Here is a 54,618-nt window from a genome sequence, read left to right on the forward strand (position 1 = left end):
CATCGTGATCGGACTGGCCATGGTGACCTTCGCCTTCCTCGGCACCCACTCCCTGGTCAGCGGCTGGGTCTCCGACCGCGCCCACCGGGTCGGCGTCGGCGTGGGCCAGGCCGCGGGACTTTACCTGCTGGCCTACTACGCCGGCAGCTCCGTCTTCGGCTCGGTGGCCGCCTACCGGTGGCAGACGGGCGGCTGGCCGAGCGTGATCACCGTTTCCGTCGGGCTGCTCGTCGGCGCCGCGTTCCTGCTCGACCTGGCCCGCCGCTTCGACACGCGATCATGCCGGTAGCCGTCGCCGGGGACGGCGTCGCCGTCTCGTACCAGACCCGTGGCCAGGGCGAGCCCCTCGTCCTGCTGGCCGGGCAGGCCAATTCCCACCGCTGGTGGGACGGCGTCAGGGACGACTTCGAAGGCCGCCACACCACGGTCACCCTCGACTACCGCGGCACCGGGGACAGCGACAAACCGGACGTGCCCTACACCACCCGGGGGTTCGCGGCCGACGTCGTGGCCGTCCTCGACCATCTGGGCGCCGACCGGGCCCACGTGTACGGCACGTCGATGGGCGGCCGCGTGGCCCAGTGGCTGGCGGCCGACCATCCGCACCGGGTGGGGTCGCTGATCCTCGGGTGCACCTCGCCCGGCGGCGCGCACGGCTTCGAACGGGACAACACGGTGAAGAGGTCACTGGCCCAGCCCGACAAGCAGGCGGCCCGGCAGGCGCTGCTGGAGCTGATGTACACCCCGGCCTGGCTGGCCACGCACCCCGGCCCGTACACCACCCTGGGCGATCCCGGCATGCCCGCCTTCGCCCGGCGGCGGCACCTGGCCGCCAGCGCCGGGCACGACGCCTGGGACGCGCTGCCCGGCATCACCGCGCCCACGCTGATCGTCCACGGCACCGATGACGTCTTCAACCCGGCGGCCAACGCGCCCCTGCTCGCGGGCCGCATCCCCGGGGCGGGGATCCGGCTCATCCCCGGCGCCAGACACGCCTACTTCGAGGAGTTCCGCCAGGTAGCGGGCCCCGCGGTTCTCGACTTCCTGGCAGGCCGCTGATCAGTCGATCATGACCACCGTGTTGGCGGCCAGGTCGTGCAGCGCCTGCTTGCGGCTGGTGAACACGATCCAGACGAGATCGATCACGGTCACGCCCACCGCGACGAAGAAGCCGGACATCAGCGCGCGACCCGCCGCCACGGCGGGGGTGAGCCGGGCGCCGTCCTGCCGCACCACGCGGATGGCGAACGCCTTCTTGCCGACGGTCCGTCCGTTGCAGTAGCCGGTCAGCAGCCAGTGGTAGGCGTACCACACCAGCGCCCCGGCGATCAGCCGGCGCCAATCCAGGTTGACGACGTAGTCGGCGAAGTCCTTCGGCTGGAAGACTCCCGACCGCGCCAGAAGAGGCCAGGTGAGCACGCCCACGAGGACGACATCGTAGATACCGGCGAACAGCCGCCGCCAGCGTCCCGCGATCAACTCCGGCACGAGATAGCCGTACGGCGGGCCGTCCTCCATGGATCCACTCCCCCGAAGTGAGTAGCGGTCTTTCCCCGAAGGGCGTTCCATCTCGTTCCACAGACCCGGCATGCCAGAATCGAGCTGCCAGAACGCACCTGAAAGGACGATGACCATCCCCGCCGACCGAAACGCCGAGCCCACCGCGAGCCGGACGGCCGTGGTGAGCCGGACGGGCCCCAAGCGTAGCGAGAGCATCCGGCTCGCGGTGCTGAACGCCGCCGACGATCTCCTGGTCGAGCGGGGGTTCAACGGGGTGACCATCGAGGGCATCGCCGCCCGGGCCGGTGTCGCCAAGCAGACCGTCTACCGCTGGTGGAAGTCCAAGGTCGACATCCTCCTCGACACCCTCGCCGACGACGCCCGCGACGCGCTGGCCTGGCCGGGCGGCGAGGGGGACGCCGAGGAGGAGCTGGAAGCGCAGCTCCGCCGGATCGCGGGGTTCTTTCAGGAGCCGGCGGGCCAGGTCCTGCGGGCGCTGCTCGGCCATGCCCAGACCGACCAGGCGACCGCGCGGGCGCTGCGTGAGGGGTTCCTGCGCGAGCAGCGCGAGCGCGACCTGCTGGGACTGCGCGCCGTACTCGAACGCCACACCGGCCGCCCGGTGCCCGAGCCGACCGTGGACGCCCTGCTGAGCGTGCTGCTCGGCCCGCTCTACTACCAGGCGCTCGTCCACGGCGACCCGCCCACTCCCGAGCTCCTGGACGCCACGGCCCGCCACGTCCTCCAACTGGCCCTCACCACCCCCTGAACCTGGCTGTGCGCAGCCCCGCACCAGACGGCAGCGTCCGGTCGTCTCCCCACGTCCGCGGGCTGCTCACCTCTTGCTCTGCTCGACGATCTTCTCGTCGATGCAGTCGGCGAGCCGTATCTCAAAGACGGTGTACTCGCGGATCCCGCCGTCCTCCTCGTACGTCCTGATGCCGTCGCCGAAGCGGCGTCGCACCGCCTCCAGCGCCGGTGCGACCTCGCGGGAGGCCGCCAGAGCCGCGGGCGGCATGCCCAGCAGCACCTCGAGCAGGCGGCTGAAGCCTTCCGTCTCGTCGTCCTCGTGGTAGACGACAAGGTCGGCCCGCCGCCGGACCTCGGCGGCGATCGTGTCGGCCGTCTCCGGGAGGCCGATCGCCCGCAGGGCCGACTCCGCCTGGTGCCGGGTGTCCCGGTAGATCTCGTCGTCCTCCAGCACGGCCAGCAGGGTCGGCGTCGCGGGCGCCGCGGCCGCACCGGCCTGCCTGAGGGCGTACATCAGCCAGTACTTGGTCGACTCGTCTCCGAACCAGTGGTCGGCGTCCTCGCGGGCAGGGAGGGGGAACGCGCGGAGCGCCGCGTGCACCGCCGGGACCGCGGCGGCGCCCCGCTCGCCCAAGGTGGCCGCGGTCAGCACACCGAGGAAGGTGCCGGCCTCGGGCAGGCTCGCGACAAGCTCCTCCGTCGAGGACTCGCCCTCGCCGGTGAAGTACGCCAGTAACCGCTCGGCGGAACCATGGCCGTCGTGACGATCGAACATCTGGTGGAGGGCGGTGGTGGCCTTGGCCTCGTCGATCTCCGCCAGCGCGATCACCGCGGCCTCCCGGGCAGCCGGGTCCGCACCGTTCACGATCAGGTCCGCCAGCGCGTCCACCGCCGTACCGTGCCAGGCTTCGTCGAGGTCGCGCGAGGCCAGCTCTCGGACTGCGGTCACGCTCGCCGGGCCGTCGTCCCAGTGGTGGCGGACGTCATCGAGCAGGGTCTCCACGTCGCCGCCGTCCATCGCCCAGGAGGGGTGGCCGACGCGTCGCGGCACGAGCCCGGCATGGCCGGACCAGTGGAGAACGTGGACCTGGCCGCCGCGCCCGCCGATCAGCCAGCACCGCCCGTCCGGTGTGCCGGCCACCTGGGTCAGCTCCCTGGGGCCGGAGGGCGTGGGGGGCGTGAAGCGGCCGACGGGCCCACGGCCGTGCAGCCGCCAGAGCGCGGCCGTTCCCTCCTGGGAAACCGACATCACCAGGTCAGTGCGGGTGGCGAGTGCCAACGCCCGGACGCGGCCGCCATGCGCCTGAACGCGCCCAAGGCAGTGGCCCGAGCGGGCATCCCACCACGACAGCGAACCGTCCCGCCCGCCGAGCACCACCAGCGGCAGGTCCGGATGCGCCACGATCGCGGTCGGCCGGGCTGACGGGACGAACGCGGTCACGACCGCCCCGGTCTCCGCGTCGAGAACGACCACCCGGCCGCGCCGCGGGGACACCACGAGCCGCCACCGGTCGCAACAGCGCGTCAGCCGCTGATCCGCCGCATCGCGTCCGCCGAAGGCCCACACGAGCCCGGCGTCGCCGTAGGTCTCCCCGCGAGGCCGTCGCCAGGCCTCGATCCGGCCCTCGTCACTGCTCACGACGATCAGGCCGGAGCCGGTGCGCCCCAATGCCATCGGGGAATCCGACTTGATGCCGCCGTAGAGGGGGCCGAAAACGCCCAGCCAGCGAAGGTCTCCGCACTGCCTGAGTACCGTCTCCCGGTCCGAGGACGTGAGGAACCGCCCCCCGTCCCAAGGGAGTTGCCGCCATTCCAGGGCCTCGGCGGTCACCGTCCACAGCGAGGCCGATGGGCCTGTGGTCAGCAACGTGGGCCGCTTGGCGTCGCCGATGAACACGGCGCTCTCCACAGGCCCGCCTTGCAGCCCGCCCACATAGGCGGTCAGCAGGCCATGGCGCAGATCCCACAGCCGGACCTCGCCGCAGCGCGCGCCGGTCGCCCCGATCCGTCCATCCGGGGAGACCGCGACCGCGGTGACGGCGTCGCCGTGGTCCTCCGACGCTCCGATGTAAAGATCACCTTCGTCGGGCATCCCCGAGAGGTAGCACATTTCGAACGGGTCCGGCGACTCGAAATCCGGCGAACGGCCGCGAGCGGCCCGGTAAAACCAGAGATAGGAGCCCTCGCGACCGCGTTCTGACGCCGTTCAAGCCGCTCCCAGACCTGTGGACACTTCTATTCAGACCGGAGTGCATGGTCTTATTTGCTAAATTGCTTGCGCAATGGGGCAGATCTTGCCAACGGGGAGGTTTAATGCGCAGGTGGACTGCTCCATCCGTGATCGGCTGGACAATCGCGTCGATCGTTCTGCCGGGTGCCGCGCATGTGCGTGCCGGACGCAAGCGCACCGGTCTGATCATGATGGGGATCTTCGGTGTGCTGCTGATCGGTGCCGTGATCGCGCTGATCAACGTCAAGGCGCTGGCCGGCCTGCTCCTCGACCCGACCTGGCTGACCGTGATCATGAGCCTGTGCGTGGTGGGCGGGCTCGCATGGGCCGCAGTCGTGATCAGTTCCTACATCGTGCTGCGTCCCAGCAAGCTCGGCAGCCGGGGTCAACTCGCTACGGGCGCGGTCGCGGGCCTGCTCGCGGTAGCCGTGGCACTGCCGTTCGGACTGGTCGCCACCACTGCCCACACCTCCGACGACGCGATCGGCTCCGTCTTCAAGGCTTCACCGTCCCAGCCGATCGATCACAAGGATCCGTGGCGAGGACGTGATCGGCTCAACATCGCGCTGCTGGGCGGCGACGGCGCGGCCTCCCGCAAGGGGGTGAGCATCCGCACCGACAGCATCAACGTGGTCAGTATCGATGTCCACACCGGCGACTCAGTGGTCTTCGCGCTACCGCGGGAGTTGGAGAACGCACCGTTCACGCCGGGCTCCGCACTGGCCAGGCGATTCCCGCCGCCGAAGAACTTCTGGCTGCCACCGGGTCAGGGCCGCGGCTCCGCCGACCTGATCAACGGCATCTGGGCCTACGCCGACATGCACCCCGAGGTCGTGGGCCACTCCCCCGACCGCGCCCCGGAGGCGACCAAGAACGCGCTGGGCCAGATCCTCGGCATCAAGATCGACTACTACATGCTGGTCAACATGTGGGGCGTGGCGCGCCTGATCGACGCACTCGGCGGCGTCACCATCAACGTCGAGCAGGACATCTGCTACGGCGTGGGCCGCGCCGACGGCGGCGTGGTCAAGGCCGGCAACCGCACCCTCAACGGCACCCAGGCTCTCTGGTACGGCCGGGCCCGCGACCATCCGGGCAGCACCTGCGCGGGCGGCGACAACCGCACCCGGATGCGCCGCCAGCAGTGCGTGATGAGCGCCATGCTCAACCAACTCAACCCGAGCAACGTGCTGCTGAAGTTCAACGCCCTGGCCAAGGCGGCCAAGGAGACCTTCCGCACCGACGTCCCGCGTGGCCTGCTGCAGGACCTGGTCCCACTCGCCCAGCAGGTCAAGACCGCCCGGGTGTCCAAGCTGAACTTCGTTCCGCCCGCCTACAACCCGGCGTACCCGAATTATCCGCTCATCCTCAAGACAGCGAAGGCCGCCATCGCGCGCTCCCGCGGTTCGAACCAGACTGTCCGCGCCGAAGGCGCCACCCCTTCTCCTTCCAGTACGGCTACCGCCACGCGCTCGCCGCGTCAGGGCGTCAAGCAATCCAGTCGGCTGGACACGCTGGGCTCGTCATGCGTGCCCACGAACAAGGGAACCTAGCCGGCCTGGCAGGTGACCCGGCCTTCCTCTACAGCCTGTAGAGTATGCGCGATATTCGGGTGAAGGGTGGAGCATGCTGCGCTGGTTCCGGGTCGTGGCGGTGGCCGAGGCTTGCTCGTGGGCGGGGCTGCTGGTCGGGATGTTCTTCAAGTACGTGGCCGCGACCGGCGAACTCGGGGTCAAGGTGTTCGGGCCGATCCACGGGGCGCTGTTCGTGCTGTACGTGGTCGGAGTGCTGCTCTCGGCACGAGAGGCGGGCTGGAGCCGAGGCGCGGTGGTGCTGGGCCTGGCGTGCGCGGTGCCGCCGTTCACCTCACTGTGGTTCGAACGGCGAATGGCGGCGCGCGCGATGGCCGGTCAACCCGCCTGACCCGGACCGGTGGCGTAAAGACGGCGTGATCACGGCACGAGCAGGGCGTTCAGTTCGTCGTCGATCAGCAGGCCGGGGTCGATCTTCATGCCGGTGAAGTGGCCGGCGAGTTCGAGCGAGAGCACGCCGTGCAGGCGGGTCCAGAAGGACAGGGCGCGATGCAGCGTCGCGGCGTCCGCCGGGTGGCCGGAGGCCCACTCCCGGTGAGTCTCCAGGTGGCGTCGAATGGCGTCGCCGGCTTGTCCGCCGACACCGCGCCGCAGACCTCGAGCAGCACCGTCATGACCTCGAATGAGATCTTGGTGGTGTCGTCGGGTGCCTGGTAGCCGGGGACGGGCGTGCCATAGATGAGGAAGTACCGCTGTGGGTCGCTCCGGGCCCATTCCCGGATGACGCGGGCCAGCCCGATCAGGTCGGCACCGGAGTCGGACGCCGCCCGGACGGTGTCGGCGATGCTTCGGTAGGCGTCGCGGATGAGTGCGGTGATCAGCTCGTCCCGGCCGGCGAAGTACCGGTACAGGGCGGGACCGCTCATGCCCATCTGCTTAGCGATCGCGTTGAGCGAGAGCGCGGCCACCCCCGCTGTGGCGATCTGTTCCCACGCCTGGCCGCCGGGAGGACTGGCCGTCCTGGCAGGAACCCGTCACCAGCGCGAAGCGGCTGGACCAGGGACCGCTGCGGAAGGACTCGCGGTTCCGGTGGACCACTCCGGCACGCGCGACGCCCACGACCCCCGCCACCACACTGGTCATCACCTCCACCGTCAAAGACGTCCAGCAGGGCACGTGCGTCCGCTGGAGCGGACCCGCGATCGGCAAGGGGCTGCGCATCGACGAGGGCGTCCACGTCTGGAACTTCATCAAGGTCAAGGACGGTGTCATCGTCCGCACCGAGGAGAGCTGGACCGGCGATCAGATCGAGGCAGACCCGGAGACCTCCATCAAGTACCTCGCGCCAGGTCTCGACTTCTGGCTGGCCGCCCTCAAGGCCACCGCCGAGGCCCGCGACCGCCGCAACTGAGCCAACGGTCGTCCCGTCACCGCCTGAGGAGTCCACATGAGCAACGCCGCTTCGCGCGGATCGCCGCCCAACGGCGGCACCTGCTCGCCGGTCGACGAGCGCACCGTGCGAACCTCTTACACGAAAGCGGGCCCGGTGCCCGTCCGAGTGTGAGGAGCCCCCCGACGTGTCCCCCGTGATTCTCTCCGCCGCAGGCGCCTGTCTCGTCCTTGACGTCACGGGCTCCGGCCTGCCGCGAGTGCGCCATTTCGGCGCCGACCTCGGCGTGGTCGCCGAGCCGCACCTCCTGCCCGCGCTGGCGTCGCTGACGCCCGCACCGCCGCTGGTGCCGGTCCAGGGCGACAGCTGGTACGGCAGGCCGGGCCTGGCCGGAGCCCGTACGTCCGGGAACTGGCCGGTCAGGTGGAGCCTTGAAACCCCGGTCGAGGCGCGGTCCGTGCCCGGTTCGGGCGGCAGCGTGACCGTGACCGCGTCCGACGAGCGAGCCGGACTCCGGCTGGTGAGCGAGCTGGCCATGGACGCCCAGGGCGTGGTCACGATGCGGCACGCGCTGACCAACACCGCCGCCGACCCGTACCGCGTGGACGGGTTGACCTGCGCGTTGCCGCTGCCCGCGCGGGCGGATGAGCTGCTCGACTTCACCGGGCGGTGGGCGCTGGAGAAGGTGCCGCAGCGCAGGCCGCTGGCCTACGGCGTCTGGTCGCGGGAGAACAGGCGCGGGCGCACCGGCCACGACGGCACGGGCCTGCTGGTGGCGGGGACCGGTGGGTTCGGGTTCCGGCACGGTGAGGTGTGGGCGGCGCACGCCGGGTGGAGCGGCGACCACGTCCACTACGTCGAACGGCTGCAGGAGGGCGTGACGCTGCTGGCCGCGGGCGAGCTGCTCGCGCCCGGCGAGATCATCCTGGGCGAGGGCGAGACGTACGAGACCCCGCTGGTCTATTTCACCTGGTCGGACGCCGGGCTCGACGAGGCCGGCGGGCGGCTGCACGGCCACCTGCGCGCGCGTGGCCCGCGCCCGGCCCGCCCGGTCACCCTGAACAACTGGGAGGCCACCTACTTCGACCACGGCCTCGACCGGCTGCTGGCGCTGGTCGACCGGGCCGCGGAGGTGGGGATCGAGCGGTTCGTCCTCGACGACGGCTGGTTCCGCGGCCGCCGCGACGACCACGCCGGGCTCGGTGACTGGTACGTCGACGAGCAGGTGTGGCCCGACGGGCTGCACCCGCTGGCCGCGCACGTGCGCAAGCACGGCATGCAGTTCGGGCTCTGGTTCGAGCCGGAGATGGTCAATCTCGACTCCGACCTCGCCCGCGAGCACCCCGAATGGGTGCTCGGCCGCGCCGACCGGCTCCCGCCGCCGCAGCGCAACCAGCACGTGCTCGACCTGGCCCGGCCGGAGGTCTTCGACTACCTGCTGGAACGGCTCGACACGCTGGTGGGCGAGTACGCGCTGGACTACATCAAGTGGGACCACAACCGCGACATCGCCGAGCCCGTCCACGACGGCGTGGCGGGCGTACACGCGCAGACCCTCGCGGCCTACCGGCTGATCGACGAGCTGCGCCGCCGCCATCCGGGGCTGGAGATCGAGTCGTGCTCGTCCGGCGGCGCGCGCGTCGACTACGGCATCCTGGCCCGCACCGACCGGGTCTGGACCTCCGACAGCAACGACGCGCTCGACCGGCAGGCCATCCAGCGCTGGACCGGCCTGCTCGTACCGCCGGAGCTGATGGGCAGCCACGTCGGCGCGCCCCGCGACCACGTCACCGGCCGGTCACTGCCGCTGTCGTTCCGCTGCGCCACCGCGCTGTTCGGGCACATGGGCGTCGAGTGGGACCTGACGTCGGCGAGCGACGCCGAACGCGAGGAACTGGCCGAGTGGATCACCCTGCACAAGCGGCTGCGGCCGACGCTGCACGGCGGGACCGTGGTCCGGGCCGACCATCCCGACCCGGCGGTGCTGCTCCACGGTGTCGTCCGGGGTGGGCACGCGGTGTTCGCCTGCGTCCAGCTCACCTCCCGCGTGGCCACGGGCCCGGCCCCGCTGCGCCTGCCCGGCCTGGACCCCGAGGCCGTCTACGAGGTGCGGGTGGCGGGCCGCCTGCCCTCAGGTGTCGCGCTGCCGGAGTGGACGGCCGCCCCGGTACGCCTGCGCGGGTCGGTCCTGGCCGGGCTCGGGCTGCCGTCCCCGGCGTTGAAGCCCGCTACGGCACTGGTCATCGAGCTGGAGCTGGTGCGCTGAACCTGGCCCGGTAGTCGGACGGGCTCATCGCGAAGGACTGCCGGAAGCGGCGGCTGGCGTAGTTGGGGTCGCTCCACCCCACCTGCCTGCCGATCGCCGCGACCGGCAGGTCCGTCTCGATGAGCAACGCCGCCGCGCGTTCGGCGCGCAGCCGGTTCAGGTAGGCCATCGGGGAGATCCCGAGCTGGGCGGTGAACGTCCTGGCCAGGTGCGCGGACGAGACGTGCGCGAGCGCCGCCAGGTCGTCCACCGACCAGCTCCGCCGCGGGTCGCCTTCCAGCTCCTGTACGGCCAGCAGCACGGCGGGGTGCGTCCCCGCGCCGCGGGCGGCGGGTTCGCCGAGCGAGGCCGCGGCGCCGCCCAGCAGGCACAGCAGCGCTCCGACCTGCGTGATGTGCCCGCCAACCGCCGCGGGAAGCGCGGCCTCCACCACCGCGAGCGCCCCATCGTCCAGCCGCGACACGTGTCCCGAGGTGTGCAACAGCCGGCCGATGTGCGGTTCGGCCCGCAGCCAGGCCAGCTCCCGCTGGAACATCTCCGGACCGACGTACACGTTGTGCACCACCAGGTCGCGGCACGCGCGGTAGCCGTGCCAGTCGCCGGGTCGCAGCAGCGCGACCGAGCCGCGGCTCAACTCCTGCTCCCCGGTGACGGAGACGTGCGTGGCCGTGCCGCCGACGACCACGGCCAGCTCCAGGAAGTCGTGGCTGTGCGCGCCGTTGTCGGCCGCCAGCTCGTGCCGCTCGGCCACCACGGCGGGCCGGTCGGGGGTGAAGACGTCGTCGCGTCGTACTCGGTGCACATCAGGATTGTGCTATGCACGAGCACCCCCGTCCTAGCCCGCCCCCCGGTCGCCCCGAGAGAGTGGAGGCACATCGACAAGGGAGAAAGACATGCTTGACGACGCTCAGGTGGCCGCCTACCGGCGTGACGGTTTCATCCACGTACCCCAGGTGATCTCGCGGCCGGAGGCCGAGCGGTACGCCAAGGCGGCGCTGGCCGCGCAGGAGACCGTGCGGGACAACCGCGAGGGTGCCATCTTCGTCCAGTTGCTCCAGCTCTGGCAGCAGGACGAGACGCTCCGCGAGCTCACCCTGCACCCGGGGCTCGCCGCGCTCGCGACCCGCCTGGCGGGCGTGCCGTTGCGGCTCTGGCACGACCAGCTGCTGATCAAGCAGCCGCACAACGGCGCGGCCACCGAGTTCCACCAGGACCAGCCGTACTGGCCGCACTCCGGCTCGCGACACGCCCTGTCGGCCTGGATCGCGCTGGTCGACGTGCCCGTCGAGCGGGGCTGCATGACGTTCCTGCCCGGCTCACAGGACCTCCAGGACCTGCGCGCCCAGGACCTGTCGGACGAGCAGGATCTCTTCCGGGTGGCGCCCGAACTGCGGTGGCGGCAGCGGGTGACCGTCCCGTTGAAGGCGGGAGACTGCACCTTCCACAACTCGTACCTGGCGCACACCGCCACGCCCAACTTCACCGACGACCCGCGCATCGCGCACGTGGTCATCTACATGGACGCCGACGCGGTCTTCGCCACCGAACCGGCACACGTGCTGACCGATCCCCTCGGCCTCACCCCCGGCCTGCCCCTGCCCGACGAGCACTTCCCGCCGTTTTCCGCCAGCACGTCGACGTCCTGACCCGCCACCGACCAAAGACCAGTAAGTCCCAAGTCGTCTAGGGCGTTGCCGCGCCCTGCTCCGTGATTCCAGCCTTGGCCGAAGCGGGCTCCAGGGCGAAGCTTCAGTCACATGACTCAAGACCGCGACGTCGCTCCCCACCTAGAGTCCTGTTAGCGATCGCCACCCAAAAGTGAGAGGCAGGACCGCGATGGATCTCGGGCTACAGGGCAAGGTGGCCGTCGTCACCGGCGCCAGCAGGGGCATCGGGCTGGCGGTTGTGCGCGCCCTGGCCGGTGAGGGCGCGCGGGTGATCGCCGGAGCTCGCAAGTCGTCCGCCGAGCTGGACGAACTGGCCGCCGCGCAGGGGGTGCGCGTCTTGCTGGGTGACCTCACCGGGCCGTCGGGGCCGGCCGAGCTCGTCGAGGTCGCCGGTGACCGGCTCGACATCCTGGTCAACAACGTGGGCGGGGCGCCGGCGCGGACGGCGGGATTCCTGAGCGTCACGGACGAGCAGTGGCTGGCCTCGATCAGCCTCAACCTGATGCCGGCGGTCCGGGCGACGCGGAGCGCGCTCCCGCTGATGCTGGCCGGGGGCGGCGGGTCGATCGTGAACATCAGCTCGGTCAACGCGTCGCTGCCCGATCCGGCGGTGATCGACTACAGCGCCGCGAAAGCCGCGCTGTCCAACTTCTCCAAGGCGCTGTCCAAAGAGGTCGGCGGCCGGGGCATTCGGGTCAACACGGTCAGTCCGGGGCCGGTCGAGACGGCGCTGTGGTTCGGCGAAGAAGGCGTCGCCGCGACCGTCGCCCGGGCCACCGGATCGGCGGCCGGGGACATCGTCGCCAAGGCCGCGCACGACTCGGTGAGCGGCCGGTTCTCGCGTCCGGAGGAGGTCGCGGATCTGGTGCTGCTCCTGGCGAGCGACCGTACGGCGAACGTCACGGGCGCCGACTTCACCGTGGACGGCGGCCTGGTGCCGACCTGGTGACCACCCGCCGCAGCCGGACCGGAGGTCAGAAGCTCGACCCGCTCACATCGGCCGCTTCGAGGGCACCGAGCGCTTCGGGCGCTTCAGGTGCTTCAGGCTCCGGGCGCTTCAGGGCCTTCAGGGCCTTCAGGGCCCGAGTGGACCAGTGGATGGGCGAAGTCGTGGGTGCGGAGTCGGCCGCACATGCCCCAGCGGGCTTCAGGTGGCGCTTCGAGGAGGGTGGCGCCCTGAAGGTGCGTCCCGTCGCCGCGCTCCAGCGCGTCGAGCACCTCGGCGGTGCGGCGGGTCTCTCGGGCGACGGTGTCCTCCCAGGTACGGCGCCAGCCCGCGACGGCGGGGCGCACCAGCGCGACCGCGCTGTCATAGAACGCCTGCAGAGGCCCCGGGTCGCCGTCGGAAAGGCTCTTGGCCAGGCGCAGGAAGCCTTCCACGGCCAGGTCACGACGGCGCCGGACAGCGTCCTCCGCCTCTTCCCCGACCGGTAGGGTGGCCGCCTCCCGGTAGCGGGCCGCGTCGCCCACGATCTCCGGCGGGAACGTCATCACCGCGTCACCGGCCTCGGGCAAACCGGCGTTCTGCATGACCACGACCACCTCCAGACCGCCGCGGTTGATCGCCCGATGAATCGTCCCCGGCGTGAACCACACCGTCGAACCGGTACTCAACTCCGTCTCACGGAAACCGTGCACATCCAACGTCTGCAACGCGCCACGCCCGCCGATGACCACATAAGCCTCGGTGGAAGCGGTGTGCATGTGCGGGGTGCCGCCTTCGAGGCCGTCCTGGCACGTACCGGAGTAGACCGACAGGCGGGTGACCGACGTGCCTCCGGGAAAGGCGGGTGCCGTCATTGCTCTCCTCCGTGGGGGCGCGCGGTGCTGCCTCTGACGATGAGGGATGTGGCGAGCTCGATCCGGGTGCCGGCCGAGCCCTTGCGGTGAGTCAGCTCTTCGGTGATCAGCCGGACCGCCTCGTTGGCCATGTCGTCGAGTGGCTGGCGGACCGTGGTGAGCGGCGGGGACATCATCTCGCACACAGGAGAGTCGTCGAAGCCGACGACGGACAGCTCGTCGGGGATCCGGATGCCGCGCTCGGCCGCGGCCTGGTAGACGCCGGCGGCCTGCAGGTCGGAGCCCGCGAAGATGGCCGTGGGGCCGTCGGGGTGGTCGAGCAGCTCGGCGCCGAACGTCTTGCCGCCGGAGACGAGGAAGTCACCGAAACGCGTGAGGTCCGGCCTCGGCTCGACGCCGAAGGTGCGGTGCGCGGCGAGGTAGCCCTCGTGGCGGTCGAGGCTGCACTGCGTGTCGAGCGGCCCGCCGATGAAGCCGATCCGCTCGTGCCCCAGCTCGAGGAGATGGGTCGTCGCCATGACCCCGCCCGACCAGTTCGTGGCGCCGACGGTCGAGAGGCGGGGGTCGCGCTGGCCGACCGGGTCGAGGAGGACCAGCGGGACCCGCAGCAGCTCCTCGACCGCCGCGATCTCCTCCTGGTTGGCGCGCGAGAGCACGAAGACGATGCCGTCGGTGCTCCGCTTCCGCACGATCCCGATCCAGCGCCGCAGGTCGAAGTCGGGCCGCGCGGACGAGGTCACGACGAGCGAGAACCCCCAGCGCGCGGCCGCCTGCTCCGCGCCCTTGACGAGAACCTCCGCCCAGGGCGAGCCGAGCCCGTCGATGAGCAGGTCGATGAGGCCGACCCGGGGTGTGCTGAGCGGGCGGAGCGCTTCGTATCCGGAGGCCCGGACCGCTTCGAGGACCTTGTCGCGGGTGGCGGCGGAGACGTGCTTCTTGCCGCTCAGCACCTTCGAGACCGTCGGCACCGACACTCCGGCCGCCACCGCGACGTCGGAGAGGGTGGGTCGGGGCACAGGACCTCCCGGTGGGCGTGATGACACTTTCGGAAAACCTGTCGGCCCATGGCTGCTGGCCGACCTGGGCTGTTGAGGGGTGGTTGACACCCCTACAAGCCGGAGCCTAGCGTAACCGCACGGCAATGTCACGGTAATTTATCCGAAATTCAGCCGAAAATTTTCTGCTGCAATACCTCGGCACTATCAACAGTGAGGGTGCGTGCATGACGATCGATGAGCGCCGAGCGCGGCGCGTCGGTGACCTGCTGGCCGGCATGTCGCTCGACGAGAAGCTCGCGCAGCTCGTGGGCGTGTGGCTGAACGTCAATCGCGAAGAGGGGGTCGTCGCGCCGCTGCAGGATTCGATGCAGGGAGAGGACGTCGCCTTCGAGGAGTTCGCCCGACACGGCCTCGGGCAGATCACCCGCCACTACGGGACCCGGCCTGTCGATCCGGAGTGGGCGAGCACCCTGCTGGCCGCGCGGCAGCGATGGCTGCTCGACCACACCCGCCTCGGCGTGCCGGCGCTGGCGCACGAGGAATGCCTCACCGGTCTGGCGGCCTGGCGGGCCACGACCTATCCGGTCCCGCCGGCGTGGGGCGCCTCGTTCGACGCCGAGCTGGTCGAGCGGATGGGCCGGCAGATCGGGGCGAGCATGGCCGCGCTCGGCATTCACCAGGGGCTGGCCCCCGTGCTCGATGTGATGCGCGACCAGCGGTGGGGCCGGATCGAGGAGTGCGTTTCCGAGGATCCGTACGAGGTCGCGACGATCGGGGCGGCGTACGTGCGGGGACTCCAGTCCGCGGGCGTCATCGCGACGTTGAAGCATTTCGTCGGCTATTCGAACTCCCGCGCCGGCCGGAACCTGGCCCCGGTCCACGCGGGGCCGCGTGAAGTGTCCGACGTGCTGCTGTTCCCCTTCGAGGTGGCGGTCCGGGACGCGGGGGCGGGCTCGGTGATGAACTCCTACGCGGAGATCGACGGGATTCCGGTCGCCGCGGACGCCCACTACCTCACCAGGATTCTGCGCGACGAGTGGGGCTTCGAAGGCACCGTCGTCGCGGACTACTTCGCGGTCGCCTTCCTGCACACGTTGCACGCCGTCGCGTCCGACGCCGAGGACGCGGCCGTGCAGGCGCTCACGGCGGGCATCGATGTCGAGCTGCCCACCGGGGTGGCCTATCTGGAGCCGTTGAAGCAGGCCGTGTCGAGCGGGCGGATCGCCGAATCGCTGATCGACCGGGCGCTGCGCCGCGTCCTGCTGCAGAAGGCGGAGCTCGGGCTGCTCGACGACGACTATGAGCCGGCCCCTTCGGGACCCGTCGACCTGGACGGCGCCGAGTCCCGGGCGCTGGCGCGGCGGCTGGCGGAAGAGTCCATCGTGCTGCTGACCAACAACGGCCTGCTCCCCCTCGGTGACCGCGCGGGCCGGCGCGTCGCCGTCATAGGCCCGAACGCGGACAGCGTCACCGCGCTGTTCGGCTGCTATTCCTTCGTCAATCACGTCCTGCCGCACTTCCCCGGCGTCGAGCCCGGCATCGAGTCGCCCACGCTGCTGGACGCCCTGCGGACGGAGTTTCCGGACGCGGTGCTCCAGGTCGAACCCGGCACGGGTGTCGATGACGGCGACCGCACGGGCATCGCCGGCGCGGCGCGTCTGGCGGCCGACTCCGATGTGGTGATCCTCGTGCTCGGCGACCGCTCGGGCCTGTTCGGCCGGGGCACCTCCGGCGAGGGCTGCGACGTGGACACCCTCGACCTGCCCGGGGCCCAGCAGGAGCTCGCCGACGCGGTCATCGCCACGGGCACACCGGTCGTGGTGGTCCTGATGACCGGCCGCGCCTACGCCGTACCGGGCATTCTGCGCGAGGCCGCCGCCGTGGTGCAGGCGTTCTTCCCCGGAGAGGAGGGCGCGGGGGCCATCGCCCGGGTGCTCAGCGGCGCCGTGAACCCGTCGGGCCGGCTGCCGATGAGCATGCCCGGCTCGGTGGCCGGCCAGCCGTACAGCTATCTGCATCCCCGGCTCGGCGCGGCCAGCTCGGTGAGCAACGTCGACCCCGCTCCGGAGCTGGGTTTCGGCCACGGGTTGAGCTACACGAGCTTCGCCTACGAAGACGTGGCCGTGACCGGGACCGCCCCGGCGGCGGACGGGTCGATCCACTGCTCGGTCGTCGTGCGCAACGCGGGTGACCGGGCGGGCGCGGAGATCGTGCAGGTGTACGCCTCGGACGTGGTCGCCTCGGTCACCCGGCCCGTCGCCCAGCTGGTCGGGTACGCGCGCGTCGAGCTCGACCCCGGTGAGCGCGCGTCGGTCGGCTTCGAGGTGCCGACGCGGCTGCTGGCCTTCACCGGGCGCGACGGCCGGCGCGTCGTCGAACCCGGTGAGGTGACGCTGACCGTCCGCCGCTCCGTCACCGAGGTCGTCGCCGAGCGGCCCGTGACGCTGACCGGGCCGGTGTACGAGATCACCGGCGCCGAACGGCGGTTGACCACGGTCGACGTACAGAAGCCACATCACTCCGAGAAGGGACATGCGTCATGACCGTGGTCGTTCAGACGAGGGTCCTCCTCTGCTGAGCGGCCCGCCGCCATGACGCCAGCCGTACCGCCGACGCCCCGAGCACCAGGATCGCGGCGATCAGCACCGTCAGCCCGGCGGCCCGCTGATCGGCGGACAGGTCCGACACCCCCGGCGGCGACACCAGCGTGAACCAGTCCAGGCCCACCCCCGGCCCGAACAGCAGGACCAGCCCGAGCGCGAGCGGCACCACGGCGACCACCGCGAACAGCCGCGCCCGCGTCACCCAGGTGACCGGGCGCGGCAGCGGATCCACCCCGGTCAGCACCCAGAAACACACCATCCCGGTGCAGAACAGCAGGGCCAGGGTGAGCAGGTGCGCCGCGTAGCTGTACAACGACTGCCCCAGCCAGCCGGTCCCGTACAGCAGCGCCACGGGCACGACCTGCAGCGCCGCGACGGTCACGGGGTGGGTGAGGCGCGCGGCGAGGCGGCTGTCCAGGATCGCGCGGGTCACGTCGCCGTACTGCGAGCGGTCGGTGGTGGTCTGGGCGGCGAGCGTCAGCGGCGCGCCGAGCGCCAGCAGCAGGGGCGCCACGAGGGCGACCAGGCCGTACTGCAGCGCCTGCGCGGACAGCATCGCGCGGGCGTAGCCGCCCACGCCGCTGAGCAGGGCGAACGCCAGCACCGCGAGCCCGGCCAGCCACGCGGCGGTACGGCCGGGAGACCACGGCACCCCGTCGCGGGCCAGGCGGCGCAGCCCGATGAGGTAGCCGATCGCGGGGAGGGCCAGCAGGAGCAGGATCAGCGGGTCCAGCCGGACCTCGGTGACCAGGTTGCCGATCGAGAAGGGCGGCAGGTCGAACTCCAGCAGGAGGTGGTCGTGACCGCCACCGCCCTCCGAGGGCGGCGGCGGGGTGCGCGACAGACCCACGGCCAGCCCGACGGCCGCCACCATGACGATCGCCTCACCGGTGGCCAGCCGGATGAACGTGTGCCGCACCGGACGTTCGGCCAGGCCCGCGACCGTGCGGCGGCGATGGTGCCGGCCGAAGGCGCCCAAAGCCACCAGCGCGGCCGTCTTGGCCAGGATGAGCAGGCCGTAACGGCTCTGCCAGAGCTGGGCGACGGCGTCCAGCCGTACCCAGGCACTGGCCACACCGGACACGGCCACCGCGGCGAAGCAGGCCAGCGCCAGCGTGCTGAACCTGGGCACCACCTCCGCCAGCCGGTCCGACCGCCGGAAGTGGACCAGCACGGCGACCAGGCCGCCCACCCACACGGCCACCGTCACCAGGTGCGCCATCAGGGCGGAGATCGCGATGTCGTGGTCGCCGGCCGAGGCCGCGTGACCGACGTAGGCGGGCGGCAGCACCGCGAATGCGGCGACCGCAAGCAGGAGGCCGTTCCACCAGGTCGAAGGCCCGAAGCTGGTGCCGATCGCCACGACTCCCGCCGCCGCGGCCACGATGAACAGCGCCTGGGTCTGCGGGACGGTGGTGCCGAACGTCAGGATCGACGGGTCCTCCAGCAGGTCGGCGAGCGGCAGGCCGGTGACCTCCGAGATCGTCAGCAGGTACATCGCGGCCGCGGCGACGGCCCAGCCCAGCGCCCACCGACTGGCGGCGCGCAGGCAGGCGGCGGCCTCCGGCGTGCCGCGCGGGGCCAGGAGCACGGCGGCGACCAGCGTTCCCACGGTGGCGAAGGCGCACAGGTCATAGACGAACCGGGCCAGGGGCAGGCCCCAGTCGGTGATCGGTCCCGCCTTGGGCAGGCCCGGGATCTCCTGCGCCGGCAGGCTTCCGCCGAACAGCAGGGCCGCGACCAGCACCAGAAGTCCGGCGGCCACGGCGACAACGGCGTAACGGCGGGCCGTCGACGGCCCGCCTCGGGAAATGGACACGGCTGCTCAGGTGCGGGCGGGCAGAGGTCGACGGCATGCGGGGGTGGACGTCATGGTGTTCTCCACGTGGCTGCGGGGTGAGGTTTTCAGAGAGCAGCCGGGAGCGGGGGTCCACGCCGGACGACCGCGTGACGCAGGACGCTTTCGTACGGAATGCCGGGCGCGCGGTAGGCGGGCGCCGACGGAGCGGGCGGGCGGATGGGGCACGGCGCAAGGAGCAGCACCACGCGTACGGCCAGGCGCCGCAGCACCGACCACAGCGCGGTCTCGCCCCTGGCCACCCACCATCCGGTCATCAGCGTGGCGGTGAGGTGGCAGAGCTCCATCTCGACGTCGGAGGCCAGCCCATGACCGGGCGGCATGGCGGTGGGGGCGGCGTGCCAGGTGAACAGGCCGTGCAGGAAAAGCTGCGCCGCGCCGAGCAGCAGGGCGATCAGGACCGGTTCGCGCTCCCGGCCGGCGGCCACGGCCGTGATGGCCGTCACGACCGCGGCTCCGAGGGCGAGCCGGGCGGGGCTCGGCAGCGTGCCGCCCGCGAACCAGTGAGCCAGGGCGGCCAGCGTCACGCAGACGGCCGCGAAGAGGGCCGAGCGCGCTAATCGCAACGGCAGCATGGCTCGCATGGTGCCCAAATGCTCCCACACCAGGAGCCTGTCGGGAGGCCCGTTATAACCTATGACCCTTTAGCCCGAAATTTCGTGCCTTATCGTGGTGCGGTACGTTATAGCCGTGACGAACGGGACGTCGGCCGAGCTCTCCACCACCAAGGCCGACCACGCGTACCTGCGGGTCAAGGAGCTGATCCTGTCCGGAGTCCTGCCGCCCGGCTCCGTGATCGCGCAGGTCACGCTGGCGCGTGACATCGGCATCAGCACCACGCCGCTCCGCGAGGCGCTGCGCCGGCTGAAGAGCGAGGGCCTGGTGGCGCTGGACGCCCATCGCGACGCCCGAGTGGCGCCGCTGTCCGCGGAGGAGGCGCGCGACCTGCTGGAGATGCGGCGCTCCCTCGACCCCCTGGCCGTCGCCCTGGCCGCCGAGCGCAGGACCAGGTCGGACATCGCGGGCATGCGCGCGGCCGCCGAGGGGCTCAGCCCGCTGCCCGGCGATCCCGCGTACGAGCAGCTCGTCGCCCATCGCCGCTTCCACGCCGCCCTGTACGGCGCCTCGCACAACGACCTGCTCATCGGCACGCTCGACGGCCTGTGGGACAAGTCCGACCGCTATCGCCGCCTGGCCCTGGAGGTCGAACGCGGCCAGGCCGCCCGCGATCGCAAGGCGGGCGAGCACGAGGCCCTGCTGGAGTACGTGATCGCCGGAGACGCCTACGGCGCGGCGGCCGTCATGCGCGAGCACATCGACACCAGCCTGGGCGCGCAGGCCGCCCGGCGGTTGCGCGCGCAAGCCGACTCCGCCCGCGCTGATTTCGACCAGGCCGATTTCGAGCGCGCTGAAGCCGAGCGGGCTGGATCTGAAGTGGACGGGATCGATGTCTGACGGCTGGCATCGGCGCCATCGGACGGCTCTGCTGCTGGCGCACTCCATGGGGACGCAGGTGGTCACGTTCGTGCTGCGGCCGACCATGTCGTACGGGGCGATCGAGCTGCACGTACCGGCGGCGTGGCTGGGCGTGCTGGGCGCCAGCTTCGCCGTCGCGCCGCTCGTCCTGGCCATCCCCGCCGGTCAGGCCGCCGACCGGTACGGCGAGCGGCGCATGGCCGTGGCGGGGGCGATCCTGCTCACGGCCGCCTGTGCCGCGTTCCTGGCGTTCGGCCACACGATCCCCGGGCTGATCGCGGGCGGCGTCCTGCTCGGCACGGGACATCTCGGCTGCGTCATCGCCCAGCAGGCGCTGGTGGCGAACGTGACCGTGCCCGGCCGGTACGACACGGCCTTCGGGCACTACACATTCGCCGCCTCGCTGGGCCAGGCCGCGGGTCCGATCCTGATCACCGTGTTCGGCGGCGCGCTGGCCATCCCCGACACCGGCCGGATCTACCTGTGGACCTGCGGGCTCGCCGCCGTACTCGTCGTGCTGTCAGTGCTCCTGACCGCCAGCCCACGGGCCGCCGCGCAGGTCAAGGGCGACGGCACCGGAGTGCGGTCGCTGCTGCGGCTGCCGGGTCTCGCGCACGCGCTCGTGACGAGCTGCGTGGTGCTGGCCGCGGTCGACATCACGCTGGTCTACCTGCCGGCGCTGGGCACCGAGCAAGGGCTCGCCTCAGGCGTGGTCGGCGCCCTGCTGGCGATCCGTGGCGTGGCGTCCATGGGGTCGCGGTTCTTCCTGGGCCGCCTCTCGCGCGCCTTCGGCAGACGGCGCCTCCTGGTGGTCAGCACCGTCGCGGCGGCCCTGGCCATGGTGGTCACACCGCTGCCCATGCCGCTGTGGCTGCTGGCCTGTGTGCTGCTGGTCATGGGGTTCGGGCTGGGGGTGGGGCAGCCGATGACCATGTCGTGGCTCGCGGAGTCGGCACCCGCCGGTCTTCGGGGGCGGGCGATGTCACTGCGGCTGGTGGGCAACCGTACCGGGCAGATCCTCATCCCGGGCGCGGCCGGCCTGGTGGCGGCGGGAGCGGGGGCCGCGGGAGTACTCCTGATCACCGCACTCGGCCTCGGCTGGGCAGGCGTGGCCGCCCGCCGCCTGCCCGTCGACACGTGACCACCGTCAGCCAAGAAGACGTTCGTCGCTCGCGCGGGGCAGCAGGCGGGCATCCCCTTGTAACGTGGTGCCGGTCCAGGCATCCACCCAGGGGAGCAGCCGCATGCGCTGGCAGGTCCACTCGGAAGAACCGCTCTACACCGACCGCTGGCTCGACGTCCGCGTGGCCGATGTGGAACTGCCGGACGGACGGCATCTCGATCATCGGCTCATCCGGACCGCGCCCGGAGCCGGTGCGGTCGTCACCGACGAGCAGAACCGTGTGTTGCTGATCTGGCGGCACCGCTTCATCACCGACACCTGGGGCTGGGAGATCCCGATCGGCAAGATCGAGGAGGGCGAGGAGCCGACGGCAGCAGCCGCCCGCGAAGTCGAAGAGGAGACCGGCTGGCGGCCCGGCCCTCTGCGGCCGCTGCTCTACACCCAGCCGACCAACGGCATCTCCGACTCCGAACACCACGTTTTCCGCGCCGACCGCGCCCAGCACATCGGGACGCCTACAGAGCCATGGGAGGCCGAGCGCATCGAGTGGGTACCGCTCACCGACATCCGCCGCCTGATCGACAAGCGTGACATCGTAAGCGGGACCAGCATGAACGCGCTGCTCTACGTCCTCAGTGAGGTGTAGGCGTCCACCGCCGTGGTACCGCCGTCCCACACCCCAGAAAAGCTTCGATTTTCAACGCAGGACCCGGACCTGATCGGCCGGAGGAGCGATCACCGTCGTATCGCCCCAATGGGAGAAGGTGATCTCCACTGACGTCTTCGCGGTCAGTCGTTGCCGCACCGGCCGTCCCTGGTCGTCGAGCCAGAGTTCGTACGTGGCCTGCGCGCCGAACTCCTTGAGCAACTTGCCGCGCAGCCGCGCCTGCGCCGCCCGATCGCCGGCCCGTACACCAACGTATTCGTCCTCGGTGTCTTGCATGAGTGGTAGTGGGTCGTACGCCTCCAGGAACGCACTGAGGTCCAACCCGTCAAGTGCCGCCCGCACGTCGATGGCGACCGTGTAACGGGCGAGCCCGCCGTCGGACGCGGGGCCGCTCACCCGCCCCCGAGCGGCCAGCATCTCATGCACCTGGTGACTGTTTACCAGCGTCATGGCCTGGCTCGTCACCAAGCCGATGCCGAACAAGTTGTACGGCTCGTGCTCTTCGGTGACCTTGTCCCAGGTCTTGCCCGGAGCCACCTCCTCCCCCAGCATCTGCATGTACGCGGCACCGCCCGTCCGGATGAGTCGCCCGCGCAAGCCCTCGCCCAGATCGGCGGAGACGTCCTGGTCCTGCCCCTTGGTGACCACAGTGACGCTCTGAACCCCCTTCGCCGCCACCCGCTTGACGTCCGAGTGCGCCTGAAGATAAGTCCTGACGTATCCAGCGACCTCGGGAGCGGTCTTCGCTGCCGAGCCGCAACCCGCCATCAGCAGAGCTAACACGGCGATCATCACGTATCTGGACATGCCCGGGATGCTCGCACAGCGGTGTGCAGAACCCTTGGGGCGGGACGTGCAGATCGTGCACAAAAAAGGTCTGTCCGACCTTCCGATGATCAACGGCTTTTCGCTCGCATCGCCCGCATGCTAGAGATCAACACGTTGCGGATCAATCATCCAAGGAAGCCGTCGAGACGCCAGCCGAGTCTCTTCGTGAGGTCAGTGACCCGTACCTTCGCCGTGATCGTCCAGGCCGCGGGCGCTGAGGGCCTCGCCGAGCGCGTCCGCGTGTCGCAACGCGCTCACCACCAGTGGTACGGCGAAGGCGCGCACGCTCCACTCCACTCCCCTGGCGCGCTGGGCCTCCCGTACCCGGGTGGCCAGGTCGGCCATGACCGGGACGCTGCGGATCGTGAGGGACAGCAGCAACGACAGCCGGAACGGGTCCAGCCCCACCCACCGCGCCGGCGACAGGCAGCGCTCGAGGAAGGCCATCATGGCGACCGTCCGCGTCGTCAAGGTGACCAGCCCGGCCAGAGCGACGGCCAGGACGACCCGCGACACCGAAGTGATCGCCGACGGCAGATCCGCGAACACCACCTGCATGACGAACAGCGCGACCGCGAACCAGCGGACCGGCCGTACCTGCGCCCAGGCCGCCGCCGCTCCCACCCCCGAGACGGCGAACAGCACGCCCACCACCAGCGCGGCGACCGCCATCGCCACCGGCGCGCGCAGGAGGACGAGCACCGTGCACAAGGCGGCCAGACCCGCGAGCTTGGCCCCTGCGGGAAGGCGGTGCAGCGGCGAGTCACCTGGGACGTAGGCGCCGGTGAGCCCGTTCACGACATGAGCTTCCGGTAGTGGCCGATGGCCGCCCGCGGCGCGGCGTCGGCCACGATCCGCCCCTCGTCCAGCACCAGCAGGCGATCGAAGTCCGCCAGCAGGGCGAGATCGTGGCTGACCACGACCACCTGCTGCGGCAGGTCGCGCAGCACGTCGGCGACCAGCCGGGAGTGGCGTAGGTCCAGCAGGGTCGTGGGTTCGTCCATGACGAGGATCTCGGGTTCGAGCACCAGGACCGAGCAGAGGGCGAGCAGCTGTTTCTGGCCGCCGGACAGCTGGTGGGCGGGGTGGTCGGCGTGGCCTGCCAGGCCGTACCTCTCCAGGACGTCGGCGACCCTGCGCTCGACCTCCTCGCGTGGCAGCTTCCGCCGGCGCAGGGAGAAGGCGACGTCCTCGGCCACGGTCGGCATCACGATCTGCGCGTCGGGGTCGGTGAACAGGAACCCGACCCGCCGCCTGATCCTGGCCGCGTGGCGGCGGGTGTCGTCGCCGAGGACGGTGACGGTGCCGGAGCTCGGCAGGACCAGGCCGTTCAGCAGCCGGGCCAGGGTGCTCTTGCCCGATCCGTTGGCTCCGATCACGCCCACCCGCCGCTCGGGCAGCGCGGCCGTGACACCGCACAGCACCTCACGCTGCCCGAGCCGGACCCGTACGTCGTCCAGCTCGATCACGCACACCACCCATACATCTCAACACCTACAGATCCCACTCCGATCCCGCTCATACCACCTCGAACAGGGCGGCGACTCCGAGGCCGCCGCCGACCGCCGCCGTCGCCAGCCCCAGCGTCCCCGGCGGCGCGCCCGACCGCACGAGCCGCGTGAACAGCCGCGTGACCACGACGGCTCCGGTCGCCCCCCACGGATGACCGAGCGCCAGCGCGCCGCCGTCCGCGCAGACCCGCTCTCTGTCGGCGCCGAGCGGGTCGAGCCCGAGCGCGTCGGTGACGGCCAGCGTCTGGGCCGCGAACGCCTCCACGATCTCCACCGCCGCGATCTGTTCCATGCGTACTCCCGTACGGCCGAGCAGCCGCCGTACCGCGGGCACCGGACCCCAGCCGGGCAGGGCGGGATCGCAGCCGACGACGGCTCCGCCCCGCAGCCGGAGGCCGGGCAGCCCGGCTCTGGCCCGCAGTCGTTCCGAGGTGAGGGCGATCACCGCCGCCCCGTCACTGATCGGGGACGAGTTCCCGGCCGTCACCGACCCACCCGGGACGAACGCCGCCGGCAACCGCGACAGCGACGCCGGCCGCATCAGCCGGGGACGCTGGTCCTCCGTCCGGCCGCCGACCTCGACGATCTCCGCCGCGAACCGCCCCGCCTCCCGCGCGGCCACCGCCTTGGCGTTGCTCGCACCCGCGTAATCGTCCTGGCGTTCCCGCTCCACGCCGCGTGCCCTGGCGAGCGCCTCGGCGGCGGCTCCCATGTCCGGGTCCGGATGGCCTGCCGGGGTGAAGGGCGCCCGGTCGTACGGTGTGTCGGGGCTCCCCCGGTGCGCCCGCAACGGCGCGGTGGAGGCGCTCTCGGCTCCACCGGCGATGACCAGCTCCATCTCCTCGCTGGTCACGGCCTGACCGGCCATCAGGATCGCCGCCAGCCCGCTGCCGCACTGCCGATCCACCGTGACACCGGGAACCGCCTCGCCCAGCCCCGCGCCCAACGCCGAGACCCGCGCCAGATTCCCGCCGGGACCCATGCAGTTGCCGAGCACCACGTCGTCGATCGGCACACCGAGGCAGGCGACGTCACGGGCCACCACCTCGATGACCGGCGCGGCCAGCCTGTCGGCCGTCACCTCCTTGAAGGCGTGCCCGGCGGTCCCGATCGCCGTACGGCGTGCGGCCACGATGACCGGCACGGCCTCTGCTGGGAGTCGCGGCATCAGGAAAGCCGCCAGAGGTAAGGGTCGCCGTCGGCCCGGCGGACGGCGTCATCGTCCGCCAAGCGGGCGGTGAGGAGGCCGCGGGCCGGCTTGCCTGCCGAGGTGCGGGGCAGGGTGCCCATCGCGTACCAGCGGCGGGGCCGTTGCGCGGCGGCCAGGCCGCCGCGTGCCACGGCCTCGAGCGTGGCCCGCGACGGTGGCGTCCCGGCGCCCACCTCGACGATGGCCGTGACCACCGCGCCCAGGTCCGGGTGCGGTGAGCCGACCACCACGACGTCGCCCACTCCGCGCACGCTCCTGAGCACCTCCTCGACGTCCTCCGGTACGACCGTGGCCCCGCCTGTCTGGATCGCGCCGTCTCCCCGGCCGCGCAGCCGCAGGACCTCACCCGGCAGGTACGGCTCCGCCACGTCGCCGACGCTCATCCACCCGTCGGCGTCTATCCGCAGCGGGCCCGACGCTCCCGCCAGGTAGCCCTCGGCCAGCCAGGGCGAGCGCACCCACACCTCGCCGAGCGACTGGCCGGGGGGCGTTCTGACCTGGAGTTCGGTACCCGGAAAAGGGCGCAGCCCCGCGCCGTCCACGTCGACGGCCACGAAGGACAGCTCGGTCGCGCCATAGTAGGACACCACTCGTACCCCGGCGCCCACCGCCCGCTCCCGCAGCTCCGCGGGCAGTGCCGCCCCGCCGATCACGACGGTCCGCAGCGGGGCCCCCGCTGGCAGGGCGTCCAGTACGGTCGGTAGGCAGTGCGGCACCAGGTGGGCCACGGTCGCCCTGCCGAGCTGCGCGCCCAGGGAGCCGGGTGACCAGCGGCCCGGCACCAGGGCCGTGGCACCGACGGCCAGCACGTGCACGGCCGCGAAGCCGTACAGGGACGAACTCAGGGGCCCGGGCACCAGGACGACGTCGCCGGGCCCGATCCCGGCGAGCTCGCTCACCTGCGGGAACGACGCGGTCCAGGACGCCCGGCTGCGGACCACGGCCCGCGGCCGGCCGGTGCTCCCGGAGCTGAAGCACGCCCAGGCCCGATCCCCGGCCTCCGGCCGCGGCCACGCCGCCGGGGCGGATGGCCGTGCGCTTCCCGCAGCGGGTATTGCAAGGCCGTCCGCCCCAAAAGCAGCGTTCCTCTCCCCGGAAGGGCGGCCATCGAGGCCGCCGAGATGACCGAAGTAACCAGAGTGGTCGGGGTGGTCGGGGTGGTCGGGGTGGTCGGGGTGGTCGCGGCGACCGGCGTGATCGGGGTCGGCGTGGTCGGGGTCGGCGTGGTCGGAGTGGTCTAGGTGGTCGAGGCCGTTGAGGTGGAGGTCTGCTGGGATCGCGGCCCGTACGCGCTCGTCCCACCCCGGGTCGCACAGCAGCGGCGTACCCCCCGCCAGGTCCGTCGCCAGTGCGGCGGTGAGCTGGTCCGCCGGGTCGGCCAGGCTGATCGCGACCAGTGCGCCGCGGCCCATCCCCAGCGCGGCCAGGTGCGCCGCCGTGCCGCGGATCTGTCGGGCGAGCTCCGCGTAACTCAGTTCGCCCGACGGACCGCACAGCGCAAGGCGGTGCGGGTGGTCGGAAGCGTGTCGCAATACCTGTACGGCGACCGGCATGACCGGGTCAGCCCTCCTTGCCGGCGCGGAGCCGTTCGCGATGTACGGCCGGGACGGCGTCAGGGTATGCCCGTTGCGTCCCCCTCGTCACAATCGACGCCAGCACCGCCTTGATCAGGTCACCGGGCAGGAACGTGAGACTGAGCAGCGCCGCCTTGCCCAGCGAGATCCCGGTGACCAACGCCTGCACCGGTAGGCCGACCAGGTAGATCACCCCGATGCCACCGACCACACAGGCCACCACCAGCCGTACGACGCCCGGGTGATGGCCGCCGCGTTCGACGATCCAGCCGGTCACGGCCGCGCCGGGCAGCCAGCCGAGCAGGAAGCCGGCCGACGGCCCCACGAACACGCCCAGCCCCCCACGCCCGCCGGCCAGCAGCGGCAGGCCTGCCGCCACCAGCACGAGCAGGACGGCTACGGCCACGGCGGCCCGCCACGACCCCAGGATCGTGCCGGCCAGCATGACGCCGAACGTCTGCAGCGTGATCGGGACGGCGTTGCCGAAGACGTTCAGGGTGCCCGGCAGGCCGAGCGCGGCGATCAGCGCCGCGAAGACGGCGATTCGGGCGATGTCGCCGGTGGGGAACCCGTTCCCCAGGTTGAACTTCGGCATGTCGCCTCCTCCACTCTTGTAGGTGCGCGGATCTGATCTCACACCACAACGTCGCAGGGCACGCATGGAGGGATGCCACAACAATCGCCCACGATAGATGTCGCACCTGGAGAGGCGGCATTTGAGTAGGGACTTACTCTCGCCAACAGGCGCGGCTGATCAGACCATCTGTTCATGACGTGGTTCCGTTGGAGACGCGATGAACGGGCGACCGCTCCCCTATCCCGGGCGGAATTCGACACTCTTCCGGCCGAGGAACGCGCTGAGCTGCACAGCGCGGCCCGGGACAGCCGACGCCAGTTCGTCGCCACCCTGCTGCAGGTCGGCACGACCGTCGGCGTGCTGGGCGGACTGCTGCTGACCGCGCAGGGACTGGCTCAGACCGCGAAATCGATCGACGCCTCCCGCGAGGAACTGCTGATCGCCAGGAAGGGCCTCGAGGTCGCGCAGAAGGGCCAGGTCACCGACCGATTCGCCAAGGCCGTCGAACAACTCGGCCACAAGAGCGTGGACGTGCGGATCGGCAGTGCCTACGCCCTGGAGGGCATCGGCAGGGACGTCCCCGCCTACCAGCAGACCACCGTCGACATATTCGCCTCCTATGTCGTGGGGAACGGCCGTACGTCGACGAACAAGCAGTTCGGGCAAGCGAGAGATGTCCAGACCGTACTCACCATACTGGGCCGGGTCCGACCGGTCCGTGTGAAGGATGGCTGGATCAACCTGTCCCATGCGCGGCTCGGCGGCGCCACCCTGCAAGACGCCTACCTGCCCCGAAACAGGATGTTCGGCACGGTTCTCGCCGAAGCCAATCTCATCGACGCAGACCTGTCCGACAGCCTCATGCCCTTCGCCGACCTCTCCGAAGCTTTCCTGACGAAGGCGAACCTCGCTCGCACCAATTTCAATCTCGCCGACCTGTCCAAGGCCCACATGTCGGACGCCAACCTGACCGGCACCACCTTTTACGTCACGAACCTGAGGGGCGCCGACCTGGAGGGCGCCACCTTGAAGGACGCCAACTTCCAGCACGCTGACCTGACCGGTGCCACAGGACTGCCGCCCACCGCCCAGCTCAAGAAGATCGTCAATTGGGACAGCCACACGAAGTGGCCGTGACCAACTGGATCAGCGCGAAGCCAGGCCCAAAAGGCCGGGCTTCCGCACAAGGAAAACTGATCAATCTTGTACGGGAAGGCAGACCATCAACAGTCCACGACATCGTGCGACATTCCGGATCTGAAAGCTTAGGCGATATCTGTCGAAGGCCATCCGCGGCGCAAGAGAGTTGCTCGATGGGGAAGAAGAAGCGCAATCGGCAACACGACTCGGACGACGCTACCGGCTATAGCAGCCGTACCACGATCGGCAACGGCGCAGTATTGGATCACCAGACCACGATGAGCAACAGAGCATTCGAGGCCCGTCAGCGCGCGAACACGGAAATCGGCAAGGCCATCGCCGACAGCGTCCGGATCGATCCGCTCGGCGGTCTGATGGACACGGTATCCGAAACCATGACAAAGGCATTTATCAAGGGCGCCGCCCGTGCCGCTGCTCCCAAGCAAATCGAGCAGTAGCCCGCCAAGTCTTCAAGCGTCGAACGCCCCTTCTCGTTTCGTGCGAGAAGGGGCGTTCGACGATGTGCGGTCTTCATCGCATCACACTGGTTCAGTCCCTCGATGTGCTGAGGGCGTCGAATCCAAGGTCGTCGGCACTGTCGTGTGGGCCGATGATCCAGCTTTCTCCGTCGCAGCTACCACCTCTCCATGCCCGGTGCCGGTAATTCGTATTGTTGATTATCGATCTATACGGAAACCCATCACCACTTGTGTTCCAACAGATACCGGTCGGCGCCGACGTGACAAACAGCGAACGCCCTCCGAAGTCGGTGTCGCTATAGAAGCACAGCCTGGACCTCGGGCACGCTTCGGCGGTGCTCGATTTTGCGCCTGCCATGGCAGGGCCGGCAGAAAGGCCGATGAGCGCGATGGAAACGATGCCGATGAATTTCGCGTTGCAAAACATTATTCTTCCTCTGCTCTCGTGTGGTTGCGCGCCCCAGGCGGAATTCGTCGAGGCTGTCGATTCTTTCCGTTCGAGTGAGGGCGTGGGTGCTCCTCAACCCCCGTTACCGCCACCACTGCTGGTTCCAAGGGCCGCAGTCCCACAGCTGAGCCTTGCCGCCGTTACCGCCAGTGTTCGTGTCCGCATCCAGGCATCGCTGGAAGCGCACGTTATGGAAGTGCCGCACTGACAGCGCCGCCTTGGCAACAGGGGTCTTCGCGGACTGTGCCAACGCCGTACCGCTACCGGCAATGAGCAGCGCGAGCGTTGTACTGAATACACGAGTTGTCAACCTCATGCCATTTCCTTTGAACGGACCGATGGGAGTCGAATGACGCAATCCACATATTGGTCCGAGCGCCACCAATCCCGATTGTTAGGGGTGGCGGATCGACGTCCGGCGTTCAGCTCTTCGACCGGTCCCGGCCGCCGCTCGCCAGGCCCGCGGCCGCACGGGGTAGGTCGGCTGCATGGCGCCGATCACGGGCCGGTGGTCCTGTAGGCGGCAGCGCTTGCCCGCAACCCCGCGATTCCTCCACAACCAGTCCGAACTATCACTAAAGTGATCAAGTCAAAGATCGAGGAGGAAGCATCATGAAGCAGACGACCGCCCTGCGGATCGGCCGTTCAGCGCTTGTGGTGGCGCTGGCGGGAGGTGTCGTGCCGGTCGCCGTCGCGCCCGCCGCGTTCGCCGCCCAAAAGGCGACACTGGGGCCGTACGGGTACGGCAACCTGAAGCTCGGCATGACCGCCACGAAGGCCAAGGCGACCGGGCGAATCGTCCGCAAATCAGTCGGGGACTCCGCCAGGTGCACGGGCTGGGACCTCAAGGAGAGCCCGTACGGCGAATACCGGGTGGGGATGTACATCTCCAAGAAGCACGGCGTGGCCATGATCGTCGCGCCCGCCGGCCTCAAGACGCCTCAGGGCATCAGTCTCGGCTCCACCAGGACGCAACTGAAGGCCGCCTACCCCAATCTGCGGCGCGGTCCGGGTGGGTACCCCACCGCCGACGTGCCGGGCAAGAAGGCGTTCTACATGTTCTACGTGTCGAACAACAACAAGGTCTCCGGGATGAGCCTGGTTCTGGCCAAGCAGGACTGCGTCAGGTACTAGCACTTCACACGACCTGGGCCTTAGTCACCCCCTCCGCGCCAGGTGGGCAGGGGCCGGTGGCCGGCGGCGACCTCGTACGCGGCGACGGCCATGAGGCGGGTCGAGTCGAGCGTCGGCAGCGGCGACACCGCGGGTGTCACCAGGAGCGGGATCTCGGTGCAGACGAGCGCGACGGCGTCACACCCCCTGTCCGCCAGTCGCGCGATGACACGAACGTACTCCTGCCGCGACTCCTCGGTGAACACGCCGTTCACCAGCTCAGCAAAGATGATCTCGTTGATGATCCGCCGGTCGTCCGCCTCCGGCACCTCGGCCGCGATCCCGCGCGCGGCGAGCGCCTCCGGATAAAGCCCGCTGTCCATCGTGTACGACGTACCGAGCACAGCGACCTTCGTACGCCCGTCGCGAACCGCCTGGTCGGCAACCACCTCGGCGATGTGCAGGCCGGGCAGGGCGAGATCCTCGCCGGGCCGTTCGAGCGCCAGGTGGGCGGTGTTGTCCGGGCAGGCGAAGAAGTCGGCCCCGGCTCGGGCGAGGCGCTCGACGCTGACGGCCAGCCTGGCCCTGATCGAGTCGTGGTCACCCGCGTCCCAGGCGGGCATGCTGTAGCCGAAGGCGATGTAGTCGAGGGTCACGTCGGGATGCTCGTGCCGGCCCACCTGCCGGAAACCCTCCTGGCAGTAGGCCAGGAAGCACAGAGCCGCCCCTTCGGTGCTGTGGGCGAGGATGCCGAGATGCCGGATGGTGATCACTCCTCCAGTGGCGGGAGCCTTCGCAACCACGGCTGTCGCTACGACCACCGTGGAGCGATGTGATCGGTCATATCTTCCCAGATTCGGGGGAAGGCGCCGTATGGGCTGCAACTCGCTACTAATCGTTCATCGAGCCACTGGCGATTAAATCACCGCAACATTTGCGCTCAAGTAGCGAGAGGAAATAGTCATGTCATCAAGCGAACAACGACCCGACGACCAGCCGGCGTTATCCGACGACGGCAACGGAGGCAGGCGATCCCCGGCGGACGTCGTCATACCGGAGCTCTCTCGCCGGGCCTTTCTGGGGACCAGCCTCGGAGCCATGGCGTTGGGCTCGCTGTCCTGGGCCGGCGCGCCCATCCCGACGCCATGGCACTGGGGCTCTCGCGGCAAGCCCGGCCCTGGGGTGACGTACGGGATCGGTGCGGTGGCGGTCGTGGACAGGACGGCCTCGCAGACCACCCGCCCCTTCGTCTTCGTACGGGCGGAGGACAGTCATCTGTGGATTCTCTGGCAAAAACCAGACGGCACCTGGGAATGGGCCGACCAAGGAGGAAAGGTCGACCGACCGGTCGGCGTCATCGCTCTCGACGACACCGCGGAGGGGAATCGACCTTACGCGTTCGTCCTACGAGACCAGCATCTCTGGGTGAACTGGTGGAACGGTAAAAAGTGGATCTGGTCCGACCAGGGGCAGCCACCGAGCGTCAACCTTTTCCGAGGCCTCGGCGCGGTGACGATCGCGCTGAAGCCGACGATGAGTCCCGCGCCCTTCGCCGTCGTATTCGGCAGCGACGGCAATGCGTGGGTGAACTGGTGGAACGGGTCGTCCTGGCTCTGGTACAGCATGGGTTCGCCGCCCGGCGTCTCGATCGGCCGCTCGATGGGAGTCCTCGCCGTCACGGACGAGAGGACCGGCGAGCAGACCCTGCAGGTCTACATGTGGGGCAGCGACGGGCAGGTGTGGCTCGGCGTCACGGACATGGTGTCCTCACGGTGGACCGGTCTTGGCTACCCCCCGTACCCTGAAGTGATCACTGGACCGGCCGGTGCGGCGATCGTCAAGCGCGGCCCCGGGCAGCTCTCACAATCCTGCTGCTTCGTCATGACCGCAGCGACCGTCTGGGTCTGTCAGGACGACTCCTGGCTCGAGGTGGGCGCCCCGCTGAGCGACCTTTACGCCCTTGCCAGCCTGGGTGCGATCAGCGTCCCGGACATCAACAACGACTCCCAATACGCGCTGGTCTTCGTGACCGACGGCAACAACTCCGTATGGGCCTGCCGGTGGGACGGCAGCAAGGCGGTCTGGGAGGACCACGGGAATCCGACTGGCCACACCATCGACGCGGGCGTCGGCATCACCAACACCACCTATGCCTCGCCTGGAGGAGCTCAACTGCCCCATGCTTTCGTGCGAACCACCGACGGGCTCGTATACGAGAACTGGGAGCAGTAAGCCCGCGCGGGAGTCCGGGCTGGTCACGCGGTTTCGAGCAGGGCGGTGATCCGCCGGCGGATCGCGTCGCTGACCGGCACCTGTACGACCATCACCAGGTCAGGGCGCTCGACCAGGCGGAGCTGGAACATCTCCAGCTCGACCCGCCCGGCCCCGGGGTGATCGAGTTCGACCGTCGCGGGTCTGAAGGAGCGGATCGGATACTCCTTCCACCACTCCCTGAACTCCGGACTCGCCGCGGTCAGCCCGGCCACGATGTCCGCGAACCGCGGGTCGTCCGGGCGCTGCCCGGCCATGGCCCGGAACTGACTGAGGACGGCCCGCGCCGCCGGCTCCCATCGGGTCATGCGGGCCCGGTTCTCCTCGTCGGTGAACATCATCCACACCAGGTTGCGCCGGTCAGGCGGAAAGCTATCCGGATCGTGGCGGATCAGCGCGTACGGCCGGTTCCATGCCAGGTAGTCGAAATGGCCGTCATAGATCGAGGCGATGTTCGGCACCGCGGCGTCGACCAGGCGGCGCAGTCGGGGACGTACGTCATCGGTGGAGGTTTCCCGGTCCGGGGCGGCGAGGCCGGCGAGGTCGCGGAGGTGGCGGTGCTGGTCCGGGCCGAGGCGCAGCGCGCGGGCCAGCGCGTCGATCACCTGAGCCGACGCGGAGATGTTGCGGCCCTGCTCCAGCCAGGTGTACCAGGTGACGCCGACGCCGGACAGGTCGGCGACCTCCTCGCGCCGGAGGCCGGCGGTCCGGCGTCGCCCCGGTATGCCGTCTTCCGGCAGCCCCACGTCGGCCGGCCGCAGCCGGGCCCGGCGCGCGCGCAGGAAGGCACCCAGCTCGGCGCGTCGCGCCGGCTGTCCGCTGTCGTGGCCGTTTCCCACAGCGCTCCCGTGGACGGTGAACCGATCGGCAGGCTAGCAGCATCTGTACCAGGATCGACCGCTTCTCCGTGGCTAGCCTGATCATTGTCACCGCCGGGCGAAGGAGAGCACATGACACAGCGAGAGGTGCTGGTGATCGGGGCCACCGGTCAGCAGGGGGGCGCGGCCGCGCGCCAGTTACTCGATCGTGGCTGGGAGGTTCGCGCCCTGGTACGGGATGCCGGCTCGCCCGGCGCCGAATCGCTGCGGACGGCGGGGGCCACCCTCGTCACCGGCGACCTGGACGACCCGGCCTCGCTCCGGGCGGCGATGGACGGCGTGTACGGCGTCTTCCTGGTGCTGACCATGCTCACCGGCGCCAAGGTTACCCCTGAAGGGGTGGCGGCCGAGGAACGGCGCGGCACGGCGGTGGCCGAGATCGCCAAGGAGTCCGGCGTCGAGCACCTCGTCTACAGCTCGATCAGCGGCGCGGGCCTGGTGAGCGACATCCCGTACTACGACAGCAAGGCCCGCATCGAGGAACGCATCGGCCTGCTCGGGCTGGCGGCCACCGTCCTGCGGCCCGTCATGTTCATGGAGAACTTCACCTCCCTCACCCGCCCGGTCGTGGACGGCGACGAGCTGGTGGTCAACCTCGCCGTACGCCCGGAGACACGGGTACGGCTGATCGCGACGCGGGACATCGGGGCGTTCGCCGCGGTCGCGTTCGACCAGCCCGGCGCGTTCATCGGCCGGACCCTCGAGATCGCCGGAGACTGCCTCTCCGCCGAGGCGATCGCCGAGGCCTTCGGCCGGGCCTGTGGCCTGCCCGCCCGCTTCCATCAGGTGCCCATCGAGCAGATCCGGGCCTTCGACGAGCAGGTGGCCAAGATGTTCGCCTGGCTCGGCGAACGCGACGACGACGAACCCGACTTCCCGGCGCTGCGAGCCGCCCACCCGGACCTGATGACGCTGGAGACCTGGCTGGACACGACCGGATGGAAGCCATGACCGACGGACTGCTGCTCCCGCCCGGCGCCGGATCCCGGATCCAGACCGCCGGTATCACACTCAAGGTGGGTGCGGAGCGATCGGCGAGCTGGTCGGTGTTCGAGGCCGACGTCGCACCGGGATTCGACGTCGGGGCGCATCTGCACCATAACGTCGAGGAGGTGTTCTACGTCCTCGAAGGGGAGCTCGAACTGCTCGCCTTCCATCCCCGCGAGAAGACTGACGACGACTGGCGGACGTGGGAGTCGGACACCGGCACGCCGGTGTTCAAGGGCGGTCCGGGGAGCGTCATGTTCGTGCCCGCCGGCTGCCCGCACGCCTTCTTCAATCCCGGACCCGAGCCCGCGCGGATGCTCTTCCTCGTCTCCCCGTCCGGCCACGAGCACTACCTGCGCGAACTCGCCGACCTGATAGCCACCGGCCGGCCACCGGATCAGGAGGCGATCGCGGCACTACGGACCCGCCACGACATCCACCAGCTGACGCCCCTCGCGAACCGCCGATAGCCGCTCTACTGCAGCAGCTCGGAGATCCGGGCCTGGTCCCGGTCGGTGGGGGTGAAGGTGACGAGTTTGTGCTCGGGTTCGTCGGCGAGCTGGAGGACGACGTGGTGCAACTCGAGCTCGCCGAGGACCGGATGGCGTAGCCGCTTGGTGCCGGAGGCCAGAGGTACGACCTTGTGCTGCGGCCACCACTCCCGCACCTCGGGGCTCGCCGCGCGCAGGCGGTCGAGCAGCGCGCCGAAGGCGGGGTCGCCGGGGTGCCGGGCCGCGGCCGTGCGGAAGCGGCCGAGCAGCGCGGAGGCCTCGCCCGGCCAGTCGACCATGACCTGCCGGGCGCCGGGATCGGTGAACATCCACCAGAGCATGTTGCGAGCCTCCGGTGGCCGGGCCGGCCAGTCGGTCCACAACGCCCGGGCGGCCCGGTTGGCGGCCAGGACGTCGAAGCATCGGCCGGTGACGTAGGTCGGGCACGGGTCGAGCCGTTCGACGAGTGAGACGACGACAGGTGAGAGCGATTCGGCGACGGCGGGTGTCTCGGCGGGCGGGGCGCCGTGGATGAGCTCGTGGACATGGCCGCGTTCGGCGGGGTCGAGGCGCAGCGCCGCCGCGAGCGCGTCGAGCACCTGGCGCGACGGACGCACCTCGCGGCCCTGCTCCAGGTAGGCGTAGTACGTCGAGGAAATGGCCGCGAGCTGGGCCACCTCCTCCCGGCGCAGTCCGCGGGTCCGCCGGCGGGTCCCCGCGGGCAGGCCGACGTCGGCGGGCTGAAGGCGCTCGCGGCGGGAGCGGAGCAGGTCTCCCAGCTCCCTCGCCCAGATCGCCGAGCTCTCGGATCGCGACATCCTGGTACTTCCATTACTAGGAAAAGCCTGCTGTGGATACCAGAATAAGTCGTGGTTACGGTGAAGGACCATGAACGTACGAACCCTCGGGCCGGAAGGTCTCACCGTCTCGGCAGTCGGCCTCGGCTGCATGGGCATGTCACAGGGCTACGGGCCGGCCGACGACGCCGAGTCGATCGCCGCCCTGCACCGGGCCATCGACATCGGCGTCACCTTCTGGGACACCGCCATGAGCTACGGCCGTGGCCACAACGAGCAGTTGCTCGGCCGGGCGCTGGCCGGGCGCCGGGACGAGGTGGTCCTGGCCACCAAGTTCGGCATCATCCGCGGCGACGACGGCGGACGACGGGTCGACGGCCGGCCCGAGAACGTCCGCGCCTACTGCGAGGCGTCACTGGCCCGGCTGGGCGTCGGCCACATCGACCTGTACTACCAGCACCGCGTCGACCCGCAGGTGCCGATCGAGGAGACCGTCGGCGCCATGGCGGAGCTGGTCGCCGAAGGCAAGGTCCGCCACCTCGGGCTGTCGGAGGCGAGCCCCGACGAGCTCGAGCGGGCGGCCGCCACCCATCCGATCAGCGCGGCGCAGTACGAATGGTCGCTGTGGTGGCGTGACATCGAGGACGATGTGCTGCCCACGGCCCGCCGGCTGGGCATCGGGCTGGTGCCCTACAGTCCGCTCGGCCGCGGCTTCCTGGCCGGCACCGTCACCACGGACGCCCTCGGAGCGGGCGACTTCCGTCTCGGAGATCCGCGATTCCAGGACGAGAGCCTGGAGCGCAACCAGGCGCTCGCCACTGAGGTGCGGCGGCTGGCCGCCGAGCGCGAGGTGACCCCGGCTCAGCTCGCGCTCGCCTGGCTGCTGGCCCAGGGCGACGACGTCGTCCCGATCCCCGGGACCCGGCGCGCCGCCCGTCTGGCGGAGAACGCCGGCAGTGCCGAGATCGTCCTGTCGCCCGCCGACCTCGACCGGCTGGAGGCGGCCGTACCCCGGTCGGCATGGTCGGGAGACCGCCAGTCGTTCGCCGCCCACCGAACGGTCCGGACCTCGGCATGACCAGGTGAACGATGTGCCGCGCCGCCACGGCGCCTAGACTTCGCGACCGTGGCAGGCATTGTTTTCAGGCAGCTCACCGGCGTGCTGGCCGGGCTGGTCACCGGCGCGGCGGCCCTCGCCCTGCTGGCCTTCGCCTGGCCGTACCGGAGCAGGTGGGCGCCGCGGATGGTGGAGCTGGAACGGGCCCGGCTGGCCGCCTGGTTCGGGCAGGAGACCGACGGGTCCGCCTCCGGTCACGGCTACCTGGCGCTGCGTGCGCTGGTCGGGGTGTTCGGGGGCTACCTCGCGCTGGCGCTGCTGTTCCTCGCCCTGCTGTTCCTGGGCGGCAGCCTGTGGGTGGTGTTCTCCGGCGAGTACGCCCCGGTGGCGCTGGACCTGCCCGGCATCAGGCTGTCGATGCACAGCTGGGCGGTCGGCCTGGCCTGCGGGGTGCTGATGCTGGCCCTGGGCGCGTTCTGGTGCCGCCTGCTGGTGGCGACCGAACGGCGGCTGGCCGTACGCTTCCTCGGCCCCGGTCCACAGGAGCTGATGCGGCGGCGCATCGCCGAGCTGACCGTCACCCGCTACGGCATCGTGCGGGTGGTCGACGACGAGCGGCGCAGGATCGAGCGCGACCTGCACGACGGCGTGCAGCAGCGCGGCGTGGCGCTGGCCATGCTGCTCGGGCGGGCCCGGCACAGCCCCGCCGGGGCCGCCAAGCTGCTGGACCAGGCCTACGCCGAGTCGCGGCAACTGCTCGACGAGCTGCGTAGCGTGGCCTGGCGGATCTACCCGACGGCGCTCGACGAGCTGGGCCTGCGCACGGCGCTGGCCGGTGTCGCCGAACGGTCCTCCGTGCCGGTGAGCGTCGAATACGGGCTGGCCGGGCGGCCCGTCTCCGAGGTGGAGACCGCGCTCTACTTCGTGGCCAGGGAGGCGATCACCAACGCGGTCAAGCACGCGCGGGCGAGCGACATCCTGGTCGTGCTGAGCGAGGACGAGCGGGCGGTCCGCCTGGTGGTCTCCGACGACGGACAGGGCGGCGCCGACCCGGCGGGCGGCGGGCTGTCGGGGCTGGCCCGGCGGGTGCTGGCGCTCGACGGCCGGTTCGAGGTCGACAGCCCGCCCGGCGGCGGCACCAGGATCTGCGCGACCCTCCCGAAGGAGGGACAGTGCGGCTGACCGGGACCCGCGATGTGCCGTGGCCGGAGGAGGGGACGTGCGGCTGATTCTCGCCGACGACGCCGTGCTGCTCCGTGAGGGTCTGATCAGGCTGCTGGAGGACGCCGGGCACGAGGTCGTGGCCGCGACCGGCGACGCGGAGTCCCTGATCGCGGCGGTGGCCGAACACCAGCCGGAGATCGCGGTGGTGGACGTCCGGATGCCGCCCACCCACTCCAACGAGGGGCTCCGCGCGGCGCTGGAGATCCGCGAACGCTGGCCCGCGGTGGGCGTGCTGGTCCTGTCGCAGTACGTGGAGAAGACGTACGCCGCCAAACTGCTCTCCGGGGCCACCGAGGGCATGGGCTACCTGCTGAAGGACCGGGTGTCGGAGGTGGCGGACTTCCTGGGGTCGCTGGAGCGGATCCGCGAGGGCGGGACCGTCATCGACCCGGAAGTGGTCAAGCAGCTCCTCGCCCGCACCACCCACGTGGACCCGCTGCGTACGCTCACCGAACGCGAGTCGCAGGTCCTACGGCAACTCGCCCAGGGCTACACCAACGCCGCGATCGCCACGAACCTCCACATCTCCCTGAGCACGGTAGAGAAGCACGTCAACGCCATCTTCGACAAACTCGGCCTGCCCGCGACCCCCACCTACAGCAGACGGGTGCTGGCGATCCTGCGCCACCTCGACGGCTGAGCTCTGGCGGCGGTTTCCACGTCCCCGATGACGGAAGGAAACCATCATGTTCGAGAACACCAGAGCCTTCAGCGGCTTCTCCACCGACGACATCCCGGCCGCCAAGCGGTTCTACAGCGAGACGCTCGGCCTGCGCGTCTCCGAGGACCACGGGATCCTCACGCTGCACATCGCGGGCGACCGCGACACGATCGTCTACCCGAAGCAGAACCACACGCCGGCGACGTTCACGATATTGAACTTCCCCGTCAGCGACATCGACCAGGCGGTGGACGAGCTGGTGGCGCGCGGGGTCGTCTTCGAGCGGCTTGAGGGCACGGACGACAAGGGCGTCAACCGTGTGAGCGGCCCGCTGATCGCCTGGTTCAAGGACCCGGCGGGCAACTGGCTGTCGGTGATCCAGCAGGACTGACCTCACGAACTGTTCAGATAGGCGAGTACGGCCAGGACCCGGCGGTGTCCGCCGTCGGCCGGCGGCAGGCCGAGTTTGGCGAAGATGTTGCCGATGTGCTTGTGCACGGCGTTGTCGGTGACGAACAGCCGCTTGCCGATCTCGGTGTTGCCGAGTCCCTGGGCCATGAGGGTGAGCACTTCGCGTTCGCGGTTGGTGAGTGCGTCGATCCCGCTCCCGCCGCCCCCCGCCATGAGCTGGGCGATGACCTCCGGGTCCATGACCGTGCCGCCGTCGGCGACCCGGCGCAGGTCGCCGACGAACTCGCTGACCCGGCTCACCCGGTCCTTCAGCAGATAGCCGACACCGCCACGACCGTCGGAGAGCAGCTCCCTGGCGTACACCTTCTCCACGTACTGCGACAGGACCAGCACCGGCAGGCCGGGGTGCGCGCGCCGGACCTCCAGCGCGGCGCGGATGCCCTCGTCGCGGAACGACGGGGGCAGCCGCACATCGGCGATGACGGCGTCGGGCCGGTGCTCGTCCACGGCCGCCACCAGGCCCGGCTCGTCGGTGACGATGGCGGCGACCTCGATCCCCTTGCTGCCCAGCAACAGTTCCAGCCCGGCGGAGAGCAGGACGTTGTCCTCGGCGATCACGACGCGCACGGCAGCTCCACGGTGATGGCGGTGGGGCCGCCGGCCGGGCTGAAGACGAGCACGGTGCCGTCGAGCGCGGCGACCCGGCGGCGGATGCCGATGACGCCGGTGCCGAGCGCCTCGTTCACGCCGCCGATCCCGTCGTCGGTCACCTCGACCAGCAGCCGGCCGCCGTCGCGGGTCAGCCGGACCAGGACCCGGGTGGCGCCGCTGTGCTTGGCGGCGTTGGTGAGCGTCTCGGCCACGATGAAGTAGGCGGCGGCCTCCACGGAGGCGGGCAGCTTGCCCAGCTCGCCGGCCCGGGACGCCCCGGCGCTCAGGTCCTGGAGCTCGACCTCGGCCGGGACGCCCGCCCGGGCCGTCAGTGCGGCCAGCGCCCCGTCGAGTCCGCGGTCGGCCAGGATCGGCGGGTACATCGTCCTGATCACCTCGCGCAGCTCGGTCATGGCCTCCTCAGCTCCTTCGTGCGCCTCCTGGAGCAGCTTGGCGAGGGCTCCGGCGTCGTCGGGCAGCGACTCCCTGGCCACGCCCAGCCGCATGGCGATCGCGACCAGCCGGGCCTGCGTGCCGTCGTGCAGATCCCGCTCGATGCGGCGCAGCTCCGCGCCGTGGGCGTCGAGTACGCCTGCCCGGCTCTCGGTCAGCTCGCCGACGCGTTCCGTCAGCACTTCCTCGGCCGTGGGCTCCAGCGCGGCCACGCACCCGCGCGCGTGGAACCCCGCCAGCCGCGGCACCGCCCACCAGGACAGCGCCCCGAAGCCCGCGACCGACACGGCGGCCAGCCCCAGCGCCCTCCCCCACCCGGTCACCGGGATCCCGGCCAGCAACCGCAGCGGCTCGTCGGCGGGGAAGAGCCACCACAGCGGAGCCGCCACCACGCTGAACACCGGGGTGCCGACGAGGGCCAGCGCGGCCAGCCCGACCGGGATACCGGTGGCGATCTGGCGCAGCGTCCAGCGGGCGTCGCGCCTGACCTCGGGATCGTCGAGCACCTGCCGCCACTGGGCACGCAGCCCCTTGCCGAGCACCAGGTCTCGCGGGATCACCGTGACGCCGAGGTACGCGGCGGCGCGGCGGCGGTGCCATTCGGCCCAGCGTCGCAGCACGACCGTCGCCCGGGGGAACGCGAAGAGCCCGAGCCCGGCGATGCCGGACGACAGCGCCACCATCGCCAGGAGCGGTGGCGCGAACAACGTGGCAATGGCGGACGGCAGGCCGCCCAGGAGGTATCGGGTCCCCCGCAATAGCTCTCGCATGCCCCAAAGTGTCCTCAATCACGGACACGTTCCGCACTACAGCACACTCCACCTTCCGCCGTACTTCGTCTGAGGTCCTTCTGAGGAGCGGGAACGGCGATCGCTCGCGGTGTCGGTGACGAAGCGGTGCGTGCGGAAGCGCGGCTACTCGAGGCGGGGGACCGCGTCCACCAAGGCGCGGGTGTACGGATGGCGGGGCTGCTGGAACACCTGCTCGACCTCGCCTTCCTCCACCACCCGGCCGTCCTTCATGACGAGCACCCGGTCGCTGACATGGTGGACGACGCCCAGGTCGTGGGAGATGAACAGCATGGCGGTCCCGTACTCGGCCTGGATCTCGGCGAGCAGGTCGAGCACCTGGGCCTGGATCGAGACGTCGAGCGCCGAGACGGGCTCGTCGCAGACGAGCACGCCGGGGCGGGGGCCGAGGGCTCTGGCGATGGCGACCCGCTGGCGCTGGCCGCCGGACAGTTCTCTGGGGTGGCGGGTGGCGTACGCGGCGGGCAGGCCGACACGCTCCAGCAGGTCCAGTGCCCGCGCCCGGCGTTCCCGGCGAGGCAGGGCGAGCGGCTCGGCGACCAGGCGGCCGACGGTGTGGCGGGGGTCGAAGGAGTCGAGCGGGTTCTGCGAGATGAGCTGGACGCGCCGCCGCATCGGCCGGCGCTCGCGTTCGGGCAGCCCGCTCCACTGCCGCTGGTGCAGGCGCACCTGTCCGGTCTCGGGTTCGAGCAGGCCGAGGACGAGCCTGGCGACCGTGGTCTTGCCCGAGCCGGACTCGCCGACGATGCCGAGCGTCTCGCCCTCGTGCAGGGTGAAGGAGACGTCGTCCACGACGCGGCGCGGACCGTACGACATGGACAGGGCAGTGGCGGCGAGCACCTGCGCGGACGACGTCGAGGCACGGTGCGGAAGCGGCTCCGACGAGTTCAGGACCGGGAGCGGAGACGAGTTCAGGGCGCGGCGCGGGAGTGGCGTGCCGTCCGACAGGCGGGTGCCCCTGGAGGCGGCGGAGGGGACGGCGGCGAGCAGCGAGCGCGTGTAAGCGTGCGCGGGCGAAGCCAGCACGCTCCGGGCGGGCCCCTCCTCGACGACGCGGCCGTCCTTCATGACCAGGATGCGGTCGGCGATCGACGCGACCACGGCGAGGTCGTGGCTGATCAGCAGCAGCGCCGTCCCCGCGGCCTTGCGCTCGGCGAGCAGCCGCAGGATCTGGGCCTGCACGGTGACGTCGAGCGCGGTGGTGGGCTCGTCCGCGATGATCAGCCTGGGCTCGGCGGCGATGGCCGAGGCGATCAGCACCCGCTGCCGCAGCCCGCCGGACAGCTGGTGCGGGTGCTGGCGGGCGCGGGCGGCCGGGTCGGGGACGCCGACCGCGTCGAGCAGCTCCAGCACCCGTTCCGGCCGCCGCGCACGGGGCACGACCTGGTGTACGGCCAGCACCTCGCCGATCTCGGCGGCCACGGTACGCAGCGGATCGAGCGAGACCAGCGCGTCCTGCAGCACCAGCCCGGCGAACCGGCCGCGCATCCGCCGCCAGTCGGCCGGGCGGAAGCCGCGAACGTCCCTGCCGGACAGGTCGAACGACCCGGCTTCGACCCGGGAGCCCGGCCCGGCCAGGCCGAGCAGCGACCGGGCGGTGACGCTCTTGCCGGAGCCGGACTCGCCGACGATCGCCACGCACTCCCCCGCCGAGACCGACAGCGAGACGCCGCGCACGACCTCGGTCCCGCCGAAACTCACCCTCAGGTCCTCCACGGAGACCAGCGCGGCGTCAGAGGCGACGGCGTCACTTTCCGTGCGCTCTTCTCGGTACGTGGTCACGGCGTCCTCCCCTCGAAGCGGTGTTGCAGGCGCCGCCCGATCACGGTCAGGCAGATGACGGTCAAGGTGATCGCGACACCCGGGAACAGCGCCTCCCACCAGGCGACCCGCAGATAATTGCGTGCCTCGGCGAGCATGGCGCCCCACTCGGCGGCCGGAGGCTGCGGCCCCATGCCGAGGAAGCTGAGCCCCGACGCGCCGATGACGGCCTGGCCGAGCCCGATGGTGGCCAGCACCGGGATCGGGCCCAGCACGTTGGGCAGTACATGCTGGGCGGTGATGACCGCCCGGGATCGGCCGAAGGTCACGGCCTGCTCGACGTACCCGGCGTGGCGGACCACGAAGGTCTGGGCCCGGATCACCCGCGCGTAGTTGGGGATCTGGGCGACGGCGATCGCGAAGATCACGTTCATGGTGCCGGGGCCGGTGATCGCGATGACGAGCAGCGCCAGCAGCAGCTCCGGCAGGGTCGACAGCACGTCGAACGACCGCGCCAGCGCCTCGTCCAGCCACTTCGGCGACAGCCCGGCGGCCAGGCCGAGCAGGATGCCCGAGGTCACGGCCACGGCGGTGGCCGAGACGCCGATGCTGAGCGAGTGCCGGGCGCCGTACACCACCCTGGACAGCACGTCCCTGCCGAGGTGGTCGCTGCCGAACCAGTGCGCGCCGCCGGGCGGGGTCAGCGCGCGCAGCGGGTCGGCCGACAGCGGGTCCACGCCGGTGAGCAGGCCGGGTACGGCGACGGCCAGCGCCAGCAGGATCAGGAACACGACGGGTACGAGGACGCGCGCCGGCACGGTCAGCCCCCGATCCTGGGATCGATGGCGCGATAGGCCAGGTCGAGCAGCGTACTGATGGCCACGTAGACGACCGCCGACAGCAGCACCACGGCCATCACCACCGGCATGTCCCGGCCCGTGACCGCCTGCATCGCCACCTGACCGAGCCCCGGCCGGCCGAACAGCGCCTCGGTGATCACCGTCCCGCCGAGCAGCGTGCCGGTGAACCACCCGGCCAGCGTCACGGCCGGAATCAGCGCGTGCCGGAGCGCGTGCCTGACGACCAGGGCCCGCTCGGTCAGCCCGCGCGCTCTGGCCGTGACCGCGAACGGCTGCTCCAGCGCGCGTTCCAGCCCACCGCGCAGCACCTGCCCGAGCACGCCCGCGATCGGCAGGCCCAGGGCGAGCGCGGGCAGCACGAGCGCCTGCGGCCCCGACGCGCCGGACACCGGGAACCAGCCGAACGTGAACGAGAACACCGACAGCAGCACGATCCCGATGAGGAACGGCGGCACCGAGACCGACACCAGCTCGGCGGCCGAGGCCGCGCCGCGCAGCCAGCGGCCCCGCCCCGCGGTGGCGAGCGCGATGATCACGGCGAGCGTCACCCCGGTCGCCGCGGCGGCGAGGGTGAGCTGGAGCGTCGGGCCGACCTGGGTGGCCAAGATCTCGCCGACGCCGCGCTGGAGCTGGTAGGAGCGGCCGAGATCGCCGTGCAGCAGCCGCCACAGATAGGACAGGTATTGGACCACCTCGGGACGGTCGAGCCCCCACTCGGCGACGATCTTGGCTCGGATCTCCGGCGTGTCGACGCCGTTGCCGATCAGGATGTCGACGGTGTCGCCCGGTGCGAGCAGCAGCGCGACGTACGACGAGGTGGCGGCGGCCCAGAGCACGGCCAGCCCGGTGCCCAAGCGTTTGATCATGTGCCGGCCTGGACGTCGTAGGCGTTGCGCGGCGTTCCCGAGCCGGGGTCGAAGCCGAGGCCGCGCACGCTCTTCTGGGCGGCCAGCTGGTCGGCGGGCACATAGATCGGGAACACGACGGCCTTCTCCGTCATCACGGCCCGCTGCACCCGGGTGTAGAGCTCCTTGCGTCGCGCCTGGTCGGCGGTGGCGGACGCCTGGGCCAGCCACTTGTCCACCCGCGGGTCGGAGAAGTGGCCGCGGTTGATGGCCCCCTTGCTCGGCAGGATGAGGTTGAGCGCGGCGCCGACGTCGGAGTCGCCGCGGGAGTTCTCGAAGATCTCGTACTGGTTCTCGTCCAGGGCCTTCTGCGCGGTGCCCTGGTCGACGATCTTCACCTGGAAGTCGATGCCCGCGCTCTGCTTGACCTGGGCCTGGATGGCCTGGGCGAGGATGTCGCGGCGGTCCCTGACGAACGGCGCCGAGGAGACGCTGCGTACGGTGAGCCGTTCGCCGTCCTTGACCCTGAAGCCCTCGCTGTCGCGCCGCGTCCAGCCGGCCTCGTCGAGCAGCGCGTTGGCCTTGGCCGGATCGCCGCCGAACGTGTGCTCAAGGGACGGGTCGTAGAACGGGCTCGCCTTGCCGACGACGCTCCACGCCCTGGTGGCGGTGCCCTGGTAGACGGAGGCGAGGACGGCGTCGACGTTCACGGCCTCGCGGAAGGCCTGCCGTACGCGCTGGTCGTCGAAGGGGGCGTGCGAGGTGTTGAAGTAGTAGGAGAAGGAGGTGCCCGAGTTGAGCGCGGTCTGGAAGGCGTGGTCCTTCTTGATCAGGTTCACCTCGGTCGCGGGGACGCCCTCGATGACCTGTACCTGGCCGGAGGTGAGCGCGCCGACGCGGACCGCGGCCTCGGGCAGGAAGCGGTAGGTGAGCTCCGAGAGGTACGCGGGCCCCTGGTGCCCGGCGCTCGGCGGCGCCCACTTGTAGGCGGGGTTGCGGTGGTAGTGGATCTCCTGGCCCTGGACGTACCGGTCGAGGATGAACGGCCCGGTGCCGACCAGGTCGAGGCCGCCGAACTTGAGGTTCTTGGCGCTCTTCAGCGACTTGGGCGAGACCTGCCCGCTGTACGGGGAGGCCAGGAAGTCGAGGAACAGCCCGTCGGGCTTCTTGAGCGTGACCTTCACCGTGGTGGGCGACACCACCTCGGCCTTGTCGAAGGCCGCGAGCTGGATCGCCGCCACGGCCGCGTTGTAGCCCGGCACCAGGAACTGATCCAGGTTGGCCTTGACCGCCGCGGCGTCGAACTTCGTGCCGTCGTGGAAGGTCACGTCGTCGCGCAGCTCGAAGGTGTAGGTCAGCCCGTCGTCCGACACCTTCCACGACTTCGCCAGCCACGGCTCGAAGGTGCCGTCGCGGCCACGGGAGAGCAGCGCGTCGAACTGGTTGAACACGAGCAGCCTGACCTTGTTCTGCGCCCACTGCTGCGGGTTCAGGGTGATGGGCTGCGTCTCGATCGCCCAGGTCAAGGTGGCGGCCTGGGATTGCTGGGCGGACGACTGGGAGCCGCAGGCGGCCAGGGTGAGCACGAGGACGACGAGGATCCGCTTCATGAGCGGCCGTCCCAGGCGCCGGCCAGCAGCTCGTAGGAGCGTACGCGGTCGGCGTGGTCGTGCGTGATGGTCGTGACCAGCAGCTCGTCGGCGCCCGTCACCTTCCGCAGCACGTGCAGCCGCTCGGCGACGGCGTCGGGCGTGCCGACGAACCGCGTGTCGATCCGGTCCTTCACCAGCGCCAGGTCCCCGGCGCTCCAGACGTGCGCGTCGGCTTCCCCGGGCGTCGGGTACGTCCTGGCGCCCTCGCCGGTCCTGATGCTGCGTACCCACAGTCCGTACGGCTTGGCCAGCTCCCGCGCGGTCGCGTCGTCCGCCGCCACGACGACGTCGGCCGACACGATCACGTAGGGCTCGGCCAGGGCCTTCGACGGCTTGAACGCCTGGCGGTAGGCCTCTACTGCTTCGAGCACGGAGGACGGGCTGACGTGGTAGTTCGCCGCGAACGGCAGCCCGCGTTCACCCGCCACCTGGGCGCTCTGTCCGCCGCTGCTGCCGAGGATCCACAGCTCCACCTCCGCCCCCTCGCCGGGGACGGCGTGCGCCTCGTGCGTGCCGGTCAGGAACGCGATGACGTCGTCGATCTGCTCGGCGAAATCGGGCGTACGGGCGCCGGGCTGCTGGAGCAGCGAGGCGTGGAAGGCCAGGTGCGGATGCGCGGCGAGCCTGGACCAGTCGAACGGCGGCGGTATGAGCAGCCCACCGACGACCCGCTCCGCCTCCCCGTCGGCCGTCGGTGGCGGGGCCTTGGCGGCGAGTTCGGCGCGGCGTTGACCGGAGCGGCCGATGCCGAGGTCTATCCGGCCCGGGTACAGGGCGTCGACCAGCCCGAACTGCTCGACCACCGACAGCGGCGTCTGATGCCCGAGCTGCACGGCTCCGGATCCGACCCTGATCCGGCTGGTGGCCGCCGCCACCAGGCCGATGAGCACGGCCGGGGCCGAGCTGGCCACGCCGGGGGCGAAGTGGTGCTCGGCCAGCCAGTAGCGGTGATAGCCGAACGACTCGGCCCGCCGGGCCAGGTCGAGCGTGTTGAGCAGCGCGTCACGCGCGGTTCCGCCGGAGGATATGGGGGCGAGGTCGAGGATGGAAAGCGTCATGGCGTCCTCTCCGGAAACGGCCTGCTGGGGATCTCCCGGCGCAGTACGGGCGCGATCTCCGCCTGGAACAGCTCCAGCGCGCCCCGGTGTTGCTTGGGCGTGAGCCCGTCGGCGTCGGCGTGCAGGTGCATGACCTCGTGCCCGAACCGCTTGTGATAGCGCGACACCTTGTCGATGATCTGCTGCGGGCTGCCGACCAGGATCGAACTGCGTTCGATGGCGTCCTCCAGCGTGCTGAACACCGGCTTGAGCCCGAGCTTGGCGAACAGCGCCAGCCGGGCGTCGAAGATCGGCCGGTAGGTCTCGATCGCCTCCTGGGAGGTGCGGGCCGCGTAGTAGCCCGCCGTCCCGGCCCCGATCAGCGCCTCGGCCGGGTCGTGCCCGTAGTGGGCCCACCGCTCCCGGTAGTAGTCGATCAGCTCGGCGTACGGCTCGATGGGGTTGGTGACGTTCGCGGAGAACAGCGGGTCGCCGTAGCGCGCGGCCAGGTCCACGGACTCCTTGCTGGTGGCGCTGCCGTGCCACACCCTGATCGGCCGCTGGAGCGGCCGGGGCCAGGTCTCGGCCTCGGTCAGCGAGGGACGGAAGCGGCCCTCCCAGGTGACCTTGTCCTCCCGCCAGAGGCGGCGGAACAGCTCGTACCCCTCGCGGTTGCGGTCCCACTGGTCCTCGGCGGTGACGTGGAAGAGCTGCGCCTGCGCGGCGCCGTTCCCCTTGCCGATGATCAGCTCCAGCCTGCCGTCCGAGAGATGGTCGAGCGTGGCGTAGTCCTCATAGGCCCGTACGGGATCGAGCAGGCTCAGGGTGGTGACCGCGGTGAACAGCCGGATCCTGGACGTCTTCGCCGCGATGTGGCTCAGCACCACCGGCGGCGAGGAGGAGATGAACGGCCGCTCGTGCCGCTCCCCCACCCCGAACCCGTCGAAGCCCAGCTCCTCGGCCAGGACCGCGTTCTCGACGACCTCGCGGAACCGCTCGGTGTGCGACCTCTCGTCGTTATGGACGATCAACGTGATAGCCAGAAATTTCATGACACCTCCGCATAGCGGCTGGCCGGGTGCGGCAGGCCGAGCAGCCCGCGCAGCGTCGTGGCCTCGTACGATCGCCTGAACACCCCGCGCCCGCGCAGCTCCGCCGTCAGCCCTCTGGTGATCGCCTCCAGGTCGTACGGCAGCGCGCCGGGGCGCAGCCGGAACCCCTGGATCCCGGCCCGCCGCCACTGGAGCAGCAGCTCGGCCAGCTCCTCCGGCGTGCCGGTGAAGATCGCCGCATCGGAGCGCAGTTCGGCCCCGTCGAGCCGGTCGAGGCGGGCCTTCCGCTCGGCCGCGCCGTCGCCCAGGAACACCACCAGGTCGGCGAAGACGGTCAGCTCCGCCGACAGCTCCCTGACCTCCTCGACGATGCCGCGCGCGTGGTCGGCGGAGTGCGGCGTGACGTACACGACGTCGGCGCCGCCCGCGGCGAACTCGTACGGCAGCCGGGCGTGGGCGAGCGCCGTGACCACCGGCTGGCCCTGCGGCGACCGGGGCGTGATCGATGGCCCCTTCACCGAGAAGAACCGCCCGGCGAAGTCGATGTAGTGAAGCTTGTCCCGGTCGATGAACCGCCCGGTGGACAGGTCGCGAATCTCCGCGTCGTCCTCCCAGCTGTCCCAGAGCCGCCGTACGACCTCGACCGCGTCACCCGCCTCCTCGAACAGCGCCCGCACATGCTCACCATCGATCTGGAACGGCCACCCCAGATTCCCCTCACCACCAGAAAGACCCGCCCCCTCCCGAGAGCCTGCGTCCTCCCGAAGGGTCGCGTTGTCCAGGGGTGGGAACTGGCGGCGGCCGAAATGTGCCGCCTCGGTGCTTCTGGCCGAGATCTGCGGTCGCCATCCGGCCCGCCCGCCGCTGATGTGGTCGAGCGCGGCGATGCCGATCGCCACGTGGAACGGCTCGGTGTGCGTGGTCGTGGCCGTCGGCACCAGCCCGATCCGGCTGGTCAGGGGCGCGAGCCGGGCGGCCAGCAACACGGCGTCGAACCGCCCGCGCACCTGGTCCGCCCGCGAGTCGGGCCCGTCCGGCAGCGTGGACTGGAGGCCGAGCGAGTCCTCGATCGTGACGAAGTCGAGCAGCCCCCGCTCGGCCTCGGCCACGAGCGCCGCCCAGTAGCGGGCCGAGAAGATGGTTTCCGGCCGCGCGGACGGCTCCCGCCAGGCGGCCGGATGCCAGCCGGCGCCGTCCAGCGCGACGGCGAGGTGCAGGGTCATGACAGCTCCAGGTGCTCGCGCAGGGTGGTGCCGGTGTAGTCGGTACGGAAGGCGCCGCGTTCCTGCAGCAGCGGCACCACGCGGTCCACGAACTCGTCGAGCCCGCCGGGCGTCAGATGCGGCACCAGGATGAACCCGTCGGCCGCATCGGCCTGCACGTGCTCGTCGATCTGCCGGGCCACGCCGGCCGGCGTCCCGACGAACGTCTGCCGTCCGGTCACCTCGATCACCAGCTCGCGGATCGTCAGCTTCTTCTCCTCGGCCAGCGCCCGCCATTTGGCGGCCACCGCGACCCGGTCGCCGATCGGCACCCGCCCCTGCGAGACGCCTTCCGACAGGTCGGGCTCGACCTCCGGCAGCGGCCCGTCGGGGTCGTAGGCCGACATGTCACGACCCCACACCTGCTCGATGAAGGCGGTCGCGGTCTGCGGGCCGACCTGCTGGCGGCGGATGGCGGCCGCGTTCTCGGCGGCCTCCTCCTCGGTGTCGCCCAGCGCGTACGTGGCGGCGGGCATGATCTTCAGCTGGTCCGGCTCGCGCTGGTAGCGGGCCAGGCGGCGTTTGACGTCGGCGTAGAAGGCCCGGCCGTCCTCCAGCGTGCCGTGGCGGCTGAAGATGACGTCGGCCGTGGCGGCGGCGAACTCCCTGCCTTCGTCGGAGTCCCCCGCCTGGATGATGACGGGATGCCCCTGGGGGCTGCGGGGCAGGGTGAACTGTCCCCCGACGGTGAACTGCGGGCCCTCGTGGTGGACGGTCCCGATGGCGCCGGGGCGTACGAACTGGGCTTGGTCCTTGTCGGCGAGGTGCGCGCCCGGCTGCCAGGAGTCCCAGAGCTCCCGCGAGAGGCGGACGAACTCGGCGGCGCGCGTGTAACGGTCGGCGCGGTCGAGGTAGCCGCCGCGCCGGAAGTTCTCGCCGGTGAAGGCGTCGGAGGTGGTCACCACGTTCCAGGCCGCCCGGCCGTCGCTGAGGTGGTCCAGCGTGGACAGGCGCCTGGCCAGTTCGTACGGCTCGTTGAAGGTGGCGTTGACGGTGCCCGCCAGACCGAGGCGCTCGGTGACGGCGGCGAGTGCGCTCAACAAGGTGAGCGCCTCGGGGCGGCCGACCACGTCGAGGTCGTGGATGCGGCCTTTGAGCTCGCGCAACCGCAGCCCCTCGGCCAGGAAGAAGAAGTCGAACTTGCCCTGCTCGGCCGTCCTGGCCAGGTGGACGAACGAGGCGAAGTCGATCTGACTGCCGGATCGGGGGTCGGCCCAGACCGTGGTGTTGTTCACGCCGGGGAAGTGGGCCGCGAGGTGGATCTGCTTGCGCGTCACTGGTCGAAGGGGTTCGTGTGGGCCGGTGCGTCGGCGAAATCGGGCATCGCGCCTCCTCCTAAATGCCTACACAAACAGTAGGAAAATAGGGTTTTTATGTCAATGCCCCCACGGAGTCACGCCGCCCTCCTTCTCGTACGGCCAGGCACACCGCCCACACGCTCCAGGCGACGTACCCCGCGAAGTTCACCAGGTCGGCACCCACCACCCCGGCCGCCACGGCCAGCGCGGAGAGAGCGCCGAGCGCCCCGAACCAGAGCGGCACGCGAGGCAGCGCGATCAGCACCAGCAGGGTCCACGCGGCGGTGAGCAGGTATCCGAGCGTCTCTCCCACACCGGTGCCCAGGTAGCCGTGGAGCGCGGCGAAGATGGTCTCGGCGGCCCGGGGATCAGCGGCGTCCGCCAGCGCGGGGACGGCGAAGGGCCAGCGCAGCAGCCCCAGCACCTGCACCACCCCCGCGAGCACCCCGGCGTGCACGGACAGGGCGGCGGCGGGGCCGTCCGGCAGTCGCCTGCCGAGCAACACAGCGCCGATCGGCTGCTCGGCGAGGCCGATGTCGGCCTGCTGGAAGACGAGGACCGCGAGCCGCACGAGCGGATCACGGCCTTCGCGCTGAACCTGCGCCAGGTGCTCATGCGCCACCCCGCGGCGATGCCGTCGATCCTCGGCGCGGCCGTCAGCGGGCCGGTCGCGGCGCGGGTGGGCGAGAGCCTGCTCGCCGCCCTGCCCGACCCGCGGGCGAGCTACACGGTCATGGTGTACGTGCTGGGCGCCATCGCGTTGGAGGCCGCGGAGCTGGAAGGCACCGGCCCCGTGCCACCGGAGGACGAGCGGATCGCCGCCCGCCGGGCCGTCTTCGCCGTCGACCCGGCGCTCTTCCCGCGCACGCACGCCGCGGCCGACGCCATCGCCGCCTACATCTCGACGGAACAATTCCGCTGGGGGCTGGAGCGGCTCCTGTCGAGCCTGTGACCTGCCGGCGGGCGCGTCAGCCGGGTGTGGTCAGCAGGCCGCGCAGGACACGCGCGAGCACGGCCGCGTCGTCCGGCGACAGGCCGGCGGCCAGCCGGGTCAGGTTGGCGGCGTGCTCGGTGAGCGCGGCGTCGATGACCCGCCGCCCCTCCTCGGTGAGCGCGATGCGGAAGCTGCGGCGGTCGGCCGGGTCGAGACTCCGCTCGACCAGCCCCGCCGCCTCCAGCCGGTCGAGGCGGTTGGTCATGCCGGCCCGCGACATCATCAGCGTCGCCGACAGCTCCGACGGGATCAGCGTGTACGGGGACCCGCGCCTGCGCAGCGCGGACAGCACGTCGAACTCCCCCTGACGCAGCCCGTGCCGCGCGAACACCTGCTCGACCGCCGCCTCCGCGACCCGCGACACCATGGCGATCCGGCCGAACACCTCCATGGCCGACAGATCCAGGTCGGGCCGCTCGCGGCGCCACTGCTCCACGATCACGTCGATAGCGTCCCGCGACTGGTCGGGGGCCTGCTCCTCCGGCTCGCCGTTCATGGGGTCGATCCTATTTGGACCGCGCGTACGAACCATGCAGCGCGATCCACAGGATCCCGTCGGTCACCTCCTGGGCGACGTCCAGGAGCTTGCGGTTGCGGGCACGGGCGTGCTCGCGCAGCACGCCGAAGGCGTCCTCGATGCCGACGCCCAGGCGCGCGGCCAGCATGCCCTTCGCCTGCTCGATGAGGACGCGGCTGTCCAGGGCGTTCTGCAGCGTGTCCGCGAGCTCGACGAAGGCGCGGCGGGCTCGTCGGTCGTCCATCCCGGTCCTCTCCTCGTCTGAAGACGTGGAAAAAGGGGCCACCAGAGTCTGGAGCGGCATTCGGCTTCACAGCTTAGTGTTGCCTATCCTTCCCGCCGCCATCCCGGGGAGAAATCCCCCTCCCCCGGGTGCGATCTCGTACACCGGCCGAGATGCGCAACTTTATTTGCGCAAATTTTCTTTCGCTTCTATGGTGGGGTCATGGCCCAGCATGAGACCCGCCGCATCAGCGATCTCGACGAGCTCAAGGCGTTCACGCACCCACTGCGACTGAAGCTCTACCGAGCCCTCGCCGTGGCCGGCACGGCGACCGCCTCCCAGTTGGCCGACCAGGCCGATGAGGCCGTCTCCCTGATCAGCTATCACCTGCGCAAGCTGGCCGCGCTCGGCCTCATCGAGGAGGCCGAGCCGCAGAGCGGCGACGGCAGGGAGCGCTGGTGGCAGGTCGTCTCCCAGCACCTCAGCGCCAGAACCCAGGACCCGGCGGACCCCCCAGAGACCGTCGCCGCCCGCACCGCCCTGGCCCGCGTGGCGTACCAGGTTCAGGGCGAGCTGTACGAGCGCTACCTCGACGAGCAGCCCGCCTGGTCGGCGGCGTGGCGCACCGCCGCGTTCAGCTCCGAGTACATGACCACGCTCACCACCGAGGAGCTGCGACTGCTCGGCCAGGAGATCGACGCGGTCATCGAGCGTTGGTGGGCGCACGGCAGGACCGCCCAGGAGGCGGGCGACACCGAAGGCCGCGAGCACGTCGCCCTGCAGTTCTTCGGATTCCCGTTCCGCGCCTGAGACTTCCAGGAGGTCGGCACATGCACCCCGACATGCATCTCTACACCGAACGACACAGAGCCGCCGAATTACGGGCCGAGGTGACCAGGTGGCGCCTGCACCGGGACTGCCGGCGCGAGCTGCCGCCCCGGTGGGCGGCCGGCGTGACGGCGCTCGGCTGGACACTGGTGTCAGCCGGCCTGCGCCTGATCAGCCTGCCCCAGCGGCCACCCACGCACCGTTCCGCGCTCCGGTGATCAACGCTGATAGCCTTATGGCGTAAGGAATTACCGCGTCCGTGAGGAGTCGTCAGGTGGTGGTCTTCGCCGGCCAGGGAGACGCGCGCCGCTCGATGGGCCTGCTGTGGCGCGCGACGGCGCCGGAGGAGCCACGTACCGGTCCCGGCCCCAAACCGGGGCTGAGCGTGGACATGATCGTGGACGCCGCGATCGCGGTCGCCGACGAGCAGGGCATGGCCGCCCTGTCCATGCGCGCGGTGGGCGAACGCCTCGGCCGCACGGCGATGGCCCTCTACACGTACGTGCCCAGCAAGAGCGAACTGATCGACCTGATGTACGACCATGCCCTGGCCGAGCTGCCCACCGGCTACGACCTGGCAGGCGGCTGGCGGGCGGCCGTGACGTCGTGGGCCGGGGACGTCTGGGCGTTCTACGTCCGCCACCCGTGGGTGTTGCAGGTGTCGCAGGCCCGGCCGGTGCTGGGGCCCAACGAGTTCGTGATGCTGGAGACGCTGGTGGGCCTGCTCCGCGCCACCGGGTTGCGCGGCGGCCGGCTCCGGGGCATCGTCTCGCTGCTCACCGACTTCATCCGGGGTGCGGCCAGGACGGTCGCGGAGTCACGGCAGGCGCCGGCGGCAACCGGGGTGTCCGACGAGGAG

59 protein-coding genes (2 of these 59 cut by a window edge) are annotated in these 54,618 nt (G+C 70.9%); 27 read left to right on the top strand and 32 right to left on the bottom strand.

The window, feature by feature from the left end:
• Positions 1-289, top strand: partial view of an MFS transporter gene (locus AB0B91_RS24865; protein ID WP_358323892.1) — the end only. Its footprint begins 914 nt before the window's first position; only the last 289 of its 1,203 coding nucleotides appear in the window; its start codon lies off the left edge, out of view; its stop codon occupies positions 287-289.
• Positions 280-1,059 (top strand): alpha/beta fold hydrolase, encoded by a 780-nt coding sequence (locus AB0B91_RS24870; RefSeq protein ID WP_358323894.1) that lies wholly within the window; start codon positions 280-282, stop codon positions 1,057-1,059. Before AB0B91_RS24865 ends, AB0B91_RS24870 begins: the two co-directional genes overlap by 10 nt.
• Here the strand turns inward: AB0B91_RS24870 and AB0B91_RS24875 are convergent, their stop codons facing one another.
• A complete protein-coding gene (locus tag AB0B91_RS24875) occupies positions 1,060-1,518 on the bottom strand; it encodes an RDD family protein (protein WP_358323897.1) in 459 nt (152 codons plus the stop codon). It abuts the gene before it with no gap.
• A 109-nt stretch (positions 1,519-1,627) separates the two neighbouring features.
• Here AB0B91_RS24875 and AB0B91_RS24880 point away from each other — a divergent pair, with 109 nt between their 5' ends.
• Positions 1,628-2,269: a TetR/AcrR family transcriptional regulator gene (locus AB0B91_RS24880; RefSeq protein WP_358323900.1), complete on the top strand. Its 642-nt coding sequence runs from the start codon at positions 1,628-1,630 to the stop codon at positions 2,267-2,269.
• A 66-nt stretch (positions 2,270-2,335) separates the two neighbouring features.
• On the opposite strand, the gene AB0B91_RS24885 is transcribed toward AB0B91_RS24880, so the two are convergent.
• Positions 2,336-4,342 carry a hypothetical protein gene (locus AB0B91_RS24885; RefSeq protein ID WP_358323903.1) on the bottom strand — a complete coding sequence of 669 codons (2,007 nt, stop codon included), beginning with the start codon at positions 4,340-4,342 and terminating at the stop codon, positions 2,336-2,338.
• A 245-nt stretch (positions 4,343-4,587) separates the two neighbouring features.
• Between AB0B91_RS24885 and AB0B91_RS24890 the strand changes: the two genes are divergently transcribed.
• Positions 4,588-6,033 carry an LCP family protein gene (locus AB0B91_RS24890; protein ID WP_358323906.1) on the top strand — a complete coding sequence of 482 codons (1,446 nt, stop codon included), beginning with the start codon at positions 4,588-4,590 and terminating at the stop codon, positions 6,031-6,033.
• A 73-nt stretch (positions 6,034-6,106) separates the two neighbouring features.
• Positions 6,107-6,403, top strand: a complete 297-nt coding sequence (locus tag AB0B91_RS24895) for a DUF3817 domain-containing protein (protein WP_358323909.1) — start codon at positions 6,107-6,109, stop codon at positions 6,401-6,403.
• A gap of 29 nt (positions 6,404-6,432) precedes the next feature.
• Here the strand turns inward: AB0B91_RS24895 and AB0B91_RS24900 are convergent, their stop codons facing one another.
• Both AB0B91_RS24900 and AB0B91_RS24905 read right to left on the bottom strand, forming a co-directional pair.
• A complete protein-coding gene (locus AB0B91_RS24900; protein WP_358323912.1) occupies positions 6,433-6,528 on the bottom strand; it encodes a hypothetical protein in 96 nt (31 codons plus the stop codon).
• Entirely contained in the window at positions 6,489-6,938 is a 450-nt protein-coding gene (locus AB0B91_RS24905; protein WP_358324863.1) for a TetR/AcrR family transcriptional regulator, read from the bottom strand. The genes AB0B91_RS24900 and AB0B91_RS24905 overlap by 40 nt, the downstream gene beginning before the upstream one ends.
• Positions 6,939-7,589: 651 nt before the next feature.
• Between AB0B91_RS24905 and AB0B91_RS24910 the strand changes: the two genes are divergently transcribed.
• A complete protein-coding gene (locus tag AB0B91_RS24910; protein ID WP_358323915.1) occupies positions 7,590-9,668 on the top strand; it encodes an alpha-galactosidase in 2,079 nt (692 codons plus the stop codon).
• Here AB0B91_RS24910 and AB0B91_RS24915 read toward each other — a convergent pair.
• Positions 9,643-10,470, bottom strand: a complete 828-nt coding sequence (locus AB0B91_RS24915; RefSeq protein ID WP_358323917.1) for an AraC family transcriptional regulator — start codon at positions 10,468-10,470, stop codon at positions 9,643-9,645. The two genes, AB0B91_RS24910 and AB0B91_RS24915, sit on opposite strands and share 26 nt — an antisense overlap.
• Positions 10,471-10,561: 91 nt before the next feature.
• Here AB0B91_RS24915 and AB0B91_RS24920 point away from each other — a divergent pair, with 91 nt between their 5' ends.
• Positions 10,562-11,314, top strand: a complete 753-nt coding sequence (locus AB0B91_RS24920) for a phytanoyl-CoA dioxygenase family protein (protein WP_358323920.1) — start codon at positions 10,562-10,564, stop codon at positions 11,312-11,314.
• A 190-nt stretch (positions 11,315-11,504) separates the two neighbouring features.
• On the top strand, positions 11,505-12,284 hold the full coding sequence (locus AB0B91_RS24925) for an SDR family oxidoreductase (RefSeq protein ID WP_358323923.1): 780 nt from the start codon (positions 11,505-11,507) through the stop codon (positions 12,282-12,284).
• A 92-nt stretch (positions 12,285-12,376) separates the two neighbouring features.
• Here the strand turns inward: AB0B91_RS24925 and AB0B91_RS24930 are convergent, their stop codons facing one another.
• Both AB0B91_RS24930 and AB0B91_RS24935 read right to left on the bottom strand, forming a co-directional pair.
• Positions 12,377-13,135, bottom strand: coding sequence for a cupin domain-containing protein (locus AB0B91_RS24930; protein WP_358323926.1), 759 nt, complete (start codon positions 13,133-13,135; stop codon positions 12,377-12,379).
• Positions 13,132-14,151, bottom strand: a complete 1,020-nt coding sequence (locus tag AB0B91_RS24935; RefSeq protein WP_358323929.1) for a substrate-binding domain-containing protein — start codon at positions 14,149-14,151, stop codon at positions 13,132-13,134. The genes AB0B91_RS24930 and AB0B91_RS24935 overlap by 4 nt, the downstream gene beginning before the upstream one ends.
• Positions 14,152-14,357: 206 nt before the next feature.
• Between AB0B91_RS24935 and AB0B91_RS24940 the strand changes: the two genes are divergently transcribed.
• Entirely contained in the window at positions 14,358-16,676 is a 2,319-nt protein-coding gene (locus AB0B91_RS24940; protein WP_358323931.1) for a glycoside hydrolase family 3 N-terminal domain-containing protein, read from the top strand.
• 10 nt (positions 16,677-16,686) lie between these two features.
• On the opposite strand, the gene AB0B91_RS24945 is transcribed toward AB0B91_RS24940, so the two are convergent.
• The gene (locus tag AB0B91_RS24945; protein WP_358323934.1) at positions 16,687-18,555 is read right to left on the bottom strand and encodes a cytochrome c oxidase assembly protein; all 1,869 of its coding nucleotides are present in this window, start codon (positions 18,553-18,555) and stop codon (positions 16,687-16,689) included.
• Between the two features lie 86 nt (positions 18,556-18,641).
• On the bottom strand, positions 18,642-19,169 hold the full coding sequence (locus tag AB0B91_RS24950) for an MFS transporter (protein WP_358323937.1): 528 nt from the start codon (positions 19,167-19,169) through the stop codon (positions 18,642-18,644).
• 115 nt (positions 19,170-19,284) lie between these two features.
• Here AB0B91_RS24950 and AB0B91_RS24955 point away from each other — a divergent pair, with 115 nt between their 5' ends.
• From AB0B91_RS24955 to AB0B91_RS24965, 3 genes are all read left to right on the top strand, one after another.
• Entirely contained in the window at positions 19,285-20,049 is a 765-nt protein-coding gene (locus AB0B91_RS24955; protein WP_358323939.1) for a GntR family transcriptional regulator, read from the top strand.
• Positions 20,042-21,211, top strand: coding sequence for an MFS transporter (locus AB0B91_RS24960; protein ID WP_358323942.1), 1,170 nt, complete (start codon positions 20,042-20,044; stop codon positions 21,209-21,211). The genes AB0B91_RS24955 and AB0B91_RS24960 overlap by 8 nt, the downstream gene beginning before the upstream one ends.
• Positions 21,212-21,314: 103 nt before the next feature.
• The gene (locus AB0B91_RS24965; RefSeq protein ID WP_358323945.1) at positions 21,315-21,839 is read left to right on the top strand and encodes an NUDIX domain-containing protein; all 525 of its coding nucleotides are present in this window, start codon (positions 21,315-21,317) and stop codon (positions 21,837-21,839) included.
• Between the two features lie 51 nt (positions 21,840-21,890).
• Here the strand turns inward: AB0B91_RS24965 and AB0B91_RS24970 are convergent, their stop codons facing one another.
• The 6 genes from AB0B91_RS24970 to AB0B91_RS24995 all read right to left on the bottom strand — a co-directional run bounded on the left by AB0B91_RS24970 (position 21,891) and on the right by AB0B91_RS24995 (position 27,578).
• Positions 21,891-22,667: a hypothetical protein gene (locus AB0B91_RS24970; RefSeq protein ID WP_358323948.1), complete on the bottom strand. Its 777-nt coding sequence runs from the start codon at positions 22,665-22,667 to the stop codon at positions 21,891-21,893.
• A 192-nt stretch (positions 22,668-22,859) separates the two neighbouring features.
• Entirely contained in the window at positions 22,860-23,486 is a 627-nt protein-coding gene (locus tag AB0B91_RS24975; protein WP_358323951.1) for an energy-coupling factor transporter transmembrane protein EcfT, read from the bottom strand.
• Entirely contained in the window at positions 23,483-24,157 is a 675-nt protein-coding gene (locus AB0B91_RS24980) for an ABC transporter ATP-binding protein (protein ID WP_358323954.1), read from the bottom strand. The genes AB0B91_RS24975 and AB0B91_RS24980 overlap by 4 nt, the downstream gene beginning before the upstream one ends.
• A 49-nt stretch (positions 24,158-24,206) precedes the next feature.
• Entirely contained in the window at positions 24,207-25,343 is a 1,137-nt protein-coding gene (locus AB0B91_RS24985) for a thiolase family protein (protein ID WP_358323957.1), read from the bottom strand.
• Positions 25,344-25,366: 23 nt separating this feature from the next.
• Positions 25,367-26,962, bottom strand: coding sequence for a class I adenylate-forming enzyme family protein (locus AB0B91_RS24990; RefSeq protein WP_358323959.1), 1,596 nt, complete (start codon positions 26,960-26,962; stop codon positions 25,367-25,369).
• Positions 26,963-26,969: 7 nt separating this feature from the next.
• Positions 26,970-27,578 (bottom strand): biotin transporter BioY, encoded by a 609-nt coding sequence (locus AB0B91_RS24995; protein WP_358323961.1) that lies wholly within the window; start codon positions 27,576-27,578, stop codon positions 26,970-26,972.
• Between the two features lie 174 nt (positions 27,579-27,752).
• On the opposite strand from AB0B91_RS24995, the gene AB0B91_RS25000 reads away from it, so the two are divergent.
• Positions 27,753-28,697 (top strand): pentapeptide repeat-containing protein, encoded by a 945-nt coding sequence (locus AB0B91_RS25000; protein ID WP_358323964.1) that lies wholly within the window; start codon positions 27,753-27,755, stop codon positions 28,695-28,697.
• Entirely contained in the window at positions 28,694-29,158 is a 465-nt protein-coding gene (locus tag AB0B91_RS25005; RefSeq protein WP_358323967.1) for a hypothetical protein, read from the top strand. Before AB0B91_RS25000 ends, AB0B91_RS25005 begins: the two co-directional genes overlap by 4 nt.
• A 91-nt stretch (positions 29,159-29,249) precedes the next feature.
• On the opposite strand, the gene AB0B91_RS25010 is transcribed toward AB0B91_RS25005, so the two are convergent.
• Complete coding sequence (locus AB0B91_RS25010) at positions 29,250-29,606, bottom strand: peptidase inhibitor family I36 protein (protein WP_358323970.1); 357 nt, start codon at positions 29,604-29,606, stop codon at positions 29,250-29,252.
• On the opposite strand from AB0B91_RS25010, the gene AB0B91_RS25015 reads away from it, so the two are divergent.
• Positions 29,515-29,835, top strand: coding sequence for a hypothetical protein (locus tag AB0B91_RS25015; protein ID WP_358324907.1), 321 nt, complete (start codon positions 29,515-29,517; stop codon positions 29,833-29,835). The two genes, AB0B91_RS25010 and AB0B91_RS25015, sit on opposite strands and share 92 nt — an antisense overlap.
• A 404-nt stretch (positions 29,836-30,239) precedes the next feature.
• On the top strand, positions 30,240-30,761 hold the full coding sequence (locus AB0B91_RS25020) for a hypothetical protein (RefSeq protein ID WP_358323973.1): 522 nt from the start codon (positions 30,240-30,242) through the stop codon (positions 30,759-30,761).
• 20 nt (positions 30,762-30,781) lie between these two features.
• Here AB0B91_RS25020 and AB0B91_RS25025 read toward each other — a convergent pair whose 3' ends face one another.
• A complete protein-coding gene (locus AB0B91_RS25025) occupies positions 30,782-31,513 on the bottom strand; it encodes an amino acid racemase (RefSeq protein ID WP_358323975.1) in 732 nt (243 codons plus the stop codon).
• A 325-nt stretch (positions 31,514-31,838) separates the two neighbouring features.
• Between AB0B91_RS25025 and AB0B91_RS25030 the strand changes: the two genes are divergently transcribed.
• Positions 31,839-32,972 carry a hypothetical protein gene (locus AB0B91_RS25030; protein ID WP_358323977.1) on the top strand — a complete coding sequence of 378 codons (1,134 nt, stop codon included), beginning with the start codon at positions 31,839-31,841 and terminating at the stop codon, positions 32,970-32,972.
• Between the two features lie 23 nt (positions 32,973-32,995).
• Here the strand turns inward: AB0B91_RS25030 and AB0B91_RS25035 are convergent, their stop codons facing one another.
• Positions 32,996-33,850 carry a helix-turn-helix transcriptional regulator gene (locus AB0B91_RS25035; RefSeq protein ID WP_358323979.1) on the bottom strand — a complete coding sequence of 285 codons (855 nt, stop codon included), beginning with the start codon at positions 33,848-33,850 and terminating at the stop codon, positions 32,996-32,998.
• 111 nt (positions 33,851-33,961) lie between these two features.
• Between AB0B91_RS25035 and AB0B91_RS25040 the strand changes: the two genes are divergently transcribed.
• Both AB0B91_RS25040 and AB0B91_RS25045 read left to right on the top strand, forming a co-directional pair.
• Entirely contained in the window at positions 33,962-34,840 is an 879-nt protein-coding gene (locus tag AB0B91_RS25040; RefSeq protein WP_358323982.1) for an NmrA/HSCARG family protein, read from the top strand.
• On the top strand, positions 34,837-35,346 hold the full coding sequence (locus AB0B91_RS25045) for a cupin domain-containing protein (protein WP_358323986.1): 510 nt from the start codon (positions 34,837-34,839) through the stop codon (positions 35,344-35,346). The genes AB0B91_RS25040 and AB0B91_RS25045 overlap by 4 nt, the downstream gene beginning before the upstream one ends.
• A 5-nt stretch (positions 35,347-35,351) precedes the next feature.
• Here AB0B91_RS25045 and AB0B91_RS25050 read toward each other — a convergent pair whose 3' ends face one another.
• Positions 35,352-36,185: a helix-turn-helix domain-containing protein gene (locus AB0B91_RS25050; protein ID WP_358323989.1), complete on the bottom strand. Its 834-nt coding sequence runs from the start codon at positions 36,183-36,185 to the stop codon at positions 35,352-35,354.
• A gap of 70 nt (positions 36,186-36,255) precedes the next feature.
• Between AB0B91_RS25050 and AB0B91_RS25055 the strand changes: the two genes are divergently transcribed.
• From AB0B91_RS25055 to AB0B91_RS25070, 4 genes are read left to right on the top strand one after another with little or no spacing between them, the layout of a single operon-like run.
• Entirely contained in the window at positions 36,256-37,242 is a 987-nt protein-coding gene (locus AB0B91_RS25055; RefSeq protein ID WP_358323992.1) for an aldo/keto reductase, read from the top strand.
• Between the two features lie 48 nt (positions 37,243-37,290).
• Positions 37,291-38,403 carry a histidine kinase gene (locus AB0B91_RS25060; protein ID WP_358323995.1) on the top strand — a complete coding sequence of 371 codons (1,113 nt, stop codon included), beginning with the start codon at positions 37,291-37,293 and terminating at the stop codon, positions 38,401-38,403.
• 37 nt (positions 38,404-38,440) lie between these two features.
• On the top strand, positions 38,441-39,085 hold the full coding sequence (locus AB0B91_RS25065) for a response regulator transcription factor (RefSeq protein ID WP_358323998.1): 645 nt from the start codon (positions 38,441-38,443) through the stop codon (positions 39,083-39,085).
• Positions 39,086-39,131: 46 nt separating this feature from the next.
• Positions 39,132-39,497, top strand: a complete 366-nt coding sequence (locus tag AB0B91_RS25070) for a VOC family protein (RefSeq protein WP_358324001.1) — start codon at positions 39,132-39,134, stop codon at positions 39,495-39,497.
• Between the two features lie 2 nt (positions 39,498-39,499).
• On the opposite strand, the gene AB0B91_RS25075 is transcribed toward AB0B91_RS25070, so the two are convergent.
• The 11 genes from AB0B91_RS25075 to AB0B91_RS25125 all read right to left on the bottom strand — a co-directional run bounded on the left by AB0B91_RS25075 (position 39,500) and on the right by AB0B91_RS25125 (position 51,819).
• Complete coding sequence (locus AB0B91_RS25075; protein ID WP_358324004.1) at positions 39,500-40,144, bottom strand: response regulator transcription factor; 645 nt, start codon at positions 40,142-40,144, stop codon at positions 39,500-39,502.
• Positions 40,132-41,391, bottom strand: coding sequence for a sensor histidine kinase (locus AB0B91_RS25080; protein WP_358324007.1), 1,260 nt, complete (start codon positions 41,389-41,391; stop codon positions 40,132-40,134). The genes AB0B91_RS25075 and AB0B91_RS25080 overlap by 13 nt, the downstream gene beginning before the upstream one ends.
• 144 nt (positions 41,392-41,535) lie before the next feature.
• Entirely contained in the window at positions 41,536-43,212 is a 1,677-nt protein-coding gene (locus AB0B91_RS25085) for an ABC transporter ATP-binding protein (RefSeq protein ID WP_358324009.1), read from the bottom strand.
• Entirely contained in the window at positions 43,209-44,009 is an 801-nt protein-coding gene (locus AB0B91_RS25090; protein ID WP_358324012.1) for an ABC transporter permease, read from the bottom strand. Before AB0B91_RS25090 ends, AB0B91_RS25085 begins: the two co-directional genes overlap by 4 nt.
• A gap of 2 nt (positions 44,010-44,011) precedes the next feature.
• A complete protein-coding gene (locus AB0B91_RS25095; protein ID WP_358324015.1) occupies positions 44,012-44,917 on the bottom strand; it encodes an ABC transporter permease in 906 nt (301 codons plus the stop codon).
• On the bottom strand, positions 44,914-46,506 hold the full coding sequence (locus AB0B91_RS25100; RefSeq protein ID WP_358324018.1) for an ABC transporter substrate-binding protein: 1,593 nt from the start codon (positions 46,504-46,506) through the stop codon (positions 44,914-44,916). Before AB0B91_RS25100 ends, AB0B91_RS25095 begins: the two co-directional genes overlap by 4 nt.
• Positions 46,503-47,606: an MsnO8 family LLM class oxidoreductase gene (locus tag AB0B91_RS25105; protein ID WP_358324021.1), complete on the bottom strand. Its 1,104-nt coding sequence runs from the start codon at positions 47,604-47,606 to the stop codon at positions 46,503-46,505. Before AB0B91_RS25105 ends, AB0B91_RS25100 begins: the two co-directional genes overlap by 4 nt.
• Positions 47,603-48,637, bottom strand: coding sequence for an LLM class flavin-dependent oxidoreductase (locus AB0B91_RS25110; protein WP_358324023.1), 1,035 nt, complete (start codon positions 48,635-48,637; stop codon positions 47,603-47,605). Before AB0B91_RS25110 ends, AB0B91_RS25105 begins: the two co-directional genes overlap by 4 nt.
• Complete coding sequence (locus tag AB0B91_RS25115) at positions 48,634-49,860, bottom strand: LLM class flavin-dependent oxidoreductase (protein ID WP_358324026.1); 1,227 nt, start codon at positions 49,858-49,860, stop codon at positions 48,634-48,636. The genes AB0B91_RS25110 and AB0B91_RS25115 overlap by 4 nt, the downstream gene beginning before the upstream one ends.
• A complete protein-coding gene (locus AB0B91_RS25120) occupies positions 49,857-51,176 on the bottom strand; it encodes an NtaA/DmoA family FMN-dependent monooxygenase (RefSeq protein ID WP_358324029.1) in 1,320 nt (439 codons plus the stop codon). Before AB0B91_RS25120 ends, AB0B91_RS25115 begins: the two co-directional genes overlap by 4 nt.
• A 94-nt stretch (positions 51,177-51,270) precedes the next feature.
• A complete protein-coding gene (locus AB0B91_RS25125; RefSeq protein WP_358324032.1) occupies positions 51,271-51,819 on the bottom strand; it encodes a DUF4386 family protein in 549 nt (182 codons plus the stop codon).
• On the opposite strand from AB0B91_RS25125, the gene AB0B91_RS25130 reads away from it, so the two are divergent.
• The gene (locus tag AB0B91_RS25130; RefSeq protein WP_358324866.1) at positions 51,811-52,149 is read left to right on the top strand and encodes a hypothetical protein; all 339 of its coding nucleotides are present in this window, start codon (positions 51,811-51,813) and stop codon (positions 52,147-52,149) included. The two genes, AB0B91_RS25125 and AB0B91_RS25130, sit on opposite strands and share 9 nt — an antisense overlap.
• A 16-nt stretch (positions 52,150-52,165) precedes the next feature.
• On the opposite strand, the gene AB0B91_RS25135 is transcribed toward AB0B91_RS25130, so the two are convergent.
• Positions 52,166-52,687, bottom strand: coding sequence for a MarR family transcriptional regulator (locus AB0B91_RS25135; RefSeq protein ID WP_358324035.1), 522 nt, complete (start codon positions 52,685-52,687; stop codon positions 52,166-52,168).
• Between the two features lie 10 nt (positions 52,688-52,697).
• Positions 52,698-52,952, bottom strand: coding sequence for an ANTAR domain-containing protein (locus tag AB0B91_RS25140; protein ID WP_358324038.1), 255 nt, complete (start codon positions 52,950-52,952; stop codon positions 52,698-52,700).
• A gap of 201 nt (positions 52,953-53,153) precedes the next feature.
• Between AB0B91_RS25140 and AB0B91_RS25145 the strand changes: the two genes are divergently transcribed.
• The 3 genes in view from AB0B91_RS25145 to AB0B91_RS25155 are tightly spaced (at most 56 nt apart) and all read left to right on the top strand, a layout consistent with a single transcriptional unit that may run on beyond the window.
• A complete protein-coding gene (locus AB0B91_RS25145) occupies positions 53,154-53,741 on the top strand; it encodes a helix-turn-helix domain-containing protein (protein WP_358324041.1) in 588 nt (195 codons plus the stop codon).
• 20 nt (positions 53,742-53,761) lie between these two features.
• On the top strand, positions 53,762-53,977 hold the full coding sequence (locus AB0B91_RS25150; protein ID WP_358324043.1) for a hypothetical protein: 216 nt from the start codon (positions 53,762-53,764) through the stop codon (positions 53,975-53,977).
• A gap of 56 nt (positions 53,978-54,033) precedes the next feature.
• A protein-coding gene (locus AB0B91_RS25155; RefSeq protein ID WP_358324869.1) for a TetR/AcrR family transcriptional regulator crosses the window boundary here: on the top strand, positions 54,034-54,618 show its 5' portion. Its footprint extends 243 nt past the window's final position; 585 of the gene's 828 nt are visible here — the first part of the coding sequence; its start codon is at positions 54,034-54,036; its stop codon lies beyond the right edge, outside the window.

Origin of the sequence: Nonomuraea sp. NPDC049141 (assembly GCF_040648415.1) — a bacterium.
Taxonomy (GTDB): domain Bacteria; phylum Actinomycetota; class Actinomycetes; order Streptosporangiales; family Streptosporangiaceae; genus Nonomuraea.

Bases quoted from the DNA above. Each gene is read 5' to 3' on its own strand.
- AB0B91_RS24870 (WP_358323894.1), top strand. From the start codon at position 280: ATGCCGGTAGCCGTCGCCGGGGACGGCGTCGCCGTCTCGTACCAGACC.
- AB0B91_RS24875 (WP_358323897.1), bottom strand. From the start codon at position 1,518: ATGGAGGACGGCCCGCCGTACGGCTATCTCGTGCCGGAGTTGATCGCG.
- AB0B91_RS24880 (WP_358323900.1), top strand. From the start codon at position 1,628: ATGACCATCCCCGCCGACCGAAACGCCGAGCCCACCGCGAGCCGGACG.
- AB0B91_RS24885 (WP_358323903.1), bottom strand. From the start codon at position 4,342: ATGCCCGACGAAGGTGATCTTTACATCGGAGCGTCGGAGGACCACGGC.
- AB0B91_RS24895 (WP_358323909.1), top strand. From the start codon at position 6,107: ATGCTGCGCTGGTTCCGGGTCGTGGCGGTGGCCGAGGCTTGCTCGTGG.
- AB0B91_RS24905 (WP_358324863.1), bottom strand. From the start codon at position 6,938: ATGAGCGGTCCCGCCCTGTACCGGTACTTCGCCGGCCGGGACGAGCTG.
- AB0B91_RS24920 (WP_358323920.1), top strand. From the start codon at position 10,562: ATGCTTGACGACGCTCAGGTGGCCGCCTACCGGCGTGACGGTTTCATC.
- AB0B91_RS24925 (WP_358323923.1), top strand. From the start codon at position 11,505: ATGGATCTCGGGCTACAGGGCAAGGTGGCCGTCGTCACCGGCGCCAGC.
- AB0B91_RS24930 (WP_358323926.1), bottom strand. From the start codon at position 13,135: ATGACGGCACCCGCCTTTCCCGGAGGCACGTCGGTCACCCGCCTGTCG.
- AB0B91_RS24940 (WP_358323931.1), top strand. From the start codon at position 14,358: ATGACGATCGATGAGCGCCGAGCGCGGCGCGTCGGTGACCTGCTGGCC.
- AB0B91_RS24950 (WP_358323937.1), bottom strand. From the start codon at position 19,169: ATGCTGCCGTTGCGATTAGCGCGCTCGGCCCTCTTCGCGGCCGTCTGC.
- AB0B91_RS24960 (WP_358323942.1), top strand. From the start codon at position 20,042: ATGTCTGACGGCTGGCATCGGCGCCATCGGACGGCTCTGCTGCTGGCG.
- AB0B91_RS24965 (WP_358323945.1), top strand. From the start codon at position 21,315: ATGCGCTGGCAGGTCCACTCGGAAGAACCGCTCTACACCGACCGCTGG.
- AB0B91_RS24970 (WP_358323948.1), bottom strand. From the start codon at position 22,667: ATGTCCAGATACGTGATGATCGCCGTGTTAGCTCTGCTGATGGCGGGT.
- AB0B91_RS24990 (WP_358323959.1), bottom strand. From the start codon at position 26,962: ATGCCGGTCGCCGTACAGGTATTGCGACACGCTTCCGACCACCCGCAC.
- AB0B91_RS24995 (WP_358323961.1), bottom strand. From the start codon at position 27,578: ATGCCGAAGTTCAACCTGGGGAACGGGTTCCCCACCGGCGACATCGCC.
- AB0B91_RS25000 (WP_358323964.1), top strand. From the start codon at position 27,753: ATGACGTGGTTCCGTTGGAGACGCGATGAACGGGCGACCGCTCCCCTA.
- AB0B91_RS25010 (WP_358323970.1), bottom strand. From the start codon at position 29,606: ATGTTTTGCAACGCGAAATTCATCGGCATCGTTTCCATCGCGCTCATC.
- AB0B91_RS25020 (WP_358323973.1), top strand. From the start codon at position 30,240: ATGAAGCAGACGACCGCCCTGCGGATCGGCCGTTCAGCGCTTGTGGTG.
- AB0B91_RS25030 (WP_358323977.1), top strand. From the start codon at position 31,839: ATGGCGTTGGGCTCGCTGTCCTGGGCCGGCGCGCCCATCCCGACGCCA.
- AB0B91_RS25040 (WP_358323982.1), top strand. From the start codon at position 33,962: ATGACACAGCGAGAGGTGCTGGTGATCGGGGCCACCGGTCAGCAGGGG.
- AB0B91_RS25045 (WP_358323986.1), top strand. From the start codon at position 34,837: ATGACCGACGGACTGCTGCTCCCGCCCGGCGCCGGATCCCGGATCCAG.
- AB0B91_RS25050 (WP_358323989.1), bottom strand. From the start codon at position 36,185: ATGTCGCGATCCGAGAGCTCGGCGATCTGGGCGAGGGAGCTGGGAGAC.
- AB0B91_RS25055 (WP_358323992.1), top strand. From the start codon at position 36,256: ATGAACGTACGAACCCTCGGGCCGGAAGGTCTCACCGTCTCGGCAGTC.
- AB0B91_RS25070 (WP_358324001.1), top strand. From the start codon at position 39,132: ATGTTCGAGAACACCAGAGCCTTCAGCGGCTTCTCCACCGACGACATC.
- AB0B91_RS25080 (WP_358324007.1), bottom strand. From the start codon at position 41,391: ATGCGAGAGCTATTGCGGGGGACCCGATACCTCCTGGGCGGCCTGCCG.
- AB0B91_RS25095 (WP_358324015.1), bottom strand. From the start codon at position 44,917: ATGATCAAACGCTTGGGCACCGGGCTGGCCGTGCTCTGGGCCGCCGCC.
- AB0B91_RS25100 (WP_358324018.1), bottom strand. From the start codon at position 46,506: ATGAAGCGGATCCTCGTCGTCCTCGTGCTCACCCTGGCCGCCTGCGGC.
- AB0B91_RS25105 (WP_358324021.1), bottom strand. From the start codon at position 47,606: ATGACGCTTTCCATCCTCGACCTCGCCCCCATATCCTCCGGCGGAACC.
- AB0B91_RS25110 (WP_358324023.1), bottom strand. From the start codon at position 48,637: ATGAAATTTCTGGCTATCACGTTGATCGTCCATAACGACGAGAGGTCG.
- AB0B91_RS25115 (WP_358324026.1), bottom strand. From the start codon at position 49,860: ATGACCCTGCACCTCGCCGTCGCGCTGGACGGCGCCGGCTGGCATCCG.
- AB0B91_RS25130 (WP_358324866.1), top strand. From the start codon at position 51,811: ATGCGCCACCCCGCGGCGATGCCGTCGATCCTCGGCGCGGCCGTCAGC.
- AB0B91_RS25135 (WP_358324035.1), bottom strand. From the start codon at position 52,687: ATGAACGGCGAGCCGGAGGAGCAGGCCCCCGACCAGTCGCGGGACGCT.
- AB0B91_RS25140 (WP_358324038.1), bottom strand. From the start codon at position 52,952: ATGGACGACCGACGAGCCCGCCGCGCCTTCGTCGAGCTCGCGGACACG.
- AB0B91_RS25145 (WP_358324041.1), top strand. From the start codon at position 53,154: ATGGCCCAGCATGAGACCCGCCGCATCAGCGATCTCGACGAGCTCAAG.
- AB0B91_RS25150 (WP_358324043.1), top strand. From the start codon at position 53,762: ATGCACCCCGACATGCATCTCTACACCGAACGACACAGAGCCGCCGAA.